This window comes from Thiovibrio sp. JS02 (genome assembly GCF_053485635.1).
In genome coordinates, this window is the sequence record NZ_CM130715.1 from 2,738,876 (window position 1) to 2,796,546 (window position 57,671).

At 57.4% G+C, this 57,671-nt stretch carries 50 protein-coding genes (2 of these 50 running past the window's edge); 19 read left to right on the top strand and 31 right to left on the bottom strand.

The features are described 5' to 3' along the window. Both ACUUL3_RS12570 and ACUUL3_RS12575 read right to left on the bottom strand, forming a co-directional pair. Positions 1-791, bottom strand: partial view of a response regulator gene (locus ACUUL3_RS12570; protein ID WP_448551870.1) — the start only. Its footprint begins 1,144 nt before the window's first position; the window shows 791 of its 1,935 coding nt (coding positions 1-791); its start codon is at positions 789-791; the stop codon falls past the left edge of the window. Between the two features lie 226 nt (positions 792-1,017). Then, complete coding sequence (locus tag ACUUL3_RS12575; protein ID WP_448551872.1) at positions 1,018-2,283, bottom strand: YeeE/YedE thiosulfate transporter family protein; 1,266 nt, start codon at positions 2,281-2,283, stop codon at positions 1,018-1,020. A gap of 587 nt (positions 2,284-2,870) precedes the next feature. Between ACUUL3_RS12575 and ACUUL3_RS12580 the strand changes: the two genes are divergently transcribed. From ACUUL3_RS12580 to ACUUL3_RS12600, 5 genes are all read left to right on the top strand, one after another. Next, entirely contained in the window at positions 2,871-3,131 is a 261-nt protein-coding gene (locus ACUUL3_RS12580; protein ID WP_448551874.1) for a sulfurtransferase TusA family protein, read from the top strand. A gap of 72 nt (positions 3,132-3,203) precedes the next feature. Beyond that, entirely contained in the window at positions 3,204-3,518 is a 315-nt protein-coding gene (locus tag ACUUL3_RS12585) for a peroxiredoxin (RefSeq protein ID WP_448551876.1), read from the top strand. 12 nt (positions 3,519-3,530) lie between these two features. After that, on the top strand, positions 3,531-3,845 hold the full coding sequence (locus ACUUL3_RS12590) for a hypothetical protein (protein ID WP_448551878.1): 315 nt from the start codon (positions 3,531-3,533) through the stop codon (positions 3,843-3,845). 36 nt (positions 3,846-3,881) lie between these two features. After that, a complete protein-coding gene (locus ACUUL3_RS12595; protein ID WP_448551880.1) occupies positions 3,882-4,055 on the top strand; it encodes a hypothetical protein in 174 nt (57 codons plus the stop codon). 270 nt (positions 4,056-4,325) lie between these two features. Continuing rightward, positions 4,326-4,973 (top strand): L,D-transpeptidase family protein, encoded by a 648-nt coding sequence (locus ACUUL3_RS12600; RefSeq protein ID WP_448551881.1) that lies wholly within the window; start codon positions 4,326-4,328, stop codon positions 4,971-4,973. Between the two features lie 135 nt (positions 4,974-5,108). Here ACUUL3_RS12600 and ACUUL3_RS12605 read toward each other — a convergent pair whose 3' ends face one another. Both ACUUL3_RS12605 and ACUUL3_RS12610 read right to left on the bottom strand, forming a co-directional pair. Beyond that, positions 5,109-6,185, bottom strand: a complete 1,077-nt coding sequence (locus ACUUL3_RS12605; RefSeq protein ID WP_448551883.1) for a L,D-transpeptidase — start codon at positions 6,183-6,185, stop codon at positions 5,109-5,111. 39 nt (positions 6,186-6,224) lie between these two features. Beyond that, complete coding sequence (locus tag ACUUL3_RS12610) at positions 6,225-6,557, bottom strand: hypothetical protein (RefSeq protein WP_448551885.1); 333 nt, start codon at positions 6,555-6,557, stop codon at positions 6,225-6,227. 311 nt (positions 6,558-6,868) lie between these two features. Between ACUUL3_RS12610 and ACUUL3_RS12615 the strand changes: the two genes are divergently transcribed. The 5 genes from ACUUL3_RS12615 to serS all read left to right on the top strand — a co-directional run bounded on the left by ACUUL3_RS12615 (position 6,869) and on the right by serS (position 11,081). Then, on the top strand, positions 6,869-7,210 hold the full coding sequence (locus ACUUL3_RS12615; RefSeq protein WP_448551887.1) for a histidine triad nucleotide-binding protein: 342 nt from the start codon (positions 6,869-6,871) through the stop codon (positions 7,208-7,210). Between the two features lie 60 nt (positions 7,211-7,270). Further along, positions 7,271-7,933 (top strand): molybdopterin-guanine dinucleotide biosynthesis protein B, encoded by a 663-nt coding sequence (gene mobB / locus ACUUL3_RS12620; RefSeq protein ID WP_448551889.1) that lies wholly within the window; start codon positions 7,271-7,273, stop codon positions 7,931-7,933. Beyond that, positions 7,926-8,525, top strand: coding sequence for a molybdenum cofactor guanylyltransferase (mobA, locus tag ACUUL3_RS12625; RefSeq protein WP_448551890.1), 600 nt, complete (start codon positions 7,926-7,928; stop codon positions 8,523-8,525). The genes mobB and mobA overlap by 8 nt, the downstream gene beginning before the upstream one ends. After that, positions 8,518-9,708, top strand: a complete 1,191-nt coding sequence (locus ACUUL3_RS12630; RefSeq protein WP_448551892.1) for a molybdopterin molybdotransferase MoeA — start codon at positions 8,518-8,520, stop codon at positions 9,706-9,708. Before mobA ends, ACUUL3_RS12630 begins: the two co-directional genes overlap by 8 nt. Before the next feature lie 107 nt (positions 9,709-9,815). Further along, complete coding sequence (gene serS / locus ACUUL3_RS12635; protein ID WP_448551894.1) at positions 9,816-11,081, top strand: serine--tRNA ligase; 1,266 nt, start codon at positions 9,816-9,818, stop codon at positions 11,079-11,081. 72 nt (positions 11,082-11,153) lie between these two features. Here serS and ACUUL3_RS12640 read toward each other — a convergent pair whose 3' ends face one another. Both ACUUL3_RS12640 and ACUUL3_RS12645 read right to left on the bottom strand, forming a co-directional pair. Continuing rightward, the gene (locus ACUUL3_RS12640; protein ID WP_448551895.1) at positions 11,154-12,569 is read right to left on the bottom strand and encodes a diguanylate cyclase; all 1,416 of its coding nucleotides are present in this window, start codon (positions 12,567-12,569) and stop codon (positions 11,154-11,156) included. A 99-nt stretch (positions 12,570-12,668) separates the two neighbouring features. Continuing rightward, positions 12,669-13,604, bottom strand: coding sequence for a D-alanine--D-alanine ligase family protein (locus ACUUL3_RS12645; protein ID WP_448551897.1), 936 nt, complete (start codon positions 13,602-13,604; stop codon positions 12,669-12,671). 169 nt (positions 13,605-13,773) lie between these two features. Here ACUUL3_RS12645 and ACUUL3_RS12650 point away from each other — a divergent pair, with 169 nt between their 5' ends. The 4 genes from ACUUL3_RS12650 to ACUUL3_RS12665 all read left to right on the top strand — a co-directional run bounded on the left by ACUUL3_RS12650 (position 13,774) and on the right by ACUUL3_RS12665 (position 17,370). Further along, positions 13,774-15,174 carry an FAD-binding oxidoreductase gene (locus ACUUL3_RS12650; RefSeq protein WP_448551899.1) on the top strand — a complete coding sequence of 467 codons (1,401 nt, stop codon included), beginning with the start codon at positions 13,774-13,776 and terminating at the stop codon, positions 15,172-15,174. A 127-nt stretch (positions 15,175-15,301) separates the two neighbouring features. After that, complete coding sequence (rpsU, locus tag ACUUL3_RS12655) at positions 15,302-15,493, top strand: 30S ribosomal protein S21 (protein WP_448556486.1); 192 nt, start codon at positions 15,302-15,304, stop codon at positions 15,491-15,493. Between the two features lie 17 nt (positions 15,494-15,510). Beyond that, positions 15,511-16,500 (top strand): site-specific tyrosine recombinase XerD, encoded by a 990-nt coding sequence (gene xerD / locus ACUUL3_RS12660; RefSeq protein ID WP_448551901.1) that lies wholly within the window; start codon positions 15,511-15,513, stop codon positions 16,498-16,500. A gap of 138 nt (positions 16,501-16,638) precedes the next feature. Further along, the gene (locus ACUUL3_RS12665; RefSeq protein ID WP_448551903.1) at positions 16,639-17,370 is read left to right on the top strand and encodes a hypothetical protein; all 732 of its coding nucleotides are present in this window, start codon (positions 16,639-16,641) and stop codon (positions 17,368-17,370) included. Positions 17,371-17,446: 76 nt separating this feature from the next. On the opposite strand, the gene ACUUL3_RS12670 is transcribed toward ACUUL3_RS12665, so the two are convergent. Both ACUUL3_RS12670 and ACUUL3_RS12675 read right to left on the bottom strand, forming a co-directional pair. Continuing rightward, positions 17,447-18,094 (bottom strand): RluA family pseudouridine synthase, encoded by a 648-nt coding sequence (locus ACUUL3_RS12670; protein ID WP_448551904.1) that lies wholly within the window; start codon positions 18,092-18,094, stop codon positions 17,447-17,449. Continuing rightward, the gene (locus tag ACUUL3_RS12675; RefSeq protein ID WP_448551906.1) at positions 18,088-18,909 is read right to left on the bottom strand and encodes a hypothetical protein; all 822 of its coding nucleotides are present in this window, start codon (positions 18,907-18,909) and stop codon (positions 18,088-18,090) included. The genes ACUUL3_RS12670 and ACUUL3_RS12675 overlap by 7 nt, the downstream gene beginning before the upstream one ends. A 215-nt stretch (positions 18,910-19,124) precedes the next feature. Between ACUUL3_RS12675 and ACUUL3_RS12680 the strand changes: the two genes are divergently transcribed. Together ACUUL3_RS12680 and ACUUL3_RS12685 are read left to right on the top strand one after the other, a co-directional pair. Further along, a complete protein-coding gene (locus ACUUL3_RS12680) occupies positions 19,125-21,776 on the top strand; it encodes a CBS domain-containing protein (protein WP_448551908.1) in 2,652 nt (883 codons plus the stop codon). Then, complete coding sequence (locus ACUUL3_RS12685; RefSeq protein WP_448551910.1) at positions 21,773-22,396, top strand: site-2 protease family protein; 624 nt, start codon at positions 21,773-21,775, stop codon at positions 22,394-22,396. The genes ACUUL3_RS12680 and ACUUL3_RS12685 overlap by 4 nt, the downstream gene beginning before the upstream one ends. Here the strand turns inward: ACUUL3_RS12685 and ACUUL3_RS12690 are convergent. Beyond that, positions 22,365-22,655, bottom strand: coding sequence for a hypothetical protein (locus tag ACUUL3_RS12690; protein ID WP_448551912.1), 291 nt, complete (start codon positions 22,653-22,655; stop codon positions 22,365-22,367). The genes ACUUL3_RS12685 and ACUUL3_RS12690 overlap by 32 nt on opposite strands. Positions 22,656-22,681: 26 nt before the next feature. Here ACUUL3_RS12690 and ACUUL3_RS12695 point away from each other — a divergent pair, with 26 nt between their 5' ends. The 3 genes from ACUUL3_RS12695 (at position 22,682) to ACUUL3_RS12705 (ending at position 24,544) form a co-directional block, all read left to right on the top strand. After that, the gene (locus ACUUL3_RS12695) at positions 22,682-23,089 is read left to right on the top strand and encodes a bacteriohemerythrin (protein ID WP_448551914.1); all 408 of its coding nucleotides are present in this window, start codon (positions 22,682-22,684) and stop codon (positions 23,087-23,089) included. A 207-nt stretch (positions 23,090-23,296) separates the two neighbouring features. Next, a complete protein-coding gene (locus tag ACUUL3_RS12700; RefSeq protein ID WP_448551916.1) occupies positions 23,297-24,058 on the top strand; it encodes a hypothetical protein in 762 nt (253 codons plus the stop codon). A 45-nt stretch (positions 24,059-24,103) separates the two neighbouring features. Next, positions 24,104-24,544, top strand: coding sequence for an RDD family protein (locus tag ACUUL3_RS12705; protein WP_448551918.1), 441 nt, complete (start codon positions 24,104-24,106; stop codon positions 24,542-24,544). 76 nt (positions 24,545-24,620) lie between these two features. Here the strand turns inward: ACUUL3_RS12705 and ACUUL3_RS12710 are convergent, their stop codons facing one another. From ACUUL3_RS12710 to ACUUL3_RS12815, 22 genes are all read right to left on the bottom strand, one after another. Further along, positions 24,621-25,379, bottom strand: coding sequence for a DNA-binding protein (locus ACUUL3_RS12710; RefSeq protein WP_448551920.1), 759 nt, complete (start codon positions 25,377-25,379; stop codon positions 24,621-24,623). A gap of 576 nt (positions 25,380-25,955) precedes the next feature. Continuing rightward, the gene (locus ACUUL3_RS12715; protein WP_448551922.1) at positions 25,956-27,290 is read right to left on the bottom strand and encodes a hemolysin family protein; all 1,335 of its coding nucleotides are present in this window, start codon (positions 27,288-27,290) and stop codon (positions 25,956-25,958) included. Positions 27,291-27,388: 98 nt separating this feature from the next. Beyond that, on the bottom strand, positions 27,389-28,366 hold the full coding sequence (locus tag ACUUL3_RS12720; protein ID WP_448556488.1) for a calcium/sodium antiporter: 978 nt from the start codon (positions 28,364-28,366) through the stop codon (positions 27,389-27,391). Between the two features lie 196 nt (positions 28,367-28,562). Next, the gene (locus tag ACUUL3_RS12725; protein ID WP_448551924.1) at positions 28,563-29,636 is read right to left on the bottom strand and encodes a virulence RhuM family protein; all 1,074 of its coding nucleotides are present in this window, start codon (positions 29,634-29,636) and stop codon (positions 28,563-28,565) included. A 95-nt stretch (positions 29,637-29,731) separates the two neighbouring features. Further along, positions 29,732-32,983 (bottom strand): type I restriction endonuclease subunit R, encoded by a 3,252-nt coding sequence (locus tag ACUUL3_RS12730; RefSeq protein WP_448551926.1) that lies wholly within the window; start codon positions 32,981-32,983, stop codon positions 29,732-29,734. Beyond that, on the bottom strand, positions 32,980-34,425 hold the full coding sequence (locus ACUUL3_RS12735) for an RNA-binding domain-containing protein (protein WP_448551928.1): 1,446 nt from the start codon (positions 34,423-34,425) through the stop codon (positions 32,980-32,982). Before ACUUL3_RS12735 ends, ACUUL3_RS12730 begins: the two co-directional genes overlap by 4 nt. After that, the gene (gene rhuM / locus ACUUL3_RS12740; protein WP_448551930.1) at positions 34,422-35,429 is read right to left on the bottom strand and encodes a RhuM family protein; all 1,008 of its coding nucleotides are present in this window, start codon (positions 35,427-35,429) and stop codon (positions 34,422-34,424) included. The genes ACUUL3_RS12735 and rhuM overlap by 4 nt, the downstream gene beginning before the upstream one ends. 109 nt (positions 35,430-35,538) lie before the next feature. Beyond that, positions 35,539-36,474, bottom strand: coding sequence for an AAA family ATPase (locus tag ACUUL3_RS12745; RefSeq protein WP_448551932.1), 936 nt, complete (start codon positions 36,472-36,474; stop codon positions 35,539-35,541). After that, positions 36,474-37,952, bottom strand: coding sequence for a GNAT family N-acetyltransferase (locus tag ACUUL3_RS12750; RefSeq protein WP_448551934.1), 1,479 nt, complete (start codon positions 37,950-37,952; stop codon positions 36,474-36,476). The genes ACUUL3_RS12745 and ACUUL3_RS12750 overlap by 1 nt, the downstream gene beginning before the upstream one ends. A 9-nt stretch (positions 37,953-37,961) precedes the next feature. Further along, complete coding sequence (locus ACUUL3_RS12755; RefSeq protein ID WP_448551936.1) at positions 37,962-39,167, bottom strand: restriction endonuclease subunit S; 1,206 nt, start codon at positions 39,165-39,167, stop codon at positions 37,962-37,964. After that, complete coding sequence (locus tag ACUUL3_RS12760) at positions 39,164-41,278, bottom strand: N-6 DNA methylase (RefSeq protein ID WP_448551938.1); 2,115 nt, start codon at positions 41,276-41,278, stop codon at positions 39,164-39,166. Before ACUUL3_RS12760 ends, ACUUL3_RS12755 begins: the two co-directional genes overlap by 4 nt. A 2-nt stretch (positions 41,279-41,280) precedes the next feature. Beyond that, the gene (locus ACUUL3_RS12765; protein WP_448551940.1) at positions 41,281-41,514 is read right to left on the bottom strand and encodes a helix-turn-helix domain-containing protein; all 234 of its coding nucleotides are present in this window, start codon (positions 41,512-41,514) and stop codon (positions 41,281-41,283) included. A 1,315-nt stretch (positions 41,515-42,829) separates the two neighbouring features. Further along, positions 42,830-43,063 (bottom strand): DUF2188 domain-containing protein, encoded by a 234-nt coding sequence (locus ACUUL3_RS12770; protein WP_011369119.1) that lies wholly within the window; start codon positions 43,061-43,063, stop codon positions 42,830-42,832. Positions 43,064-43,076: 13 nt separating this feature from the next. After that, a complete protein-coding gene (locus ACUUL3_RS12775; RefSeq protein ID WP_448551942.1) occupies positions 43,077-44,231 on the bottom strand; it encodes a pPIWI-associating nuclease domain-containing protein in 1,155 nt (384 codons plus the stop codon). A gap of 97 nt (positions 44,232-44,328) precedes the next feature. After that, the gene (locus tag ACUUL3_RS12780) at positions 44,329-46,020 is read right to left on the bottom strand and encodes an ATP-binding protein (RefSeq protein ID WP_448551944.1); all 1,692 of its coding nucleotides are present in this window, start codon (positions 46,018-46,020) and stop codon (positions 44,329-44,331) included. 2 nt (positions 46,021-46,022) lie between these two features. Further along, on the bottom strand, positions 46,023-47,180 hold the full coding sequence (locus ACUUL3_RS12785; RefSeq protein WP_448551946.1) for an SIR2 family protein: 1,158 nt from the start codon (positions 47,178-47,180) through the stop codon (positions 46,023-46,025). Beyond that, positions 47,177-48,352 carry a 5-methylcytosine-specific restriction endonuclease system specificity protein McrC gene (gene mcrC, locus ACUUL3_RS12790; RefSeq protein WP_448551948.1) on the bottom strand — a complete coding sequence of 392 codons (1,176 nt, stop codon included), beginning with the start codon at positions 48,350-48,352 and terminating at the stop codon, positions 47,177-47,179. The genes ACUUL3_RS12785 and mcrC overlap by 4 nt, the downstream gene beginning before the upstream one ends. 2 nt (positions 48,353-48,354) lie before the next feature. After that, complete coding sequence (locus ACUUL3_RS12795) at positions 48,355-50,562, bottom strand: McrB family protein (RefSeq protein WP_448551950.1); 2,208 nt, start codon at positions 50,560-50,562, stop codon at positions 48,355-48,357. Between the two features lie 5 nt (positions 50,563-50,567). Next, complete coding sequence (locus tag ACUUL3_RS12800) at positions 50,568-52,175, bottom strand: DEAD/DEAH box helicase (protein WP_448551952.1); 1,608 nt, start codon at positions 52,173-52,175, stop codon at positions 50,568-50,570. 4 nt (positions 52,176-52,179) lie between these two features. After that, positions 52,180-54,831 (bottom strand): hypothetical protein, encoded by a 2,652-nt coding sequence (locus ACUUL3_RS12805; protein WP_448551954.1) that lies wholly within the window; start codon positions 54,829-54,831, stop codon positions 52,180-52,182. Next, a complete protein-coding gene (locus ACUUL3_RS12810; protein WP_448551956.1) occupies positions 54,831-56,993 on the bottom strand; it encodes a DNA methyltransferase in 2,163 nt (720 codons plus the stop codon). Before ACUUL3_RS12810 ends, ACUUL3_RS12805 begins: the two co-directional genes overlap by 1 nt. Before the next feature lie 22 nt (positions 56,994-57,015). After that, positions 57,016-57,671, bottom strand: partial view of a type I restriction endonuclease subunit R gene (locus ACUUL3_RS12815; protein WP_448551958.1) — the end only. 2,299 nt of this gene lie beyond the right edge of the window; the window shows 656 of its 2,955 coding nt (coding positions 2,300-2,955); the start codon falls outside the window, past its right edge; the stop codon is at positions 57,016-57,018.

The window sequence follows — 57,671 nt, forward strand, 5'->3', positions numbered from 1 at the left end:
TTCACCCTGGCATTGGGGCTTTTACAGATCTCCTTGAGATTTTCGACGATCTGCAGAAAGTTGAGCTCCCGCGCCTCTATCTCCCCCCAGACCCGCCCCGCCTCCTCCCGGGAACTCGGACCGATGGCCATGCGCCCCCGCAGCACCCTGTTCCCGTTATCATCGAACATGGCGAGAAACGCCCGGTTGAAGCCCAGCCCCTCGCTGGCGGTGATGCCCACCAGAATCGCCCGCAGGATTTCATCAAGCTCGATGGTGCTCAGATACACCGTGTTCATCTTCATGGAGAGCTGATGGAGCAGCTGGATCCGGAAATGGGCCTCTTCCAGCTCTTCCTGATACTTCCGATTCTCGAAAATGAGGCGGCGCTTTTCCAGGGCCTTGCGCGCCACATGGAAGATCTCCTCAAGCTGCACCGGTTTGGATAAATAATCCACCGCGCCCTTTCGCATGCAGTCCAGAGCCACGTGCAGATCGGAAATTCCGGTCAGCATCACCACGGCCAGATCAGGATATTGGTCGACAATCTCCGGCAGCAGGGAAAGGCCGTCGGCATCGGGCAGGCCGATATCAAGCAGCACCAGGGCGACGCGCTGCTCCAGCAGCAGCTTGCGGAGATCGGTGGCGGTGGCGCACTCCATCACCGCCAAGCCGTGCTCCTCGAAATAAATACGAAGCGGTTCGCGAATCGCGGCATCATCATCAACAACGGCGATCACTTCTCCGTTCAGCAGAAGCTGGGAGAGGGAAAGCGAGATATGTTGATGCAGACCGACAACCGATTCGACCATGAAAAATACCCGCAAAAAGATAAACAGTGCTCCACAGGCCGGCTAGAAAAGGCGGCGCGAGCGGATGGACATACTTCAATGCTAGGCGGTCCGGCAAACCGCTGTCAAGGGAAATAACCGCAAACCGTTATCAGCCCTGGGAGAAAGGCAAAAAAAATCGCACTCCCCGGTTCCCCCGGGGAGTGCGATCCAGCACGCACAAAAATCCAACCAAAAACCGAACGGATCACATCTCGACAATGAGCTTGCCGGTGTCCTCGTTCCAGCTGACCACCAGATACCAGATGCACATGGCCAGGGCGATGAGCGCCAGGGTGCCGCCATAACCGAGGAAGGTATCGGGCATGTAGATCCACTGACCAAGAACGCCGCCGCCGTCAGCCGTGCCCTCATCCAGGCCCCACTTCGCGAAAAGCGGATTGCAGATGGCGTTGGTAATGCCGAAGAAGGGCACAACGATCCAGAGCTTCACCTGGCCCTCGCCCACACGCCAGAGGGTGCCGGAACCGCAGCCACCGGCCAGCATGGCGCCCAGGCCGAAGATGAACCCGCCCAGCACACCGCCGAGGCCAAAGGTGCCGCGCACGTAATGCACCGGCTCACGAAGGCCCGTGGCCTTGACCACGGCAATACCCACGGCAAGCAGCAGGATGCTCACCATCACGCCCTTGGCCATATCGTAGTTGCCGGTCATATGCGGCTCGCGGAAACCCTGCACCATGCACCAACGACCGCGCTGCATGGTGTAGCCAAGGCCGGCGGCAATCAGCAGCAGGCCGCTCAACCCGCCGGAGATGCCGAGATAGCCATCCTCGTCAAGATCCATGTAATCGGCGACATGGATAACCTGATCGCCATAGGCATAGGCGCCCCAAACCAGGCCGCCAATGCCGACAATGGCCAGAACTCGGCGCAGGGACACGGGGAATTCAATGGTCTTTGCGCCACCGGAACCCCAGGAGATATTTTCCATCTCCCAGTAGATGTACTTCAGGCCCAGCACAACACCGAGCACCAGGCCAAGCCACATGGCGAAACCATTGGCAGCCAGGTTGCCGAGGGCGTTATACATGCCGCCCACGTTGCAGCCGCCGGCCAGGGTTGACCCGACGCCCATGAGGATACCGGCCACCATGCCCTTGACCATCTCCAGAACCGGAGGAATCCGGATATCGAAGTTGTCGCCGAGGTTGGCGGAGACAAAAGCGCCGGCGACAAAACCGATGCCGATCACCGAGCCGGTATCAAGCAGGGCGCTCTTGGGCGCGGCCTTTTCCCACAGACCAATGGTGTCCCACAATCCGGCACCGTAGATCAACCACTCCCCCCAGTTGCGGATGGCGCCCACCGCCCCCCAGGGCCGTGCCCAGACCAGAATCATGACGCTCAAAAGAGCGACGATGATGCCGGCGGTTACGGTATCCCATTCTTCCTTACAGAGCTTTTTGTACAGGTCCTTCGCCTTGCTTCCCAAAACACTTTCTTCAGCCATGCAAGTCCTCCTCTCCCCAATTTTGTGAATAAATACGAATCACTAAACCCTTTATCCAAAAACCGGAAATCCTTTTTCTGATTCCCGGATCATAATTAAGCGTAAAGATATTCACCCTTTACTCGTGCCATCTGATTTTGTCAAGTTTGTTACCATTGTGGTACCTCCGGGGCGGAAACCGGAAACCAAAACCGCCGCAAGAGCGCGGCCATCGCCCAGCCCCGGCGAAGCCAAACCGCCGTCCCTTTCCCTGCCTGAAAATCAGCGCAGGGGCAAACACCGCCACCAGGTTTTCCGGTTCCGGCCCCGACATATTTTCGCGTGAAAAACAGGGTCTGAAATTCTCTAAAAAAGGCCATTTTCCGGCACTCCCCGGACATGAACCGCCATTCACAAATTCCCTTGACAGAACATGGGAATACTGGTAGAGACCCAATATTATTACCAGTCTGAACGTGTTTACCGGAAGAGCAATACGCTCCTCAGAAAATACTGAGCGGATTAAATTACAGCGCAGAGACAGGCTTTCTCGCGCTTGTTTTTTTAGCTTTAAAATTAACCCCTATAACCTTATTCAGGAGGAAGCCATGAGCGATGATGTTAAAACAGCCCCGGATGGCATTACGCCGACCCGTACCCTTGACGCAAAAGGCCTGAGCTGCCCGATGCCCCTGCTGCGGACCAAGAAAGAAATGGACAAGATTGGTTCCGGCGAGATCCTCGAGATCCTCGGCACCGACCCGGGTTCCCGTAACGACCTGCCCGGCTGGTGCTCACGTTCCGGCCATGACTACCTGGGCGAGAAGGAAGATTCCGGCTTCATCCGCTTCTATATCAAGAAAAAGTAATCTTTACCTTAAAGACGCTGCGCGGCGTGAATGATTCCGCCGCGCTCTTACTTTTTTATCAGGAGGCAAAACATGGCTAAAAGTTTAGGTATCTTTGTAACCTCTCCCCAGAACATGCGGCACGTGATGGGAATCACCAAGGCTGCCAAGGCCAAGGGCTCCAAGGTAAAGGTTTTCTTCACCTGGTACGGTGTTCACCTGACCAAGTGCAAGGAATTCAAGGACCTTTGCGATCTTGCCGACGACGTATCCATCTGCGTGGACAGCTACAAGAAGTGCGGCTATGATCCGGCCGACATCCCCCCCGGGCTGGATGCAAAAAGGATGGCGACCCAGGCCCAGCACGGCGCGATCGTTGAAGAATACGAATGCTACATGACTTTATAAAAGGAGAGGATCATGTCTAAAAAATGCGGATTCTTGCTGGTTAACAGCGATTACACCTTGGACGGCATCCGCTCCGCTCTTGGGCTGGCCGTCGAAAATATGTATGCATACGCCTATATCATGAATAATGAGTTCGAGGACCTGAGCGATTACCACAAAGAAAACATCGACTGGGTACGCGACATGGAAGGCGAGGTTTACAGCACCGTGGACGCAAATGTTGAAAAACACGGGATGACCAAGATCACCCTTGAGGAGATCGGCAAGCAACTGCGCGACCTCGACATCATTGTCCCCTACGGCATTATGCGCTCCGACAAGAGCTGATCAACTTATCGAGAATCAACAACAAGGAGTGTTCCGATGAAACTCTTGAATGTATATCGTTCCGAGCCCAATGACGACACCAAGAAGCTGGTGGAAATCGTATCCGAAGGCCGCGAGGTTGAATCCTTCAACCTGAATGTCGCCGCGCCGGATTACGACAAGCTGGTTGACATGGTATTTGCCGCGGACCAGACCATCTGCTGGTGGTAAGCCGCCCGCTTTTCATCTGAAAAGCACCCAAAGCCTCTGCCGACCGGCGGGGGCTTTTTTATTTGCCCCGGCCGGCCAGACCGCGCGGCGAATACGCTTCGCGACGCAGACAGGGTAAGCAACGGCGACATATTTTTTTTGTGCTTTTCCAAAGGATGTCTTATAGTACAAAACAGTGAGCGCCCCTGCACCCACCGGTCAAAATTGGGCGCCATGGGCGAGGCCGCTCCGTCTTAGTATCGCAGTATTGATGACAAGGATTGCGACTCTATGGATAAACCAAGCTGCAAGGCCATCCTCTCGGCGGGGGTACTCTTCCTCTTCGGCCTGTTTCATGGCGGCTGCGCCACGAAGCCCGCCAAGGTCACCACGATAGTCCTTCCGCCGCCGCCTCCCCCTGTTGCCCAGCCTCCGCAAGAAGAAGTACCGGAAAACACCCCGCTCGAAGCGCCCCTGAAGTCCCCCAAGATCGTCATCAAAAAAACCAAGAAAAAGCTCTATCTCTACTCAGAGGAGAGACTCCTGCGCGCCTACCCCATCAAACTCGGCTACAATCCCGTCGATGACAAGGTCCGCCAGGGGGACCGCTGTACGCCGGAAGGGGAATATTACATCTGCATCAAAAATCCCCAGAGCAAATACCATCTCTCTCTCGGACTCAGCTATCCGAACGTGGAAGATGCCAAACGCGGCCTGGAAAACAAACTTATCAGCCAGCGGGAGTTTGACGCCATTGCCCAGCGGATTTCCAAAAAATCCATACCCCCGTGGAATACCCCGCTCGGCGGGGAGATCTTTATCCACGGCGGCGGCGAAACATGGGACTGGACCTATGGATGCGTGGCCCTGCACAACAAGGATATAGAAGAACTGTACAAGGTGATCGGGGTGGGCACCGAAGTGATCATTCAGAAATGATGGCCTCGGATTAAGGCGAGACGAATCCGGCCATCATGGCTGCCGGCTGAAAAGAAAGCAAGGAGCCCAAAGCCGTCGCCCGGGCGGGAAGCTGGCCGACGGCATTTTTTTTTGAGGAAATCAGCCGCGCGCCTCTTACTCACCGCCAACGGCCACCGGATTTTCATGAACCCAGACCCAGGTTCCAGGATCGGCCCGGGTTGCCTCCTGCCAGTTGGTTTTGTTCTTCGGGCTGGTCCAGTCAAAAAGCCAGAGCGCATCCTTGGGCGAGACGTTCACGCAGCCATGGGAATTGGGCAGGCCGAAAAAGTCATGCCAGTACGAGGTATGTATCCCAAACGACTTAAAAAAATACATATGCCAGGGAACGTCTTCAACGTGGTAACGGTCTGAATCATCCTCGCCGCCGCTCATCTTGGCATTGCGCACCTTCATCCAGAGACGAAACAACCCCTTTTCCGTGGGAAACCGTTCATCCCCCGAAGAAATCAGGGTGGCGAAGACCATCCTGTCCCCCTCGTAGGCAGACAGGGTCTGCTCGGTCAGGTTCACCTCAATCCAGCGCTCCGTCTCCCTTACCCCCTCAGGCCGTTTGCTCAGGCTCACCATGCCGAGGCGACGGTACTGGACCCAGGCCCCGGTGCCGATCCGGCACCATTTGACGTGATCGACCTCTTTAACCTCATGAACGATCACCAGAGCCCGTCGCGGGACAACGGCCGGATCCTCTTCCTCGGCGGGCGGCAGCCCCGGCGCATTGGAAACCCGGGTATGGAAAATCATCCAGGCAAATTTTTTATCAAACCCCTCCGGCACCATCACCCCCTGGAAACCGGAGGGCTCCCCGATGGTGAGATTGTCGCCGCGAACGAACTCGCCCTCATTGATCTTATACCAATCCCGACCGTTGACCCTTACCGGCTGAGGATCGCTCAGGCTCACCCAGGTAAAGCCCTTGCGCGTCATCCGCACCGGCCCCTCCCCCTTGTCTTCGTCATGGGGATTGCGATAGACGGGAACTGGCTCGACCTTGACCTGGGCATAGGTCATGGACAAAACATCGCCCCTCATGCCCTGGGAAGGGCAAACGAATTGCTTGACCGTAAATTCCCCTTCAGCTCCGGCCGCAAGCTCGTCCTGACAGCCTCCACTCCCGGCCGCCTGCCCGGAAAGAAGAAAGATGAGCACCATGATGAAAAAAAGCCTTTGCACGCCAGATATCCTTATTTCCGCAGAGCGCGGCCAAGACCGCTATGCCTTGATCTGCTCTTCCGCAAGCATCCGGTCCAGATAATTCAGGAGAAATTGCCGTTGCGCGGGCGTGGCATAGCTGATACAGGAGCAGTGCAGATTGCTCTGGCTCCTGACCAGAAACTCGGCAATCAGCTTATTGCGTCCCAGCTCAATCCCGAAAAAAAACGGCCCGCACTCCTCATGCCCCTGCTGGGCCTCGGCGAGAAGATCCGCCGGAACCGCGAGCCAGAACATCCCTTCCATGAGCCCCGGCTTCAGGGTTCTTTTCAGATAGGACTCCAAATTGTCCTGTTCTTCCTTGTTCAACTCATCAACAACAAACTGACGCATGACAAACCTCGACTCGGCAATGGCAGCATTTGGTGAAATCGCGACCGGCCACGACCACAACGGTTATTGCCCTGTAACTCTTTGCTTTTCCGACCATATCCTGTCTGTTCCAAAGACGCTTACGGGACTGGCAGAGCTTCAGGAGCATTTGCTTGAAAAGAGGAATTATACACACTCAGGCCCCCGGGTGGCGAGCACTTTATCCTCATGATTTTGCGCGCCATTCGCTTTTCCCGTTTGACAGAAGCAGGCCCGGACAGTATCCTTCAGCGGTGATTTCCTTTGAGACCATACCGGACAAGGAGCAACGGATGAGCGGCGATTGCATTTTCTGCAAAATCATCAGGGGAGAAATCCCGGCAAAAAAACTTTATGAGGATGACGATCTTCTCGCCTTTTGGGACATCTCCCCGCAGGCCCCCAAGCACTTTCTGGTTATCCCCAAAAAGCATCTGAGCGGTCCGGAGGCGGTGGCCCCCCAGGATGAGGCACTGATCGGCAGGCTGCTGCGCAAAGGCGGCGAACTGGCCAAGGCCAACGGCGCCGCCCAGTACCGGCTGGTTCTCAACAACGGAGCAGAGGCCGGCCAGACCGTTTTCCACCTGCACATGCATGTCCTGGGCGGTCGCCCCATGGCCTGGCCACCCGGCTGAACAAAGGAAACCGCCAATTCACCAATCCATCAATTTTCATTCTTCATTGCGCAAAAGCCCATGCCCCCAGTCATTTCCCTCATAGGCAAACCCGATTCGGGCAAAACCACTCTGCTGGAAAAGCTCATCCCGGAACTGCGGCAACGCGGCCATCGCATCGGCACCATCAAGCACCATGTCCATGCCTTTGAGATGGACAAGCCGGGCAAGGACACCTGGCGACACAAGCAGGCCGGCGCAAACACGGTGGCCCTCTCCTCCCCCACCGGTCTCGGGATCATCCGCGATGTGCCCGGAGACCTGTCGGTGGAGGAGTTGATCGGCCGCTATTATCACGATGTGGATCTGGTGATCACCGAAGGCTATAAGCGCCTGGCGCTGCCAAAGATCGAGGTGTACCGGACAGCGCTCCACCCGGAACCACTGCCCCACCGGGACGAAACCTGGGTCGCCCTGGTGAGCGACGTCCCCCAGGAGGGGGCGTTGCCTTGCTTTGCCCTTGACGATATCGCCGGGCTTGCCGACTTTCTGGAAGAGCGCTTCATCAGGACGGCCCCAAGGCAACAGACCTCGCTCCTGGTCAACGGCCAACCCGTTTTTCTCAACCGCTTTGTCGAAAGTTTCCTGCGCAAGGCCGTCATCGGCATGACCCAATCCCTGAAAGGATGCGAAGAGCCTCAAGAAATCGTCATCACCATCCGCCAGGAACAAGGGGATGCTTAACGGGATTGCCGGCGTCATCCTGGCCGGCGGCAAGAGTTCCCGTTTCGGCAGCAACAAGGCTCTGGCGCAATACCGGGGAATGCCCATGGTCCAGCGCATTGCCGACAGCCTGGCCCCCCTCTTCCCCGAACATCTCCTGGTGACCAACACTCCGGAGCAGTATGCCTTTCTGGCCTGGCCCATGACCGGCGACCGCTTCCCGGATTGCGGTCCCCTGGCCGGCATCCATGCCGCCCTTTCCACGGTCAGCCAGCCGGCAATTTTTGTCTGCGGCTGCGACATGCCCCTGCTCGCCCCCAGGCTGGTCCGCTTCCTTTGCAGCCTGACCCCGGGCTGGGATGTGGTCCTGCCCCGCCTTGCCGATGGCCCGGAGCCCCTCTGCGCGGTCTACGGCAAAACCGCCCTGCCGGCCATTGCCGAAAATCTCGGCCAGGGCCGCCGCAAGATAGGCCTGCTCCTTGAGACGCTGCGGGTACGGGAGGTGCGGGAGGAAGAGATTCTGACGGTGGTGCCGGATCTCAGCACCTTTCACAACGTCAACCGCCAGCATGATCTTGCCGCCCTTGCCGAACAGAGAAGCAATCATGCCTGAGCCCTCCCTGAGCCAGGCACAGGCCCTGATTCTGCGGGCACTTTCGCCGCTGGCGGCGGAGGAGGCCTTGCTGCGGGAAGCAGTCGGTCGCATTGTCGCCCGGGCCGTTACGGCGCCCTCTGCCGTACCGGCCTTTGCCCGCTCCGCCATGGACGGCTACGTGGTGCGGAGCCGCGACCTCAACACGGACAGCAAGCCGATATCCCTCGATATCGTCGGCGAGATTGCCGCCGGCTCCACCAGCTTTCCGCGTCTTAGGCCAGGCTGCGCAATCCGGATCATGACCGGCGGCGCGGTGCCGCCCGGCGCCAATCAGGTGGTGCCATACGAGCTTTGCCGGCTTCACGGCGAACAGGTTCTCATCGACCGGGCCCCGAATCGCGGCGCCTTCCTCCGGCAAAAGGGCGCCGATCTTAGAAAAGGCCAGACCATCATCCGCCAGGGCCTTCCCGTTGCGCCCGAGCACCTGCCGCTACTGGCGGAAAGCGGAATCACCAGGCTGGCGGTGATCCGGCAGCCGACGATTGCCATCACCTGCACCGGCAGCGAACTGCTGCACCCGGGCAGCGCGCCGCGAACCGGGCAGATCGTCAGCGGCAACCGCTTTCTCCTGGACGGCCTTGTCCGGCAGAGCAAAGCCATCCCCCTGGATCTGGGGCTGGTGGCCGATGATCTTGCCGACATCGCCGGCAAACTCGAAGAGGCTCTGACCGGCCCAGCCGATATCATCCTCACCACCGGCGGCATGGGGCCCGGCAAATATGATCTCCTGCCCCGCGCCTTTGCCCGGCTCGGCATATCCCCCCTCTACCGCGAGCTGGCCGTCCGTCCGGGCCGCTCCACCATGTTCGGCACGGCCAGAGGCAAGGCGATCTTCGCCCTGCCCGGGCCGCCGCCCGCAGTGTTTCTCCTCTTCCACGAACTGGTGGCCCCCGCGATCCGCAAACTCCTCGGCGCCGCCCCCGCCATTTCCCGCTTGCGCAAAGGAATCCTGACGGAAACCATCCGTCTCAAAAAAAAGGGGCTTTTAAACCTCAAGGGCGCGGTCACCGGGAGCGACGGCCCCCGCCTCACCCTGCGCCCCAGCCGCAACCTGGAACCGGCCAACGCCATCATCCATATCCCGGCCCACCGCCGACAACTCGATGCGGGATCCACCGTTTTCTTCAGACCGCTTGCCTAGGAACATGGCGGCTTGCAACCGCCAGCCTCTTGATTTCTCCCGGGCAGCATGATACAAACCGCTAAAGAAATGTAAGGCCAACGCACCCATCGAAAAGAGGACCATCCATGCTTGAACTGCGCTTTATCCGGGAAAATCTCGCGCTGGTGAAAACCAAGCTCAAATTCCGCGGCATCACCGATGCCCGTCTTGACGAATTCGAAGCCATCGACCTTGCGCGCCGCACCATGCTCTCCGAGGTGGAATCCCTCCGCAACCGGAGAAAAACCCTTTCCCAGGAAATCGGCGCCCTGAAAAAAGAAGGAAAGGATGCGGAAGCGCGCATGGAAGAGGTGCGGCAGATGGGCGACCGCATCAAGGAGATCGAGACAGACCTTGTCTCCCGCGAAGAACGGCTCCAGGAAATCGTGATGACCATCCCCAACATCTGCGACGACTCGGTGCCGCAGGGCAAGGATGACAGCGACAACGTCGAAATCAAAAAGTGGGGAACGGTCCCGCAATTTTCCTTCCCGGCCAAGGCGCACCACGATCTGGGCGAGGCCGCGGGCTGCCTCGACTTCGAACGGGCCGCCAAGCTCGCCGGCGCCCGCTTCGCGGTGCTCAAGGGCTTTGCCTCGCGGCTGGAACGGGCGCTGATCAACTTCATGCTCGACCTGCACACCCAGAAACACGGCTACACCGAAATTCTGCCGCCGTTTCTGGTGAATTCGGCAACCATGACCGCCACCGGCCAGCTGCCGAAATTCGCCGAGGATCTCTTTGCCATCGCAAACTGGGATCTCTGGCTGATCCCCACCGCCGAGGTGCCGGTCACCAACCTGCACCGGAACGAAACCGTAAACGAAAGCGACCTGCCCATCAAGTATACGGCCTACACCCCTTGCTTCCGCTCGGAGGCGGGCTCCTACGGCAAGGACACCAGAGGGCTCATCCGCCAGCACCAGTTCGACAAGGTGGAGCTGGTGAAATTCACCACCCCGGAAACCTCGGCCGCCGAGCTGGAAAGCCTGCTTGCCGACGCCGAAGAGGTTCTCCAGCTTCTCAAGCTGCCCTACCGGGTGGTGCAACTCTGCAGCGGCGACCTTGGCTTTTCCGCCAACAAAACCTATGATATCGAGGTGTGGATGCCGGCCCAGAACAAATACCGGGAAATCTCGTCCTGCAGCAACTTCGGCGACTTCCAGGCCCGCCGCGGCGGCATCCGCTACCGCCCCAAGGGCCAGAAAAAAAGCGCCCTGGTCCATACCTTGAACGGCAGCGGTCTTGCCGTAGGACGCACCCTTGCCGCCATCTTTGAAAATTATCAGCAGGCAGACGGCAGCATCGCCGTCCCGGAGGCGCTGGCGCCGTATTTCGAGAAGAGATTTTAAGACAGTGCCGCCCGGGGAAGCGGGCGCCCGAAGAGCCCGGCGCCAAGCCCCTCGCCCGGAGTCCGTTGCGATTTACTCCAGCACACAGCGGTTTTTTCCGCCCTGTTTGGCCTGATACATGTTGTGATCCGCCCTTTCCAGCAGAGCTTCTTCGCTTTCCCCGGCCCGATATTGGGTCAAGCCGATGCTCACGGTTTTCCGCACCTTTTCCTCGGGCTTCGGAGAAAACACCTCGTCGGCAAAACGCGTTCTGATCCGCTCGGCCACCACGGCAGCGTTTTCGCCGCTGGTGTCCGGCAGGATGATGGTGAACTCCTCTCCGCCGTAGCGGCAAGGGACATCGTTGGTCCGCAACGAACCGGCAATCACCTTGCCCAGGCGGGCCAGCACCCGATCCCCGTCCGCATGGCCGTATGTATCGTTGTGGATCTTGAAGTTGTCGATATCCATGAGCAGAAGGGAAAGGGGATGGTGGTAGCGTTTGGCCCGAGCCACCTCAAGCCGGAGCTGCTTGTTGAAATAGCGCTTGTTGTAAAGGCGGGTCAGCTCATCGACGGTGCTGAGCTCCCGGTAGCGACGCTCGCTCTCCGCCAGGGCTCTTTCCGCCTTGACCCGTTCGGTGATATCGGTGATATGCTCGACAATGCCGATCAGATCGCCGGAAGGACCGACAAAGGGGGTGGAGATGATGTGGTAACAGGAAACCGAGCCGTCCTCGTTCTCCTTTTCGATTTCGCTCTCAATCCGCTTCTTGCCTTTCTTTATTTTCTGCAAAGGGCATTCGCTGGTATTGCAGAGACAGGAATGAAAAATCTCGTAACACTTGCGGCCTCGCGCCTCTTCCTTCGCCACCCCGGCCATCCTCAGGAAGGAGTCGTTGCAACGCAGGAGCTTGCAGTTCCTGTCGACAAGGAGAATGCCGCCGGCCACGGTCTTGAAGATCTGGTTGATTTCGATATAGGCCTGCTCCGCCTCCATGGCCAGCTGGTTTGCCCGGGCAAGCGCCTCTTCGAGCTGCAGGTTGTTCGCCTCCAGCTCCTCCTGAAACTTAGCCAGGGCCAGATCGTCCTCTTCCCGTTGCAACGAGTCGCGCACCTGCCGGCAGGCAACGGAAAGCCAGGTATCGAGAATGCTTTTCTCAACCGGCTTGACCATGAAATAATTGACCCCGGCATCAATTGCCGAGGCGATGTCTTCGGGCTGGTCCTTTCCGGAAATCATCAGGATGGTGAGATACTTGCCCCGCGCGCTGGCCCGCAATTTTCTGGAAAGCGCCAGACCGTCTTCCCCACCGGCCAGCATCCAGTCCATCAGGACAAGCTGGGGTTGTCCGGCCTCGAAGGCCTCCATGGCCTCGGCCACGGAACCGCAGGCCATGACCTTGTAGCCATGCCCCTCGACCAGCCGCTTCAGCAGGTCGCGCACCAGCGCTTCGTCTTCGACGATCAAGGCCGAAAAACCCGCTTTTTCAGGAGAACATTCCGTCAAGACAGCACCCCAAAAAAAATTAGCGGCAGAGCCACGCCTCGGCCGGATTCCCCGGCCGCCCAAACGAAGCGGAAACCCAGCGTTACGCAAAACACCCTGCTAATCCTTCTCCAGGGCAAGGGCAATCAGCCGGTCGAGCAGGGCGGGGAAATCCAGACCGTGCGCCTTGGCAGCCTGCGGCAGCAGGCTGGTCGGGGTCATGCCCGGGATGGTGTTGGTTTCAAGGACATAGATGCCATCCCCGGCGACAATCATGTCCGTCCGGCTGTAGCCCTTGAGCTGCAGTGCCCGGTGCGCGGTCAGGGCGATGCGCTGGGCCGCTGCTGTCACCTCGGCGGGCAGCTCGGCTGGACAAACCTCTTTCGAGGCACCCGGCTGATATTTGGCCTGGTAGTCGAAAAAGGCATAGCCCTCGCCGGGGATGATCTCGACAATGGGCAGGGCGGTCAGCTCTCTGTTGCCGATGACCCCGCCGGTGATCTCCCGGCCCCGCACATACTCTTCTACCATGACCTCACGGTCAAAAGTAAATGCTTTTTCAAGGCCGGTGGCAAGCTCCTTTTCGCTTCCGGCAACGCTCATCCCGAGGCTGGAACCCTGGCGGATGGGTTTCACCACCAGCGGCAGGGAAAGATCCGCCAGCAGGCGGGTGGGATTTTTCACATCGCCGGGCTGCGCCATCTCCCAGGCCGCCACCTTCAGGCCGGCATTGCGGTAAAGGATCTTGGCCAGGTTCTTGTCCATGGCGATGGCGCTGCCGAGAACCCCGGCCCCCTGATAGGGAATGCCGAGCAGGTCGAGAAACCCCTGCATGGTGCCGTCCTCGCCCATGGGTCCGTGCAGGAGAATAAAGGCCATGTCGATCCTGTCCGCATCGGCAACGATCTTCGCAAGATCCGTGGCGGGATCGTAGCGTTTCACTTCATACTTTTCCGGGGCAAGGGCCTTGGCCACCCCCACGGCGCCGGCCAGGGAAACCTCGCGTTCACCGGACTTTCCGCCGGCGATGAGCGCAATGCGCAGCTTCTTTTTCATAGCTTTTTTCCGATTATTTTCGTACTGAACGTAAGGAAGCATCCTGGAGTGGAGAGAAATCCTCCCCAGGCGGCAGAAAAACCTCCCTACTTATAATAGGTTCCCCGACGATTTTGTAGGGATTTTTACTGATTTCCCCAGAAACTCCCGACACGGAGCGAAAAGAGCAGTGAACGCGGCAACCTACCAGAAACTGCGGCAGATCGTCGGGATGGCCCATCTCACCACCGTGGCGGAGGAACTTGCCTGCTACGCCTACGACGGCAGCGGCCGGGAATTTCTCCCTGCCGCCGTGGCTTTTCCCGCCTCGGCGGCGGAGGTCAGCCGCATCATGGCTCTTGCCGCGGCAACCCCCTTTGCCGTTGTCCCGCGGGGCGCGGGCAGCGGCATGACCGGCGGCGCCCTGCCCGTGGCCGGCGGCCTGGTCCTGGCCATGAACCGCCTGAACCGGATCCTGGAAATCGACCAGGCAAACCAGATAGCCATCGTCGAACCAGGGGTCATCACCGGCGAATTCCGCTCGGAAGTGGCAAAACTGGGCCTTTACTACCCGCCGGACCCGGCCAGCCTGCACTTCTGCACCCTGGGCGGCAACGTCGCGGAGTGCGCCGGTGGCCCCAGCGCGGTCAAATACGGGGTTACCCGCGATTACGTCCTGGGCCTTGAAGCGGTGCTGCCGGACGGCAGGATCATCCACACCGGGGTAAAGACCGCCAAAGGCGTGGTGGGCTACGACCTGACCCGCCTGCTGGTCGGCTCCGAGGGCACCCTTGCCGTGATCACCAAGATCATCGTCAGGCTTCTGCCTGCGCCGGCCAAGCGCGCCACCTTCCTGGTGCTCTGCCGGGACATGGTGACGGCGACCCGCCTTGTCGCCGCGATCCTTGCCCGCCATACCCCCTGCACCCTGGAATACATGGACCAGACCGCCCTTGAAATCGTGGCCGGCAAGCTGCCCTTCCCCCTGCCGAGCCAAACGAAAGCGCTGCTCCTGCTTGAACTCGACGGCGACCCGGAAACCCTGCCCATAGCCGGCAGGCAGCTCACCGCCTTTCTTGAACACCAGGAGGGCATCATCGAAGTCCGTATGGCCGGGGGCAGCGAAGAGGCGGAACAACTCTGGGCGGCGCGCCGCGCCGTTTCACCTGCCGCGTTCAGCCTCAAGCCCCATAAAATCAGCGAAGACGTGGTGGTGCCCCGCACGCGGATCCCGGAACTGGTGACCTGCACCGAGCGACTTGCCAGGGAACATGACCTGATCATCTTCACCTTCGGCCATGCCGGCGACGGCAATATCCACGTCAACATCATGCTGGACAAAGACGACCCTGCCGAAGCGGCTGCCGCGGGAGAGGCCAAGAAGCGCCTCTTTGCCGAGGTGCTGCGCCTGGGCGGCACCCTCTCCGGCGAGCACGGGGTGGGGATCACCAAGGCTGATTTTCTGCCGCTCGAAATCGACCGGAACACCCTGCTCCTCATGCGGGAGATCAAAAAACTTTTCGACCCCGGAAACATCCTCAACCCGGGCAAGATCTTTCCCGCTGCTTCCGGGCCGGAAAAAAACATTTGACAAGCAAAGGCCCCATCGTCTATATAGACGGTTTACTGAAAATACCAATCGTTGCGCCATCTCACCTCTTTCCGGATCAGGCGCATGGTTAACTTGATATTGCAACCCGCATACTGGAGAAGTCATGATCGAAGTAGAAGTGAGAGGAGATATCGAACAGGCAATTCGGCTGCTCAAGAAAAAACTGCAGCTCGACGGCATGAAAAAAGAGCTCAAGCGTCGTGAGTACTACGAAAAGCCCAGCGCCAAACGCCGCCGCAAGCAGGCCGAGTCCAAACGCAAACTCCGCAAGCTCATGAGCCGCATGGAGCGGGACTAAGCCCCTTTTTTCCTCGCATGCCACACAGACGAGGGAAATCAGCCACCGACAACGCACGCTCCGCCAGGGATCAGCCATCCTCTCATTCGTCTGTTTCCGGCGGGGCGTTTTCGTTTTTTGATTCCGTTCTCGATCAGTTCCTCCACTATCTCACCGCGGAACGGCGGCTCGCCGCCAACACCATTGCCGCCTACCATGCGGACCTTGCCGCGTTTCTGAACTATCTGCGCGGCCGCCGGCTCGCCGATCCCGCCGAAATCACCACCAGGCATCTCCGCGACTACCTGGGCAAATGCCACGATCAGGGCATCTCCACTCGCAGCAATGCCCGCCGGGTCTCCTCTCTGCGCGCCTTCTGCAGGTTTCTTCTCGCCGAAAAAATCATCGCCGCGGACCCCGCCGCCTCCATCGACCTGCCCAAGCCCGGCCGGCCGCTGCCCAAGGTTCTCAGTGTTTCCGAGGTGGACCGCCTTCTCACCCCGCCCGCCGCGCACAAAGATCCCCTGGCTCTCCGGAACCAGGCCATGCTCCAGTTACTCTATGCGACAGGACTCAGGGTTTCCGAGCTGGTCAACCTGCCGGTGGCCGGGGTAAATATCCTGGGCGGCTATGTCCGCGTTTTCGGCAAGGGCGCAAAGGAACGGCTCGTCCCCTTTGGCGAGGCCGCGCGGGAATGGCTGAAGCTCTATACCAGGGAGGCGCGGCCCAGGATTCTCAAAAAGAAACAAAGCGATTTTCTCTTTGTCACCAGCCAGGGCACGGCCATGACCAGATTGCGTTTCTGGCAGATCATCCAACAAACGGCCCGTCAGACAGGGATCAGCAAAACCATCAGCCCCCATGTGCTCAGGCACTCCTTTGCCAGCCACCTGCTCGCCCACGGCGCCGACCTCCGTTCCGTGCAGATGATGCTCGGCCACGCCGACATCGCCACCACCCAGATCTACACCCACGTCGACACGGACCGCCTGAAGAGCGCCCACAAGAAGTTCCACCCGCGGGGATAGTCGTTTTTTCCCGTCGTTTTTTTCCGGACCTCTTGCCAACCATTTTTTTTTGCAGTACACCAGCTGGATGGACAGGATACTTTCAAAAATCCCGGCAGCAGGTCCTCCTCCTTTTGCCGCTTTGACCCAGGTGCCAGCATGAACCTTTTCGGCAGACTTCGGATCCCAGCCATCGTCACCCTTGCCGCGCTCCTCTCCTGGCCCCATTCCGGGCAGGCGGCAGACCTGATCCGCTCCTCCTGCAACGCCCTGGGGGAAAGCCTTCTCAACGCCCATTCGGTCTATCAGAACAACCACAGGGAAAGCCTCGCCTTTCTGCAGGAATACATCCAGCAGGGCAAGGAGGTTGTGCTGGCCAGACAGAAGCTGATCGACGCGCACCAGAACAATCTTGCCGCCATGCGCGCGCAGATGGAGGCCTTGAAAAAACTGACCGTGCAGGGAGGTTCCGAGCAGGAAGCCGTGGACCGCTACAACGGCATGGTCCAGGAGTTCAACCTGCTCAACGCGGAATTCGGCGAGGAGACCAGGCAATACGGCGCGTTGCTCGACGAGTACAACAGCCTGGTCGGCATGTACAACACCGTGGCGGGCAGCGACCCGGCAACGCAGGGCTGTGGCGATTATCTGCCCCGGCTGGCGGCAAGCCCTTTTGCCGCCAGCCATCCCCTTGACCGGGAAAGAGCCCTGCTTCTCTGCGCCGAAGAAAACCGGGCCATTGCCGAACTCAACCGCATCCGGGCCGCCATAGAGGCATCCTCCTGCGGCGAACTGATCAGCAGCCTCCCCGGCTTTCCCAGTCCCAGGCAAACCGAGCTGATCGCCCTGCCGGCGCCGTCCCCGCGGAAAACGGCCCCACCTCCCCCCTGACCTTTTCTAAAAAAAGTTCTCCCCTTCCCGGTGCCGCCGCGCTCGGCGGGTACGCCCTGAAAAAGACAGGACCCCGTCAGAAAGGGGGAGGGGAGGCAAAGCGCAGCGGCGCGTGATTTGTCGGATGCCGAAAGCCGAGGAAGCATGCGTGCAGAAGCATCCGCTCGCCATCGGTCCTGCTGCCGTACAGGCGATCCCCCACGATGGGGCAACCCAAGCCCAGGGGGTGCGCGCAATGGAGACGGAGCTGATGGGTGCGACCGGTCAGGGGCGTAAACTCGATGCGGGTGCGGCCACCTTCCTCCCCGAGCTTGCGCCAACGGCTTATTCCCATTTTGCCCCGCACCGGGTCGTGGACCTGACGGGGGCGATTCTCCGGATCGAGGCGGAAGGCCAGCTCGATGCTCCCTTCCGCCTCCGCCACGATGCCCTCCACCAGGGCCTGGTATTTCTTCTCGACCAGTCGCTCGGCAAACTGGCGGGAAAGCTCCCGGTGCGCCTCCGCGGTCAGGGCCAGGACCATGAGCCCGGAGGTGTCCATGTCGAGCCGGTGCACGGCCGGCTGGCCGGGGCAGTGGCGAAAGAGCGTCTTCACCCTCGCCTCGACGCAATCCTGCATTGCCGGGCCACGCCCCGGCACGGCCAGGAACCCGGCCCCCTTTTCCACCACCACCAGAGCCTCGTCCGCATGGAGGAGACTGAACGGGGCCGAAAAAGCTACCATGCCTTGCCCTCCCCAGCCAGGCCGCAGAGAAGAAAACCAAGGATGGGCGCGCACTTTTCCTTGCAGGCCGGATAGAACCGGCCGTGCTGCCTGGTGGCGGAACGGTTCTCTTTTCCCCAGAAGAATTCGGCGATCCCCAGGGGAGTCAGATTGTTTTTCGCCGCATGGTTCAACAATTTTGGTGCGCAGCAGTCGCCGGCGCCGGTGGGAATGCCGCCCGGACCAATGAATGCCTCGGCCAGGGAACGCACCTCGCCCGCGAAATTGTGCAACCGGTACAAGCCGTGGATCTCCCGCATCAGCCGTTGGGAAAGCTGCTTCCGTTCCCTGCGCAATTTGCCGGTGGCCGGAGAATCGGGCGCCCGCCGCGCTATTTCCGCGCCCATCTCCTTCAGCCGCCGTTCCACCTCGCAGGTCAGCGCCTTGAACTCCGCCACCGCAAAAAGCGGCGGCACAAAGCCTTCCACCTCCCACTCGCCGTTGTACTGGCAGGAAAAAGCGCGCAGCACCCGGAGCGTTCCGGCCAGATCACGGCAGACCATGACCCCGAACATCTGCCCGCGGGCCTCGCCAAAGAGATAATCGACCCCAAAGCGCGGGTCGGCCTCCGCGGCCGGGGCCAGAAAATCGATGCGTTTTTTTTCGGCCAGCGTCCGCATGAGGGAAAGCGCCTGTTCATAGGCAGGGCCGGCGGCATAGAAATGCTCCCTGCCACAGGCAGGGCAATAGCCGCTCCCGCCGAGGCCCCACGCGGAAGGCTGGCAGGATACCGCCTGCCAGCTGGTCTCCCCCCCTGTTTTCTTGCCCGTATGCATGCCGAGTTCCTTCCTCACGAGGTTTTCTCCACCCTCTCCGGCAGGAAAGGGGCGCCTTGCCGGCGGCCAACCGGACAGGACTAGGGAAACCTACCCTTATTTTGCGGAAAATTCCAGCCCGGAGCAGCGGGGCTGCCCTCACCTTTCATTGTCAGCCAGGGGACGATGGTCTATAATCTTTTTTATTACAAACCGTTATTTGTTGCCGGAGACCCATGGAAGTCATCACCTCCCACCTCAACGCCGACTTCGACAGCCTGGCCGCCATGGTCGCTGCCCAGAAGCTTTATCCCAAGGCGGCCCTGGTCTTTTCCGGCTCCCAGGAACGGAACCTGCGCGACTTTTTCGTCGAATCCGTGCAATATCTCTATAACTTCCAGCGGCTGAAAAACATCGACCTGGAAAAGATCACCCGCCTCATCGTGGTCGATACCCGCCAGGCCTCGCGGATCGGCCTCTTTGCCCAATGCCTGAACAACCCCGGCCTTGAGATCCATCTCTACGACCATCATCCCGACACCCCGGAGGATCTCAAGGGAACGCTGGAGGTTGTCAAACCCTTCGGCTCCACCACCACCATCTTCTGCCAGCTCCTGCGGGAAAAAGGGATTCCCGTCGGCAAGGATGAAGCCACCCTCATGGCCATGGCCATTTACGAAGACACCGGCTCTTTTGCCTTTGACACCACCACCCCGGAGGATCTGGAAGCCGCCGCCTGGCTTTTGAACCAGGGCGCCAACCTCAGCACCGTCTCCCAGTTCATCGCCCAGGAACTGAGCAGCCAGGAGGTGAACCTGCTGCATGAGCTGATCCGTTCGGCAACCACCTACAGCATGCGGGGCATCGACATCGTGGTGGCCAAGCTCGACCTGCCCCGGTATGTTGACGAACTGGCCCTGGTGGTCCGGCGTTTCATGGTGATGGAAAATCTCGACACCCTCTTCACCCTGGCCCGCATGGGAGAACGCACCTACCTCATCGCCCGGAGCAGGATTCCGGAGGTCAATGTCGGCACCATCGCGAGAGATTTCGGCGGCGGCGGCCATGCCTCGGCCGCCTCGGCCACGGTCAGGGAGATGACCCTGATCGAAGCGGAAGAAAGACTCATCCACCTTCTCCACAAGCATGTCCACCCGGAACGCATTGCCCGGGAGCTGATGTCCGCGCCGGTGATCGCCGGCACCCAGGCCATTACCATCAACGAAGCGGACGACCTGCTCAACCGGTACAACATCACGGTCCTGCCCATTCTCAACGAGAAAAGGGAAGCCGTCGGCCTCATTTCCCGTCTGGTGGCCGGTAAATCCATCCATCTGGGCCTGGGGGAATCGCCGGTGAGCGATTTCATGACCACCGATTTCGCCACCCTGCCGCCCACCGCCACCCTGGCCGACATCCAGGAACTGATCATCGAACACCGTCAGCGCTTCATCCCGGTGGTGGAGGAGGGAGCGGTGGTCGGCGTGATCACCCGCACCGACCTCCTCAATCTGTTGATCAACGACCCGACCCACATGCCGCGCCGCCTGCTGGACGATGCCGAGCAGCCCTCCACCGGGCGCCACCGCAACCTGGGCAGCCTGATGATCGAGGTTTTGCAGCGCGATCTCGTCCAGCTTTTGCAGAAAATCGGCGAAGTGGCAGAGCAGTCCGGTTGCCGCGCCTATGCGGTGGGCGGCTTTGTCCGCGACCTCATGCTGCATGTAAAAAACCTGGATCTCGACGTCGTCATCGAAGGCGACGGCATCGCCTATGCGAAACGGCTGGCCAAGGAACTGGGCGGCCAGGTGCGGACCCACGAAAAGTTCGGCACCGCCATGGTCAAGCTGGCCAACGGCCTTAAAATCGACATCGCCACCGCCCGCCTGGAGTACTACGAATATCCGGCCGCCATGCCGACGGTGGAACTTTCCTCCATCAAGCTCGATCTCTACCGCCGCGATTTCACCATCAACGCCATGGCCATCCACCTCAACCCCGACTCCTTCGGCACCCTGGTGGATTTTTTCAACTGCCAGAACGACCTCAAGGACCGGCAGATCCGCATCCTGCACAACCTGAGCTTTGTCGAGGACCCGACCCGGATCTTCCGGGCCATCCGCTTTGAACAGCGCATGGGCTTTAAAATCGGCAAGCACACGGAAAAACTGATCAAGAATGCGGTGCGGATGGACCTGTTCGACCGTTTCTTCGGCCACCGCTTCTTCAACGAACTAAAGATCATCCTTTCCGAGGAGAATCCCCTGCCGGCCCTGACGCGCATGGCGGAATTCGGCCTGTTCCGATTCATGCACGCCAACCTGAAACTCGATCCGCGCCTGCAGGGCATCCTGACGGAAACCGGCCGGGTGGTTTCCTGGTACAAGCTCCTTTACCTCGACGAACCCTTCCGGCAATGGCTCGTCTATATCCTGGCCCTGACCAGCGGCCTGCCGGGAAAAGAGGTGGCCGCCTTCTGCGAACGCTTTGAGGTCCCGGAGCGTTACAAACAGTTCCTCTGCAAGGAAAAGGCCGAGGTGAATCGCGTTGCCGCCGCCATGAAGCGCAACCTGCCGCAAAGCGTGAGCGGCAGCTACCATCTGCTCAACGCCCTTTCCGTGGAAGGGCTTCTCGCCCTCATGGGGCTGGTGAAAAAAAAGGCCTGCAAGAAGACCATCTCCCTTTATGTCACGGACTGGCGTCACCTGAAGCCGGAAACCGACGGCAATGACCTGAAAAAAATGGGGTATCGGCCCGGCCCTCTTTATGGTACCATCATGCGCCATCTGCTCGACTCCCGCCTGGACGGGCTGGTAAAGGGCAAGACCGAGGAAGCGGCCTTCATCGCCAAACACTACCCGCTCGAAGAGTACGCAAATCTGCCATGACCGTCCATAAGCTCGTTCAGGAGCTTGCCATCCTGACGCCGCCCTTCCTCCTCGCCCTCACGGTGCATGAGTTCGCCCACGGCCTGGCAGCCTACAGGCTCGGGGATCCGACCGCCCAGCGCCTGGGCCGGCTTACCCTCAATCCCCTCAGACATCTTGATCTCTGGGGGGTAATCGCCTTCATCATCATGAAGATCGGCTGGGCCAAGCCGGTGCCGGTGGATGCCCGTTATTTCAAAAATCCGCGCCGGGATCTGGTCTGGGTCTCCCTGGCCGGGGTTTCCGCCAATCTGCTTCTGGCCGTGGCCAGCGGGCTTCTTGTCCGCCTGCTCATCCCCCTGGCCAATTTCATCCCCATGGCGGTCTACTGGCCCCTTATCCAGATGATCGCCGCCAGCGTCTGGATCAACGTGATGCTCGCCGTTTTCAACCTCATCCCCATCCCGCCCCTGGACGGAAGCCGGGTGCTGCTGAATCTCTTGCCCCTCGACCTTGCCCGCGCCTATGCCAGGCTGGAGCCTTTCGGCTTTCTCATTCTGCTGGCGCTCTTCTATTCCGGCGTCATCTCCAGGATCATGCTGCCCCTCATCACCTTTGCCCAGGGCCTGATCCTCGGTTGAGGCTGCCCAAGCCATCATGCCCGCGCTCTTCCCCCTTTATCCCGGCCTCTTTATCCAGCGGGGCTCCATCGCCTCGGGGCGCAATACATTCTCCCCTTTTCTTTTCTCTCCTTTGCGCAACTTCCCACGATTCCGCGAAAACCATTTTTGCCAGCTCCCTTCCGGGCTGCGCTTTTTTTTGTTTTATCGCTTGCCGGCCATAAAAACTTCTTGAAATACAGGCCTCTTTTTGATAGCAATAATTATTAAAATCAATCATCAACCCCTCTTTGCTCAGGAGAACACATGGCCCTCATCACCTGGAAAAACGACTACAGCGTCAATGTCAAGGAAATCGACGAGCAGCACAAGCAGCTCATCAACATGATCAACGAACTCCATGACGCCATGCTGGCCAAAAAGGGAAAGGACGCCCTGATGTCGGTCCTGACCAAGCTGGCCAACTACTGCGTCTCCCATTTCGCCCTGGAGGAGAAACTGATGAGCAGCCATGGCTATCCGGAGTTTGCGGCCCACAAGGATGTCCACAACAAGATGACCGACAAGGTCAAATCCCTCATGGCGGACGTCCAGGCCGGCAAGACCACCATTTCCATCGAGGTGATGAACTTTCTAAAAAACTGGCTCGACAAGCATATCATGGGCACGGACAAAAAATACGGCCCCTTCCTGAACAGCAAGGGTGTGCTGTAGCGGCGCCTCTCAAAAAAGCCCTGCGCCCTGCCCGGTCAACAGCCGCCGGGCAGGGCTCTCCCCCCGCTCTCTCCATCTCCTCCCGCCATCCCCGCCCTGGTCGGCCGAAAAATGGCTGCGCCGCCGTGGCCTCTTCGCATTTCCATTTCCAGGCCGCCCCTGGCTGTGCTAGTGTTTTATACGATACTCTGCCGAAAAAGGGTGCCCATGAGTCCATACCGCCCAAACATCCAGGATGTCCTTGCCTATGAAATCAAGAAGGAGATGGCCGACCGCTATTTCGGTTTTCGCAAACTCATCGAAGAGGACAAGATCGAGTTCGGCGAAAGGGCGCGCCAGTATTCCTTCATCCTGGAAAAACGCATCAGCTTCGACCTGATCCGCATCTACATCCTGCTGGAGAGCGAAACCCTCATCCATGCGTTTCTGAGCCTGGCCGGACTGCCTGCCGATCTTTTCTATGACCCCTACCTCACGGAATCGGACACCATCCGCACCCGGGTCTTCGCGGGCATCCATCTCCATGGCCTCACCCATGCCAGCCGCTTCAAGAATCTGCTCTTCGATTGCTATGACCGCCTGGAGGTCCATGTCGCCCAGTACCGGGAAAAATTTGCGGAACTCAAGGATTACCGGGAGGAAATCAACGAGGAGATCGAGGTGTTCCAGCGCAGGAACGACCTGGGCTCCATCATGGGCTTCCTGAAAACCCTGGGCGACAAAACCAGGGCGGCCGGCATGGAAGGGGGCATGGAACCCGGCATGGCGGCGCAGCTGGAAGCAAAGATGCGCATTGAACCGCAATTGCCGGTGGAACACTTTCTGCCCATCATCCCCCCCCTGCCCTCCCTGGACAGCATCCGGGGCGAACTGAAAAAACTTATCCAAACGGCATACCAGCATCACGGGGAGACCCTGCTGGAACTCTTTGCCCAGGCCGCGGCACGGGAGTCCCGGGAAGAGCGCTGAAGGCCGGGACGCCGCAAGGGGAACACACTTCAGGAGGGAACAACCATGGGGAACTTACAGGATGCGGCGTACGCTGGTTTCTGGATTCGGGTCTGGGCGAGCGTCATCGATTCATTTCTGCTTCTTCTTATCACCATCCCCCTGCTGCTGGCAGTATACGGGCCTGCCTATTTCGAAAGCGAGGCCCTGCTCAAGGGACCAATGGATTTCCTGATCAACTATCTCCTCCCCGCCGTCGCCATCATCGCCTTCTGGCGCTACCGGGCCGCCACCCCCGGCAAGATGGCGGTATCAGCCAAAATCGTCGATGCCGACACCGGCGGCGCCCCTTCCGTGCGCCAGCTCGTTATCCGCTATTTCGCCTACCTCATCTCCACGCTTCCCCTGGGCCTCGGCCTGCTCTGGGTGGCCTTCGACCCGCGGAAGCAGAGCTGGCACGACAAGCTGGCCCATACCGTGGTGATCCGCAACAAGAAAACAGGCTGAAAAACAAAAAGGGGATTTGCCAAACGGCAATCCCCTTTTCTTGTCTCAAGAAGTCGAAGCGCGTCAGCGCATCCCGCTACTTGCCAGCGCTCACCTCAGCACCCTCGATAATGACGGCGTAGCGGTAGCCTGCCCCGAAGTCGCGGTCCAGGGAAAGATTCCCCTTGATGGTGACCACCGCGCCGACCTCAGGCACCGAATCGGTGGTGACCACCAGATCATTGCTCCTGGCGGCCGCACTGCCGGTGCCGTCTTGCAGATGCAGCCAGTTCTTGCCCATAATGCCGCGGCTGACCTTGACCACCTTGGCCTGGACCGCCACCGGCTTGTTCGCCAGGCTCTCTCTCTTTTCAAAAATCTCGCCGATGGTATAGGCGTCAGGCCCCTCGGCCCTGCTCACCTTGATCGCCGCGGCTGGGGCTGAGGCCCCGGCCGGCGGCGGCGCTGACGCCGAGGCGCCGCCGGCGGATGCAAGCCCGGAGGAAAAGACAATGCTCTCGAAGGACCTGTTCAGGGTGGTGCTGTTAAAATTGCTCATCGTCACGCCCGGCTGGCAGGCGATTTCACTGCCCACGGCAATCTCGGTCTGGGGCAGGGCCACCCAGGTCTTGACGCCGCCCTTGTCCAACAGGGCATAGGTATAGCCGCCGCTGTTCATGGTTTCGATCACCTTGCCGGTTATCCCCTGCATGGATGGTCCGCCCGCCATGCCGCCCATCCCCGCTCCCCCGCCGCCCTGCGGAAAGGCGCCGGCCTGGAAAGGATCCCACAGGAGCAGTGAGGTGACGAGCATAAGACCGGTACGGCAATACTGCATTCTCTTGCGTGCATTCATCGGGAGATACCTCTTCGGATGTTTTGATGGGATTGCCAGGCGGCCGGCGACAGAACCGATTCCGCGAGGAGAACGTTTTGAATGTACGATATTTTCAAAGACTTTGCTCACAATAACTCAATTCACGTGGCTGGTGCGGCGACCTGGAGGAAAACAGCCGGGTTTGCAACGAAACCGGATACCAGAAGTCACGTTCCGACCATCCCGTCCTTCACCATCCAGAATCACCCGTTCCGACATCGGGCATTTAGGTTGGGCCCACCACCAGCCGCAAGATCCTGAAACGGGCAGCGGACGAGGTCTGGCCGTGGCGGAAGGGTGCCTTTGTCACCTGGCGGACCGACGAGGAGATCCCGTGGGCTTCAACGACATTTATGCCGTACCCGTCTGGCGGTTTCTGCTGGAGATGCCACAAAGTTGATGCAGGAGCTGACGGGTTTGCAGTAAAACCGGATATCTGGCATCGAGCCGCAACAACTTCGAATCCGGTATTCGGACGCCGGTTCGGTTCCAAAACGGGAATCGAATTGATCCCGTGGTTAACGGGAAGCCCCAAAGGTGTCTCAGAACATGTTATCAGGATGTTTCCGAGGGGAGTTCCGGTTCCGCTTCCCCCTCGCTGCTGGGGTTGGGCAAACGACTGGCCATTACTTTATCGATTCGATTTCCGTCAAGGTCGACCACTTCCAAACGCCAACCCTGCCATTCGGTAACATCCCCGGTGCGCGGGACTTTACCGATCAGCCACATCATCATGCCACTGAGCGTATGGTAGCGCCCCTTCTCTTCCTCGGGAACCGCCTTCAGGTCAAGCCGATCTTTAAGTTCCGGGATCGGAATCAGTCCGTCCAGCAGCCAGGAACCGTCCTGCCGCTGCACGGCCCAGACATCTTCCGGATCGCGCGGCCTGAATTCCCCGGCCAGCGCCTCCAGCAGATCCTGCAGGGTGACCAGGCCGAGGATTTCACCATACTCGTCGACGACGAAGACCATCTGCACTCCGGACTCGCGGAACTGCTCCAGGAGTTTCATCCCGGTCAGCGATTCGGGCACGTAGACCGCAGGGAGCAGATATTCGCTGATCTTTTCGGGAGGCTCCCCCTTGAGCCGTTGCTTGAGCAGCCGTTTGGCCGAGATGATCCCCAGCACCTCATGCATGCCGCCCCGGCAGACCGGGAAGCGCGAGTGGTCCGAGGCAACGAGTCTCTCCAGGCTCTCCGCAAGCGGCTGTTCGACGTCAAGGCAGACAATCTCGCTGCGCGGCGTCATCAGCGAGGCGATCTGCCGATCATCGAGACGAAATACATTACGCACCATTTCATGTTCATGCTTTTCAATAACACCCGACTGGGAACCTTCCATCAGCATGGCATGGATGTCCTCTTCCGTGAGGTTGGCGCTGCTCAGCTCCTTTTTTCCCAGCAGCCGCAAAATGCCATCAGTCGAAATCGAGAGCAGATAAACGAACGGGCGGGACAGCTGCGCCAGCAACGCGACCGGCCCGGCCATCAGCCGCGCGATCCCTTCGGCATTGAACTGAGCAATCCGCTTGGGCACCAGTTCGCCAATCACAATGGAAAAATAGGTGATGCTCACCACCACAATGGCGGTTGCGCCGGCAGAGCTGCTTTTTTGGTCAACACCCAGCCCTTGAAGCAGCCCGGCAAGGGGGCCGGCAAGCGCCGCCTCGCCGACAATACCGTTGAGGATGCCGATGGCGGTGATCCCTATTTGCACCGTGGAAAGAAACTGGGTCGGTTCCTCGCCAAGACGCATGGCAATAGCGGCCGAGCGGTCACCGTCTTCAGCCAGCCGCTGCAAGCGGCTCTTACGAGCGGTGACCAAGGCTATCTCCGACATGGCAAAAACGCCGTTAAGCAAAATCAGTGCGATAAGTATGGCAATATCCAAGAAAATCTCCTTCAGTAAATACCAAGTGTCATGATGAAACTCACTGCAAGTTCGAACCGCTACGGTCATGCCATGATTTGCAAACCGTTGAAGTCACGCTATGCTGGACTGCCGAAAACCGTGCTGATCAGGTAGGCCGTATAACCCGCGTAACAGGCCAGCAGTACCGTGCCCTCCATGCGGTTGATACGCCCCGGCCCCCGGAACCCGTAACCGATGACAAACAGCGACAGGGTCAGCGCGGCCATCACCAGCATGTCGCGGCTGAAGACCTCCGGCCCCACCGCCAGCGGGTGAATCGTACCGGCGATCCCCACCACCGCCAGGGTGTTGAACAGGTTGGAGCCCAGGATATTACCGAGAGCGATATCGTGTTCGCCCTTCCTGGCTGCAATGATTGATGAGGCCAGTTCCGGCAGCGAGGTGCCGACCGCGACGATGGTCAGACCGATGATCAGATCGCTGACCCCGAACCCATGAGCGATCTCCACCGCGCCCCAGACCAGGATGCGGGAGCTGACAATCAAAAGCGCCAGCCCCACCACCAGCCAGAAGACCGCACGGCGGATGGGCATGGCGCGAACGTCCAGTTCCTGCTCCATCTCGCTTCCCAGCGCATCCTCTTTTTTCCGCAGTCCCTGCCAGATGGTCCAGGCCATCAGGCCGCCGAACACAGTCAGAAGCACGATGGCATCGAGACGGGTAATCTCGCCATCCCAGAGTTGCCAGGCCGCCAGCCCAGTGACCAAGGTCAGGATGGGCAGTTCCTTGCGCAGCACCTGCGAATGTACGGCGATGGGGCTGATCAGGGCCGTCACCCCCAGGATCAGGGCGATGTTGGTAATGTTGGAGCCGTAGGCGTTCCCCAGCGCGATGCCCGGGTTGCCCTGCGAAGCGGCCAGTGCCGACACCACCATTTCCGGTGCGGACGTACCGAACCCGACAATCACCATGCCGATCAAGAGCGGCGGCATGCCGAAATGACGGGCGGTGGAGGCCGATCCCTCCACAAAACGATCTGCGCTCCAAACGAGGAGCACCAAACCAAAAATTACAGCGATAAAGGCAAGGGTCATACAGTTCCTGTTCTCATATACGGGCCGGGCTATCCGGATTTGTCTAAATTTCATCCCAAGTGAGCCGTAAACCTACTTGGTCGGTTACTTGGTCGGTACTTGATCGGTGAGCCGGGGCATGTCGCAAGCCGTGTCGCGAGTTTGTCGCAAGTCCACCCCCCAAGTTACCCCTCAAGTCAGCCCCCAAGTGGCCGTTTTATTCTTCCTCCGGTTTTTCCTCTCCGGCGGATTCGATCTGCTTTACCATTCGGTCGAAATCGCTTTCAAATAACCGGTCCTGAACGATGCGGTATTTTTCGTATTCGCTTTCGGCATGGGTTTTGGCCAGCTCGGCAGATACCTTTCCCGCGTCCTGCAGAATCTCCCGGTCCCAGAGTTTCAGGAAGCCCGCTAACCGTTTTTCCCAGTCTTCCATGGTCATGGGGATTTTGCGCATGGCCTGAAGCTCGGCCATATCGAGGTAGGCGGAGACGATGCGCTGCATCTGGGCCAGTTCGAACTCGGACAGATAGTTCTTGGCGATGGCGACATCGTATCGATGGATTTTCCCATGGGGTGCGCCTTCCCAATGGGTCAGGCCCATGTTTTCCTTGCGGTGATCGGCGCGGTCTACAATCACCTCCGCCGCTGTCTGACCGTGGATGGCGTAGTGCATCTTATTCTGCACGGCGGCGAAAAACCGCTTGGTGGCCGTTGCGGTCGGGTCGTAATCGAGCGCGGTGGCGTAGATGTCGGTGATCTTCTGGTAGAACTTGCGCTCGGAAAGCCGGATCTCCCGGATTTTTTCCAGTTGGCGCTCAAAGAACTCATCGGTCAGGTTACCGCCGCGTTTGAGGCGTTCCACATCCATGGTCCAGCCCTGGATGGTGTAGTCCTTGACGATCTGGTTGGCCCATTTGCGGAACTGCACCGCCCGCTCGTTTTCGATCTTGAAACCGACGGCGATGATGGCCTGAAGGTTGTAGTGCTTGACCCGATAGTTCTTACCGTCGGCGGCAGTTGTTAAGTACTGCTTAATAACTGCCTTTTCTTCGAGCTCGTTGTCAGCAAAAATGCGCTTCAGGTGCTGGTTGATGGCGGGCACCGAGACGTAGTAGAGGGTCGCCATCATCTTCTGGGTCAGCCAGATATTTTCGTCCTCGTAGCGCATTTCCACGCTGGCTTCAGAACCGCCTCCAGCCGCTACAAAGGTCAAATATTCGGCGGCAGAAGAACGAACGAGGGAAATCTCCTTTTTTCCGCGACCCTTTGAGTTTTTGCCCTTGTTCATCCCTGGGTACCTCTTCTTTGCGCGCGAATCGCCTGAGTCACGCGGTTGGTGATGGTGAAGTTCGGGTTAAAGCTCATATCGTCCTTCGCTACTCTCTACGACGCCATGCTGGCGTAGTAGGGTGACGGCACCGTTGGGTACGCCCGGAACACATGCACGAAAACCGCCTCTGTTTTGTCCCGCACGTCCTCCTCTGAATAGGTTTCCGGCAACCCGGTTTGCTCGCTCCAGAGATAGTCCTGAATCGTCAGTCGGACCGCGTCCCGGGTGGATTCCTTGTCGCGCCAGTGATTGATTCGTAGTTTTTCCGCCTTGAGGGTTTCGAGCAGGTCAATGGCGACCGCCTTGATGCGCTTGATGTCACCGGACGTCAGGTCCGGCTTTCGCAGCAGGTCGAATACGGCGAGACTTTCCTCATCGAGCCCTTCGCGCACGGCGCGGCTCTCCTCATCGTCCATCTCATCCATGATCTGCAGAAGCGCTTCAAAGGTCTTCTCGATGGTCACCCGATCCTTCTCGCGGTTGTACTCGGCGACGATCTCCTCGTAATGCCTTTGGAAATCGGTCCGCAAGGGATTCTGCCGGAGCAGCCGCTGCAGGCGTTGTTCGATGGCGGTTTTCAGATTCTGCACGGTGGTGCGCTTGGCCGGGCTGCGTTCGAACTCCCGGCGCAACCGGTCGAAATCAATCTTGCTGATATCGTATGGTGGCGACTCTTCAGCAACAGCCGGTTGAGTTTGTGTTTCAATCGCCTCATCGACGACCTGATGCAGTTGACGGATGATGTCGGTGATATCCGCCTGTTCACGGTCCTGTTGCAGGCTTTTATAGACGATGTTGATCGCGTCGAAGTCGCCCCGGCAAGCATTGACGCCTTCGATGGTGATGCAGGCCTTGAACTTCGAGAACACCGCCCGGCACATCACTTCAAAGCGTTTGCGCGTCTCGTCGTTTTCGTTCGCCGCCTCCTTGGCGGCGAGAATCGCCGCATTTCGGGCAAAACCGGTCTGCCCGATAATTCCATCCAGAGACGCACTCCGCTCGGCGAGAAAGGACCGGACAAAGGCAATCGCCTCACAAAGATCGGCCAGCAGTTCCTCATCGGGCTTGGCCGGTTCGGTCTCGCCCCCATCGCCACCGCGACCGTCATCGCCGGTTCCGGCAAAGGTCGCCAGCGCCTTGCGCAGGTTTTTCAGGATGCCGCAGTAATCGACGATCATCCCGTTGTTCTTGCCCTCGTTGATCCGGTTCGCCCGGGCAATGGCCTGCATCAGCGTGTGTGCCTTGAGCGGCTTGTCCAGGTACAGGGTGGAGAGGCTGGGAACGTCAAAACCGGTCAGCCACATGGCACAGACGATGGCGACGCGAAACGGGTGCTCCTCGGCCTTGAACGCATCGTCCAGCGACAGCCGCTGCATGTTCTGGAACTGCGGCTGTTGACCCATCGCCTCGGGCAGGTCGATGCCTTCCTTGATCAGGCGACGGTGCGGGGTGATGTCCAGCTCCCATTTGCGGAACTTCTCGACCTCGCCCTGTTCCTCGCTGACCACCACCGCCATCTGCGTCTGGCGCATCCACTCGATCTGACGTCGCCGGTACTGTTCGTCCTGCTCATCGGTGGCCTGGGGCAACTGCGCTTCTAACTCGCCGATTCTCTCGTTCCAGTAGAACTCGACCAGCTTGTGCATGCGGACGCAGGTAATCTTATCAATACAGACCAGCATCGCCTTGCCGGTTTCCCAGCCCAAAGAGTAGTGCTGCACAAAATCGCGGGCCACCTGATCAAGGCGTTTCCCGGCCGTGATGATGTGATAATCGCGCTTGAGCTCCTGCTCCAGGCGCTGTTCCACATCGATATTGCCCGTCTCCAGCTCTTCCAGCTTTTCGGCGATCCGCTCGTTCAGATCGCCGACCGCCACGCCGAGCTTGTCGCCACGCGCGTCGTAATAGAGCGGCACCGTGGCCTTGTCCTCGACGGCCCGCTGGAAATCGTAGGTGGAGACGTAATCACCGAACACCCGCCGGGTGATCTCGTCGTCCTTAAAGAGCGGCGTGCCGGTAAAGCCGATATAGCTGGCGTTCGGCAGGGCATTGCGCATGTTGAGCGCCAGGGTGCCGTACTGGGTGCGGTGGGCCTCGTCGGTGATGACGATGAGGTCGTCGCGCCGGGAGTAGGCCTCACCTTCGACCACGGTCTGATTGAATTTCTGGATCAGCGAAAAGACATGCGACTTGTGCTGGGCCAGTAACTGGGCGAGATGCTCGCCGCTCGCTGCCCGGCACGGGTCGCGGTCGTTGTCCACCACGCCGCATCCGGCAAAGGTCTTGTATATCTGCGTGTCCAGGTCGTCGCGGTCGGTGAGGATCAGAAAGGTGAAGTTGCCGCCCAGCTTGCGATGCACCTTGCGGGTAAAGAGCACCATGGAATAGCTCTTGCCCGAACCCTGGGTATGCCAGAACACCCCCAGCTTGCCGCTCCTGAGCTTCCTGTCGCGGACCGCCGCGATGGCCCGGTTGACCCCCAGGAACTGGTGGTTGCGGGCCAGGATTTTTCGAGGGTTCCCGGCCGCGTCGTCGAAAACAATGAAGTTCTCCACCAGATCGAGGAAATTGGCTTTGGCGCACACACCTTTGAGCAGCGTCTCCATGGCCACGACGCCAGGCTGATTCTCGGCCAACCGTTTCCACTCGTGGAAATGTTCGAATCGGCTGGTGAGCGAGCCGAGCTTGGCATCCACTCCGTTGGCCAGCACCACCATGGCGTTGTGATGAAAGAGGTGCGGGACGGTGTCCTTGTAGTCCAGAAAGTTCTGCTCATAGGCGGCGCGAATATCCTTGCTGACGTTCTTCAGCTCCATGAACAGCAGCGGCAGGCCGTTGACGAAGCCAACGATGTCCGCCCGGCGGCGGTACAGATCGCCGCGCACCCACAGCTCCCGCACGCAGAGGAAATGATTGTTCTCGGGAACATCAAAGTCGAACACCCGCAACCGCTGGCGCACCCGTTCGCCCTTGGCATTGCGAAAGGTAACCTGCACCCCGTCCTTGATCAGCTCGTACTTCTCGCGGTTGGTGGCAGCCATGGTCTGTGAAGCGGAGACCGTGACGATCTGGCGGAGGGCGTCTTCATAGGCCGTGGCAGGCAACCCGGAATTCAGTTCCTCGATCTTGGCTCGCAGGGTGCGGGTCAACACCACCTCACGGTCCGATTCCCGGCCCAGCAGGCTATCCGGCCCGAAATCCTCGTTGTTGTAGGCGTACACCGACTGCCAGCCGAGCTCCTGCTCCAGGTATTCGGCGGTGGTCTGCTGGACGAGGGTGTCTTCGGTGTAGGGGGCGGGCGTCATTCCATTACCTCCCAGTGGCCTTCCTTCCTTCCTCCGACCCGTCGCAACAATCCATCCCTTTGCAGATTCTGAATGTTCCGCTGTACGGAGCGCTCGGTAATGCCGATCAATTGAGCCAGCTCGGGAATGGTGACAGAAGGCTTTTCCCGACAGGCTTCAAGGATCTTTCCCGACGCTTTCCCGACGCTTTCCCGACGCTTTCCCGACGCCGCATCGGTTTTGGGTGAACTTTTCGGTGCACCTTCAGATGCGATGTTCACCAATTCCAGCTCTTCCACCGGCTTGCGATGAACCGTAGCGGTGAACAGGCAGCCGTCGTGGTTATCAAAAAAGTCGATGGCCGCCCACTTTTCCAGCGCCCGCTTGATGCCCGAACCCAGGCCGTGGTAGGGCAGCAGCCCCTTGGCCACGTAGGAAACCAGGATCGGGTTGCGGATGTTGGAGTTTCCGGCCCGAATCTTCTCAACCGTCAGATTGTTGGGCAAATGGCCGGGGCTGATGATCTCGATACGGTTGTCAAAGATAAAAAGGCGGATCGGGGCGCTGACCAGATAATCACGGTGCACCAGGGCATTGACCAGAAGCTCCTCGAAAACCGCCTCGGGGATCTCCGGCAGGCCCGGCGCGTTCACCCCGCGCCCGGCTTGTATCTTTTGCAGGTTGCGCATGACAAAAGCCAGCGCCCCCTCGAAGAGCTTGGGCAGCGGCCCGGAAAAGTCCTCGGTATCAAGATAATCGGTGGCGTGAATCTTGTTGCCAGGGTAGCGGATCGCCTTGACCACGAACTGCGGCACGATCCACTCCGGCTGCTCGGCGAACAGCAGCACCCCGGCCAGATTCAGCCTGCCGTCGTCGGTGGCAAGGTTCATGTTCTGCAGCAGCCTGGTCAGCTCATCGGGGGAGTCGGGATATTCCTGTTTGTAGACATCCCGCAGAAAATCGCGAAAGCGCAGCTTGTCCAGCTTGTCGATCCCCGCCTTGGTGGGCAGTTCGTCGGCATGGAACTGGTTGGTGAACTGGAACAGGCGGCGCAGTTCCTCCTTGGAGTTCACCCGCCGCTTGTCGGCCCCGGCCTTGAGCCAGATCACCCCGTTCTTGTCGAAATAGGGCTTGTCGATCCCTTTGGGCACAGTCAGCACGATGACAATGCGGCCGTTTTCCAGGGCCACGTTCTCGGTCTGCACCGCCAGCGGGCTGCGCACCAGTTGGCTGGCGGCATTGCTGATGAGCTGATTGATGCGGGCCACTTCCTGCCCCGAAAGCCCCGGCATGGAGCCATCATCCGCCACGCCGATAAAGATGGCGCCGCCATTGGTGTTGGCGAAAGCCGCCATTTCCGATGCCAGGGAATCGGCATTCTTCACATCCGCCTTGAACTGGCGAGTGGAGTCTTCGCCGAGGGCGATTTGGGCAAGGAGGTCTTTTGCGCTCATGTCGCTCATGCGTTGCCTCCCTTTTTCCGAGGGGCCTTCAGCTTTTTGATGTCCTCTTCCAGCTCCTTGAGGCTCTCTTCATGCTGGATGCGCCGCTGCGATTCCCGGAACTTGTCATACTCCAGGGCGGCTTTTTCCTGGGCCATCTGGTGGCTGATTTTGCCCGCATGGGTGAGCAGCTCCCGGCCATTGAGCTGAATAATGGCATCCAGCCGCTGAATCCAGTCTGTCATGTGCATGGGAATTCTCTGCTGGGCCATGGTTTCAGCGAAGGCCAGGTATTGTTCCACCAGCAGCCCGAGCAGCTTCATTTCGTCCTCGGCAAGGTAGTTCTTGGCGATGCTCACGTCGCTTTTGCGCACCGCCACCTCACCTTTCTTGTCGAACGACTGCATCCCCATCAGGGGCAGCGCGGCGTCCGCCCGGCGATACACCAGTTCCGCCGCCGTTTGGCGGCTGATGGCCCAGAGGAGTTTGTTCTGGACCACCTTGAAAAATTCGATGGTCTTTTCGTCCCTGGGGTCGTAGTCGATGCTGGTGGTATAGATATCCTTGATTTTCTGATAAAAGAAGCGCTCAGAGATCCGAATTTCGCGGATGCGTTCCTGCAGCTCCGTAAAATAGGCCATCGAGTTGCCCGTTTTGAAGCGCTCGTCGTTCAGGGCAAAGCCCTTGACGATGTACTCCTTCAACCGCTGGGTGGCCCAGATGCGAAACTGAGTGCCCTGGTGGGACTTGACCCGGTAGCCAACGGAGATGATCACGTCCAGGTTGTAGTAATTAGGGGCTTTTTGCTGAAATTCGGAAATTCCGAATTTCTTCATCACATCCGCTTCAACCAGCTCGCCTTCGGCGAAAATGTTTTTGATATGCTCATTGATGGTTGACTTGGCTTTGCCGAACAGCCTGGCCATGTGGTCCTGGGTCAGCCATACCGTCTCATCCTCCAGCCGGACATCGATTTTGATTTTGCCGTCGGCGGCCTGGTAAATAAGAATTTCCGAATTATTCATGCCGCTGGATGTCCGGAAGTCCGATCTCGCCCAGGCCAATGTACTTGACCGGTGATCCCAGGTCATAATCGACCTTGGTAAAGACGGTTTCACTCATAACTACCTTCCCCTAATCTATAAGCTTACGACTCTTTCCTGTGTCATTACTAATGATTCGCAACGGCACTCCGATGCTCTTTGCTACATTACGAGCATGCGCCTCTTCTGCTTCTTGGAAGTTTGAAAGGAATGACTCTGTCCATAATCTTCCATCGCGGGCTTCCAAACGGGCCGCAATTTCATCCGGCTTCCCTTTGATAAGGATAAGTTGATTCGGCTTCATTGCCCTAAACACCTCAACGTCGATAGGCTTAATATCCCCTTGGCCATTAACTAACGTATAGTGGCCATCGAGTAACAAGCGTCCATTCTTTGACTTGGCTTTATCAAGTGCCGTCAGGAGCAATAACTGGTTCTCCTCAACATGATTAACACGCTTGTTGTGGTCAGTTTCCCCACCATACGCTGAAATGAGAGAACTAGCTGTCACGCATTCGTATCCCAACGCATCAAATGTATCGCTACAGATTGTGCTTTTACCGACGCCGTGAATACCTCCCACAAAAACCATATGGGAACCAACCGTCGCCGATTTTGAACGATTTTTCAAAATCAACCCAATATCGTCGTCATTAAGATACGAGAATGACTGTGGCGGGGTCTTGACACCTGCAAGCGATGACAAACCCATTGGAGAGACCAATTCATAAACACGCCCGAGAGAAAGTGCACATGCCTGGCGTTGTCCGGCGAAATATTTTCGATAAAAACTGCGCGATATCCCGGAACCAAAGCCCGTTACATTCCATACTTTTGTGGGTGATCCAACGATGCGCCCAACGACTTCCGCAACCGCGACGATCTTCATTATGGGAGCTGTGGAATACAACACCAAATAGGATACATCTTGCGACGGCATCACCTTCCGATATTCAAATATTTTTCTACCACCTAGGATGTTGGCGACATGCTTAGGATGGATAGAAATCAACGCCGCCTTGCTCATCAATTTATACTCCTGATAAAACACTTTTCATATTGATCATGCGTTATTTTTCGCATGCTTTGTATTGGGCCTTTAATACCAGCTCTTTCCAGCACAACATGACTGATGGGAGGAAATGTGCGTAATAACCGAAAAAGGATGATCAGCGTTTCCCGCTGAAGCTGAACATCGATCTCTTTCCTCGAATAGACTGTGCGTTTGGAAACCAATGGGAGCACTTTGCCGACATCTCGCCCACGGTATGTTTGCTCAACTACACCCACACACTCGACACTCCTTCGGTCATGGGTCCTATAAAAAAGGAGTAGACTCCCCGGCCTGACGCCCCTGGTATTTGCATGACTCAGGTATGCTTTTTTGATTGTATTTGCCTGGGGGCCATACATCCTTGGATCATTAGCGAAAAGGCCTCTAGCATTATCACTGATGTCGGCAAAGAGATCGTTGTGATACCGAGGCTTTATCGGGACAATGTACTTTTCAACTCCATGCCCATCGATATAATGCGGGTAGTATTCAACGGCATAATCCAGGGGGCTGACTTCTGCTTCCGGTTTTTTCGGCGGATGCATCTTCTTGAGGTAAACATCATCCCGTCCCTTATATTTCCCAGCGAATTGAAAACCAAAATCTTCGCACAATGAAACCAGCATCGCTTGTTCCTTGCCGAATGTATGCAGGTAAACGTAAGGGATGTCTTGTTCCACGGCATACTTAAAGGCGGTGAATAGAAGCCTTTCGCCCAGCTTCCTCCCTCTGACTGTCTGGCCTATTTTGAATGTACACAGCTTTAGCGCATCACCGTCCAAAGGTGAACCGGTGTCAACGACACAAGGGGTATTCTCCTTTTTATAGATGCAAATGGCCTTAACGGTATCGTCCTCACTGATACACCAAGCCTTCCGTTGAACCTTTGCCGACCGCAGATACCAATCGTTAAATCCCTCGTAACCTTCTCTCAAGGAATCGAAAAAAGCCTGATGCACGCTAAATTCATGGAGGTATCTTTCCTGAATCCCGAATGGCGGTGGAGCTTCATTCTCGACCTGGGATTCCAAGAAAGCGAGGAACTGTTCGAGATAGTGAACCTGCTCCTGGACTTGAGCCTGCCGCGCCTTCCGATGGATTCCCTTGTCGTTTGTAACCAGAAAGTGCGCTGCACCTCGACAGAGCGCATGGAGCAACAGATTGTCTATCCGGTCATTATCACTCTCTTGCTTCCAGCCGTATTCCTGTAACTCGCCGTCAGAGAGCTGGGGCGGGGCGGGAATGGTTTGATATTGCTTTAGTCTGGAGAGGACTATTTCCCTTCTGCCATCATCCCTGTCCCGGTTGATGTCCTCCCGTTGGGCCGGATGGATGTACAAGGCGTGACCATTGGCATCCGCGAGTCGACACATTTGAGCCAGTGAAGGATCAAGCAGCCGGGCTGTATCCTCCAAAGGAATTAATATGTTTGTGTCGATAAGGATATTCATCGCTTGGCACTAAACTGCCACCTCCCCGTTTATCAGTTTTGGCAGCAGGAGGTCGCGGGCTTTCGCCAGTGCATTTATCTCTTTTTCAAGGACTTGAATCATTCTAAAAGCTGGCTCTATCCTTTCATGGAAGAATTTAAGCACGCTCTGAGCGGGCAAAAGAATCTCCGCCCTTTCGAAGTCGTCCGGTCTTACCGCTGGGTAACTTGCACCCGTTGTGTGATTTACCAAATGGCCTACGAATTCGTCTGTGGTTACAAACAAATAAAGATAAGAAAAAGGAATAATCATAGGTGACAGAATCGTGAAGCCGGTTGAAAACACATCATTTTCATCTGGCTCAAGGACGAGAGCATATGCTCGTAAATTTGGGCGGACATTCGACCAAATAATGTCCCCATCGGCACCTTTGCGACGTGCCCGGCCCGGAGCCTCTGAAGATAGCATTTTGTTCTTCGAAAGTATTCTCCCCTGCTTCACCGATGAGATGTCTATGTAATTGACCTCATTGGGTAGATTGTTTGCCCTGTAGCTTTCGGCGTTTGTATCTGCAACATCCCCCAACTTTTTCTTCTCCCACCCCTCCGGCACGCCGTCGATGATTTGGGAGTGTTCGTGGCCGGGGAAGCGGAGGTGGACGAACCATTCCTTGTAGAGCAGCCGCGCCGCCTGCTCCAGCAACTGAATCCGCCGCCGGTTGTTCTCGATCAGGTCGTCGTAGGTGGAGAGGATGAAGGCGATGCGTTCTTGCTGTGCTAATGGAGGATAGGGAATCTCGACTGCTTCAATTTGAGAGCCACTCATGTTTGGCTGAGCGGCACCGCCACCCAAGCCATAGAAAATCGTGCGGTAGCGTTCAGTGCTGATAGCGGACCAAAAAAAATCAGGGTTTATCGAGATAGGGCACAACTTCGCAACTCGCTGATTTAAGAGCAGAGCTTGATCTTCAGCACAGCGTATCCTTCCAACTTTACCGGCCGTAGCTCCTGTCATGGCGATAAGGATGTCACCGTTTCGCAGGAAGTATTTCTTGTGCCTGTTTTCAATCAGATCTTCAGGCAGGCATTGAGCGGACTCAATATCCACGGAACGGTTCTCCGTGATGTTTCCAATTTTGATCACGGGGGTGCCAACGTCACCCAAATCTTTGCTCTTGAAAGCGAAGCCGGGCACAACTTCACAAACATCGCCGATTGTTTTCCTCGGCCAGCTCATACCCCGAGCTCCTCGAAATTCTTCTTGATCGTCGCGGCCAGTTGCACCGCCTCGGCGTTCAGATCCTCCAGCTCCACATGGATGTCGCGCAGGGCCTCCTCGAAATCAAAATCCTCATCCTCTTCTTCCGGCGCGACGCCGACATAACGGCCGGGGGTGAGGCTCCAGTCGTTGGCCTCGATCTCGGCCCGGTCCACCAGCTTGACCAGCCCTTCCACATCACAGAGTTCGGCTTCGGGGAAGCGTTCGGTGAGCCAGTGGGCCTGTTTCCAGAAGTAGCGCACCTGCTTGAGCTGTTCCACGGCCAGGGCGCGTACTTCATCGGCGGCCTTGCGGGCGCGGGTGATGTCACGAGCGGCCCAGGCGTCGCTGTCGCGGGCATCGCATTCGTTTTCGCAGGTTTCGATCAGGCGGCAGGCGAGCTTGTAAAGCAGGTCGGTCTGCTTGACCAGATCACGGCTGGTCTCGGCCAGGGTGGCGAGGCGGTCCACAGCTTTCTTCAATTCGCCGTTGGACGTCTTCTGTGTTCCCCAGGCCGCCTGCTGTTTGCTGACGGTCTTCTGGAAGGCTTCCACATCCGCCTTGAACAGCGGGATGGCGTCATCCAGTTCCTTGAGCGGTTCGGCGTGGGGCGCGTCCTTGGCCAGGGTCTTGAGGAAGGGTTCGATACTGCTGCGCAGGGTGGCCAGCGCACCGATGAAATCGGGCAGCGGCTCGACCGTTTTGCCCTCGTCATCTTCCATCGTGAAGCAGGCCGCGCCTTCGGCCAGCATCCGCTGGCAGTAGCCCGCCACGAGGTCGAGATAGCGCCCGGTCTCGCCCCGGTAGAGCCAGACGATGGCCAGCAGGTTCTGCTCCTGCTCGGGGGAAAAGTCGAAAATCTTGCGCGTCACCTTGCGGTAGACGTTACGGGCGTCGATCATCAGCACCTTGTCGCGGTGTGCTTCCGGCTTGGCGCGGTTGAGGAACCAGAGCTCGCAGGGGACGGTGCGGGTGTAGAAGAAGTTGGAGCGGATGGCGACCATGACATCCACGTCGCCGGTCTCCACCAGCTTCTGGCGCACCTTGGCTTCATCCCGCCCGGCGCTGGAGGCCTGGGAGGACATGACGAACCCAGCCCGGCCCTGTTCATTGAGGTAGCTGTAAAAATAGCTGATCCAGACGTAGTTGCCGTTGCTGACCTTGCCCTTCTTGTTGACGCCGGGCAGGCCAAAGGGGAGGCGCGGGTCGTTCTTGACCTTGTCGGCATCGATCTCGTCCACGTTGAAGGGGGGATTGGCCATGACGAAATCGGACTTGCGCAGCAGCTCGTGTGGGTCTTCGTAGTAGGTAATCGATTTCTGGATGTCTCCTTCGAGGCCGTGCACCGCCAGGTTCATCTTGGCCAGGCGGATGGTGGTGGCGTTCTTTTCCAAGCCATAGAAGGTGAGCTTTTCGGTGGGGTTTTCGTGCCGCCGCTCGACCACTCTGGCGCTCTGCACGAACATGCCGCCCGAGCCGCAGGCCGGGTCGAGCACTGTGCCGCCCGCGGGTTCGATGACGTTGGCAATCAGCGAGACCAGCGAAACCGGGGTGAAGAACTCGCCGCCGTCGTGGGCCTTCTGGTCGGCGAACTGGGTCAGGAAATATTCGTAGATGCGGCCGAAGACATCGCCGGAGACCCGCTTGAGCTCCTCGGGGTTGAGGGTGCGCAGCAGCTGGCCTAGCACCGCGTTGTCAAGTTCCTGATATTCGCTCTTGGGCAGCACGCCGCGCAGGTTCTCGTAGTCGGCCTCGATGGACTCCATGGCGTCGATGATCGCCTTGGCGCGGTCGGCGCTGTCGGGCAGGGCCACCAGGGTGTCGAACTGGGCCTTGGGCTGCAGAAAGATGGCGCTCTTCTGCGAGAAATCCTCCTTGGTCAGCGGCCGGGTCTTGCCGCCCCGTGTCGGCAGGCCCGCCTCGATGGCATCCTTGACGCCGAGAAAACGGCTGTAGGCATGGCGCAGGAAGACCAGGCCCATGACCGGCAGGAAGTATTCATTGCTGGCGTAGTTGGAATTAGCCCGCAGGGTGTCGGCCGCGCTCCAGAGCCGCTTTTCAATGGCTTCGATATGTTCAAGCTGGGCCATGCTTAGGCGTCCTTCCCAAAATATGTTTTATGCAGGGCCTTGCCCTTGTCCCCCAGGCTGCGCAGCAGGCTCTCGATCTTCTCCAGCGCCAGCGGCGACGGCTTGGCGCGGTCGTTCTCCCAGCGGTTGATCGTGGGGAAGGTCACCCCGAGCTTGGCGGCGAACTTTTCCTGAGTCAGACCGGTAAGTTCCCGAAGCTCACGGACCAGCCTAGCCATGCTGTGTTGCTCGTCCAATGGATTTCTCCTTGCTGAATCTTCTGATGTACTGGCGCACCATTCATAACGCCCGATTTATCACTTGATATATCATCCAATGGGCCGCAAATGTCAAGCGCGACCTTGAAATCCTTGCGGAAATCCCCCTGCGATACGGCAATTTGAAATTCCCGCCGACACATCTGGCGACCACCCGGTAAGTAAGCCCCATGGATATCAGTGAGCACAAAAAAAATCACCCGACGCCCGACACTTTGATTCACACCATCCCTGGTGCTCACCCTTCGGGCGTCCTGACGGACGTCCAAATCCGCTGTCCTGCGGATTTGTCTCCGTCTCTCCGGTAAGTAAGGGCATAAACCACAACGAGGAGCGCCCGACCATGGACATCAACGATCTGTTTGACGGAACCCCGCTCCGCTACCGCTTCGGGGACAAGTCATGAAGAGTATCAATCAGTTTGCCGAAGGCCGCTCCCGCACGTCCTGTACCCAAAGGGCATAAATACTTCGCGGCATTCGAACGTCCCTGTTCATCAGATCGCCGAGCAGCGGTTGCAGGAAAAAATGCAGGACACCGGACGAGGTCCTGAGAATGGGGGTAAGACCCGGAGGCCATGGATGGCCGGAGGGGGCAGCCGCAAGGCTGGTCCGTCAGGACGCGTAGCCGGGATGGCGCAGCGCAATGCGGAGAATTTTACGCTTCGCCATCCCTGGCTTCGCGGCCTTGCGGCCCGCACTGCGTGCGTTCAGTCGGCGCATCCTGCGCCTTGGTGTGCAGGCGAAAGAGACAAATTTGCCAGGATGGCGAAAATTTGGACAGCAGAAGGCTGGTCGCAAAGCGACAGGCCGCAGGGACGCGGCCTGCAACCGGGGTATGACAGGTTTCCCGAAAAGGGAGTGATCGGGGCGGTAGCGCCGACACGCGCCGCTCCTGCGCGTCCTGCGCCCGCGGCATACCGTACATCCTGTACGCAAAAACGGCGTAAGTCGCTGACAATACGCAGAAAAACAAAACCCGCCCAATAACCGGACGCGGTTAGTGGACGGGTCTGTCTTTTCTAAATGGTGGAGGGAACGCCGACCTACCGCAAAGCAGTCTCAAAGCCCGCACTCCTTATAACTCCTTGATAATAAACGCCGAAAACATCTCCCACAACCACTTCCCGACAACCCGACCAGAGAAACGATTTTCTCCCCTGATTTCCCGGCACCGGACGAGGGTGACGGGTTTGCAGTAAAACCGGATACCTGGCGTCGAGCCGCAACAAATTCGAATCCGGTTTTCGGACGCCGGTTCGGTTCCCAAAACGGGAATCGAATTGGCCAGAGCATCAGCCCTTCGGCGGATACGGATCGTTCCCGTGGCTGTCCTTGTTCTGGATCTTCCCATCCTTGCCGTGGATGTAGAACTCGGTGCCTTGGTTCTGGCTGATCTTGCGTCCGGCATCAACGGCATCCTGCTTCTTGTCGAAGTGACCGCTGCTACGGGTCGCGCCGTCTTTCTTGACGTCCCAGCCGCCGTCGGCGTTGGGTACAACATGATGTGATCCTGGTTTCTTTGGCATGGTCGTCTCCTGTTTACTTGTGAAAATTTCCCGATGAGATTTGCAGTATGTACATCAGCCACGAATCGGTTCTGAGGAGAATGGCCCTGAGCTGCTCATCGGTCAGCGCAGTCTCCAACTCGTGAACCCGATTGAACAGATCGATCATCTTCACCAGTGCCCGGGTATCGTGCACCAGGAAGTCGGTCAGCGGATCGTTGTTCAGCTCCCGGCAGACATAAAGTACCCTGGCTCGACGTGTAGGCTTGCCGTCATGTATCAGATCCTTTTGGTTGGACACACCCGGAATCCATGTGGCGACAAGATCATCGGGTGCCAAACGCCTGAGTAGATGGTTCCACAGCTCCCTAAGCGAGCTCAGAATGTGCCTTGCCCGGTCGGCATTGTTCCCATGCAGGGCATCTCGAGCGCCGATGTACGGCCGAGCGAGCCCGGGATCGACCTGCTGCAGGAGAGCGATGCAGCCAGAAGTTTCCAGCTCCGCTTCCGCGACAAGCTGAATTTCCGTTTCGGCCTCGTCCTCATCCCGTTCATCCCAGGGGCGAAGGGTCTCGATCGCGAAGCTGGTGGTGTAGATCTCACGAGTGGCCCCCGGCAAAACGAAGGCAGGCAGCCGCGTAATGTCCGAGATCTCCCGTATAGACTCTGCCAAACCTCCATACGATGCTGCCACATGGGCTATTGAGCTCTCCAGCCCCGCGATGACCGGCATCTCGATCTGGAAACGCCCCCTTATCGCCTCGAAATCGATGCCCCCCATGAGCCGTTCCGTGGCGGCAAGTCGCAGGGAGGTATCACACAGGGCCAGCTTAGCGGATGCCTGAAGCTGGGAAATGTGCGAAAAATCGTGCTGGATGGGCTTGATCGTATCAAGCCACGACTGATGTGCAGCCGAAAGGCTCTCGGCAATACGGCTTGTCGCGGTGGCCTGCTTTATCAAATCCTGCCAGTGTTGATTGGCACTTACGATCTCCTGTATTCGGGCCATTGCTCCAGACATTTCTAAGGCACGACTTATCTCCAAATGCTGACGGCGGATCGGTTCCAGCGTGCGCTCCATCTGCTCGATCACGCTCAGATAGGACGGCTTGGCCAGCTTGTTGATGGCCTCCATGTCGTGATGGAGTTTGGCGAGAGCAGATTTGGCGGACTTCAGATCGTCGGACATAATATTCATACTTTGCTGTTCGTCCCGGGGTTGGAGACGAGCACTGTTTTTTTAGAGTTTGAGCTGACTGGGCCAGTCTCAAAAGCCTCTCTTGAAATCATCGGCGCTGATATCTCCAACGGTTAACCACCTCTTGGATCTGTCCGTCTGGAGTCGCATCATTTTGCCAACCCTTGTCGAAATCGATGTCATTTGATTTCGGTAGCTGCTCAGGCTTCAAATCCCGGATAAGAATACGCGAAGGCAGCATTGCAGCCTGCCCAACAAAAATCGCTTCCTGCCTCCGCAGGCCAGATAGCATCTTAGTTAGACCGGACATCGAATCTGGCAGTATGGATCGAACGTGCTCTCTGTCGGCGTCATTCGTGATTCTCAGGACAATCCAGCTATTACACTGTGAAAGAACTGTTGCCTCCACTTCGCTCGGGCGCTGAGATACCAATAAAAGCCCCACGCCATATTTTCGCCCTTCCTTGGCGATGCGCCTGATTGCCTCTTGAGCGGCCTCATATTGCGCTTCACCCCGATTCGGAACGTAGCGATGAGCTTCCTCACAAACCAATAGGACCGGGTCAGATTCGCGCTCTGGCTGGGTCTGCCATATCTTCAGATTGAATAGGGTTCTTGCAATAACCGCACTTGATACACCGGCGACTTCGTTGGGAACTCCTGACAGATCGACAATGCGTGGCTGAGGTCCGTCCCCAGTGAGTTGTTTGATGACTTCAGGGAATGGGTCGTTAGCGCCATCATTCCATTCTTCCATCATGAATCGGAGTCGGGCATCGGTCATCAAAACTTCGAGCTTTTGAAGAATCGAGTTATGAGAGTCCTGCTTGCTGGCCTGTGGAGGCTTGTCTGCGTCTATTTTTGCCTTGAGTGTCGACAGTTTGTATGGAACCGGCGAATCAACAGTAATGCTATTGGCATCGAGACCAAGCTGTTGTGCTCCCTCCTCACGGGCAGCCATGAGGGCGCTCTTGACGATATTGGCCTGTGATGTCGCGACAAATTCAGTCTTTCCAATCAACAGGGCAACTGTTTCCTGGAAATTCAACAGCCAGTATGGAAGGGTCAACGTTCCATCATCAGAGGAAAGTTTTGTGTGATCCGCAAAAGCAGTCCCGTATTCACCATGAGGATCGAGAATAATTATTCTGGGCTTCCATTTCTCGTATGAGTTTTTGTCACCTCTCTCAAGGATGCTGTGGATGATGGCGGCAACCGTTCCCGATTTGCCCGCGCCTGTGGAGCCGAGAACGGCTGTGTGCTTGCCGAGTAGTTCGTTCAAATCTGCAAGGCATGGGGTCCCGCCGGAGCCGACATGCTGCCCAAGCTGTACAACGGCACCTTTTGCTTTGCCGTAAATAAACCGCAATTCAGCTTTCGGGGTCAGATAAACAGTTTGCTGCGGAAGTGGATAAGTTGAAACCCCTCGCTCAAAGCGGAGTTCCCATTCACCGGATGCCCCATGAACCCATTCGCCTTCGCCGAACAGGTCAGCTTCGACAATTCTTTCATCAGAGGATGACGCTGGTACCAATCCCCGCTCTGCCTGGAATTCGGACTTCATCCTAAGTCTGCCAACCAACGCGTAGACGAGTCGGCGTCCGAAGTGAATTCTGATGATGGAACCAAATTGACCTATGGGATAGGTTTCTCCTGCATACACCCGCGAAAGTTCAGAAAGGGTTGGATTAAGCTCGGCTACAAGGCGAGAGCCATCAACCTCGATTATCTGACCTATTGCCAGGTTTTCAATTGGCTCATTGGGATTACGAGTCGACATGCTCATCTTTCACCTCCAAGCAGGCGGGTCAGATTTTCAAACTTCCACCAAGGTAAGTCGGCGTCGGATGGCGTCTTATTGCTGCCATGAAAGAAACCGCGATTTGCGAAAATGAGTATCTGCTCCGTGATTACGGGATCATCATGCCATTTCTTTAGTTGGCCTTGTGGCTCATTATCAGAGGTAAACACAACGACCGTAAGTCGACCTTCAGATTCGCGCAGCGCCCTGTCAATCTCGAGATTGATGTGAGAATCTCCAAAGCGATACCCGCACGTAATGAGAATTTTCTGTGACCCAGGAACAGCCCTTAATGCTCTTCTCCCATGTTCCGCCAACTGAGCGTAAGGATCTCTTTGCGTCTCGCGGTATTTAGTTGACGCAGGCCAAATGAGAATTCTTTTGTCACCCTCTGATTGCACATTGACATTACCGGCAACACGGCGAGGAAGCGGGTCGCCATCAAACTCGCACCAGTTTATGGAGCCGTGCAACTTGAAAATCCTTGACGAAAGGCCATCACGCTCAAAAACCGAAGGGTTCCACCATCCGGTGACTCCTCCATCCAGACCATCTGAGAAAGAGATTCTCTCAAGCGCGAGTGCATCTTCAAGAAGCGTGTCGTAGTTAAGGCAGAGATAATCCACGCAACCTAGGCCGTCTGTTTTGCCCGGTCGAATTGGGCGGTGAACCGCTTTTACGAACTCCCGGTGAACCGCCACATCAATTTTCTTGTCGCCGCACTCGATAATGTCAGAAATAGTGCGCTTGATCTTTTCTGCAGATTCTCTCAGTTGCTGTCCGGAATACTGCTTTTCTTTTATAAAAACTTGGTTATCGGTCGCGCCTCGCTCAGCCCTTCTTTCAGCGATAGCCAGCAAGTCAATGATTTCACTCAGGTAGTCCTCAATGTTGGGACCACTCGCGCCAGTAAAACTGTCCTGAATTCCCTTGAGAATATCTGTGGTGTCAGCATCGAGCACGCCACTATCCAGTACCTTAGAAGTAAGCTCCTCCATTAATGGGAGGCCAGCGCATTTGCTACAGCCAGCACCAATGAGAAACACTCTGCCATGCTGGGCCATAAGCGCGTCCAGGGCCTCCAGAGCGTCACTAAATGGAGCAGCCCATATTGTCTCAAGGTTGTCAGGTGCGCTCATGGGGAGTCCTCCCTATTTTCAATTTCATGTTGGTCTTCCGTTGAATAGCTTCCCGGAGATAATTCCAGAACCTGCAAAAGCTGCGCTCGGATTTCTTTTGCCGTCGCTCCCATATCAACGGTGGCAAATCGAATCTCATGGTTCTGGATCACGACGGCCTCGTTAACCATATCGCCCACCGATGGGTGAAGGAGCAGCCCCGAGGCGTTTTCAGCGAGGAGATCACCTTTACCTTCCTGGGACCTCAAGTAGGCGTAAATCTGATAGACGTATCCGCTGCGCAGTGATTCTTCCCGATACCAGCCACGTGTCACCACTGAGTTGAACTTCGTATCAATGACGATACGGCGTTCCGCGACCGGGTGGTCGAGGATGATATCGGTTCGCATCGAGGGGAGAATCTTATCTATGCCCAGACTCTTACTTTCAATCTGCCAGCCAATTGTTTTGCCTGCATCGACGCGCCATCCTTTTTGGGAAAGCACGACATCATAGAAGCCAGCGATCCCTTTCTCGTAAAGCTTCCGAATCCAGGTAATTTCTCTATCCGGTAACGACAATTGTTTTGAGCCTGCGGCCTCTGTAGGTAGGGCAAGATTGAAGGCCAGATGGGCCGCAGCAACCATCGGTTGATCATCTGCATCGTGCCTCCCGAAGCGGTCGATGGAGACCTCGCCACGATTCGGACGCTCCCCGATTACGCCCATGCGCCTCAAGCTTGCTGCCAAAGACCGACATCGGTGTGCCAGCCCCCCACGGAGAACGATTTTGGATATTTCCTCCAGGGCCGTCCGTACATAGCGGTTTCGGGCTGTATCGATGGTCAATTCATGGAATCGACAGGCAACCTTTCCACGATCCAGTAATCGATGCCTCTCTGTTTTCAGTAGGTCGATGCGCCCGCGCACGCGGCCAAGAACAGCCTCACGCGATTGGTAGCCATAACTCAAGTTGCGCTGAATACGACGCTCGACGCGACGGCAAAGCATCTCTGCGACCAGGTCTGGTATGTCATCAGGGTTATCCTCTACGGCGACCTTCGCCTTTTCGAGATCCCTGAACAAATCCGATGCGTACAGCATGAGCAGCCAAAGGTTGCGCACCGGGATGCGGCCTATTCGGCCAATCCCTTCATGGGCGTCTGATATCAAGTTGGCCGCAGCAGGTGTCACGATCAGAATCCTTCCAGCAAGCGTTCTCTCGCCTTCTGGGATTTCTCGAGCGCATCGAACCAATATTCATCGAGCAACGGACCGATCTCGGTATCAACCACCTGACGGAACCATTCCCGGGCATCACTGATGGGAATACCAAACGGCGGTGTGACATAGCTGTGCCCCACTCGAAACTGAGGCCCGAGACCGGTGTCGGCTGAAATCTCGCTGTTCAGGGCAATGAGACGCTTCTCGATTTCGACAAGGATTTCTGAATCAATACCGCACTGGGATTGAACCCAATCGTGCCAGGGCTTGCCGAGCGTGGGCTCCAAATCGATGAAGGCAAAACGGCGACGCAACGCCAGATCGACCAGAGCGAGGGAGCGGTCGGCAATATTCATCGTACCGATGACATAGAGATTGTCCGGGATGAATACACGCTCGCCATCTGACCGTTTATAGGAAAGCTCCAGGGCCTCATTCGGCGTTCTCTTGTCGACCTCGAGGAGCGTCAGCATCTCGCCGAAAATCTGTGCGGGATTCCCGCGATTGATCTCTTCAATGACTACGACATGTCTTGACGTTGGATCTTTCGCGGCGGCCTTCATCATCTCCACAAAAGGCCCATCCACCAGCGTGAGCTTTCCGTCTCCCACTGGCCGCCATCCACGAATGAAATCCTCGTAGGAAAGGTTCGGATGAAACTGCACCGCTCGGACTTTGCTGTCGTCGCGTTGCCCCATCAAAGCGAAAGCCAATCGCTTGGCCAGCCAGGTCTTTCCCGTGCCCGGCGGCCCCTGGAGGATCAGGTTTTTCTTGGTCCGAAGGCGCTCGAGAATCTTTTCGAGTTTTTCCCGGGCGATAAAACATCCATCCGTCAGAATGTCATCGACGGAGTACGGTTCGATGGGTGCAGCCGTGATCTCTGCCTCGGGTGTGGCATCCGCTTCGTCATCCTGCGCATCAGGGTCTGTGGCATTTGGGTGGGCAGATGTCCCACTATCTTTGAAAAGCCAGGCGGCAAGTGACAACTCCGGAAATGAGTGGACGGGATAAGCATCCTCCTGGAAACGAGCCTCAAGGGTGTCCAGCACCGCCAGATAATCCGTGGCGTTGCAGCGGCCCTTGGGGCCGTTCATGCCAATCTGAATGTTGAGCTTCTTGCTGATGTAACGCTGGGACTGACCATCAAGGGTCGGAAAATTCCAGGGACGAATCCAGTACAACCCCATGGTAAGGTTCCACCCCACACCATAGCGCTGCGTCGCGTTGTCATAAGCTGAGACAAATGCCGACCGCGCCTCCGCATCATCCGATTCCGCGAAGGCAATTGCCTGAGCAAAGGCTTCCCAGAGGGTGTCGATGTCATCTGGTTGGCGTTTGTTATCGAACCCGAAAAACCATGACTTCTGATTATTGAGAATCGGAATCCCTTCAAAGGAGTCCGGAACAGGCTCAGACACTCCAAGCAGACTGGCAAGCTCGCTCGCAATAGCTTTGCGATTTGCATCGGTGATCCCCCGGTTGAATATGCCCATAGCCGTAAAGGGGCAGATGTCCTTCAGGGGGCCAGAGGAACCATCCGCGAATTGATCCTGCAGGTTGGAGAGGCCATCCACCTTCGAGGCAATAACGTGAATTCCCGCAATTAGCTCATCCCGCCTATTCTGAAAGGTAAGGAGCTTGTCTGCTACCGCTTCGTAAAAGCGGGTCCAGTTGAAACGGCGCTTGTCGACAGCACTATCACCGAAGCGTTCACGCCAGTAAGGGGCATTGCGGAACCGGTTGATGTCTTGTGCCTTTTCCTCGAAGGTGAATCCGATCAACGCATCTGTGGTCCAGTCGCCAGGCAAGACCCGCCAGACCGTGCTTCGATTGGTATAGAAGTACCACTCACGCGGAGGATCGAAAGGTTTCCAGTCAACCTTCAAGGTGCGGCCGTCGCCGAGGTTCTCTTTTACCGTGCCAATGGCTTTGATCGCCATGACGGAAGCGGTTTGGCCCCGGTTATCAAAGGGTAGATCGTGCTTCCGCGTATAGGACGACTTGATCGCAATGCGATCCCCAACCTGGATGGACTTTACTGCGTCCAGATATTTGTCCTGATACCCATTTTCCCAAATGCCTTCCTGCAGAAAGCGGGGGGTCTGATCATCGGTTCCGCCGTATGTGGCTCCGACAAACCAACAGGCTCGGGCTCCGGCTCCTTCAGGTTTAGAATTCATAATATCTATTCTCCTCCATTCTCATATCGCCCCCTCAATTTGCATCTCATGGTCGACAGAGCACCGCGTTCAAAGAACGGCAAGTCGATGGTGTCGCATACCGAACTGCAATATTGCTCGGCAAAGAGCTGCAGGTGAGCGGCGTCACGAGCCACGTCCGGATCGGATGGCAGATACTGGAGAAGCGCGTCGCTGATAAGCATCACAAACTTGCTTCTCGCCCGGGTCAGCGTCACATTGAATCGTCGTGGGCTTAGGATGAACGCATCTTCAGACGCAACAAAATCCCGGTCGGCCACCACATAACTGGAAAGGATCAGGTCGCGCTCCTGACCCTGGAACCGGTCTACGGTGTCCACAAATGGAGGCGGGTCCATCGTCATACCGGCTGCGTCCACGAGCAGATTTCTGATGGATGCCATCTGGGCTCGGTGGGGAGTCACAATGCCGATTTTCTGCGTCCAAAACTCCTGGGCGCTTACTCCGGACTGTTGGGCGTCGACCAGCTTCTTGTACAAAAGGGTCAAAGCGGAAACGATCTGCGCCTCAAAAGGGTTCGATAACGTATAGGTGTTGGCGGAATAGCTGATCACCACCACAGGGCAAGCCGGGTCAAGAATGCGGAGAAACTCGTCGGACCATGGCAACTGCTCAGGCCAGTCGGCGGGTCTTCCATCAATATTGATGGCGAGATCCAGCTTTCTCTCGGGGAAGAACGCTTCGTATTCGTTCTTATAAAAACGCTTACAGGGCCATGCGGAAATTTCCACGTTGGTCCGGTAGTTGTGTTTAAGCTGCACCGGGGTGATGCCGTGGGTCTCCTTCATGTAAGAGAAAATGCAGTCAAACAGCCCTTGAACGCTATCCTTCATCTGGAAGCCGTAGATCGGCCCAAGCTGCCGGTCGTCACCTGCAAGGACAACATGCCCATCAGACTTCAAAAGCAGAAAGTAGGCCGCAGCCGCAGCAACCTGAACCTGTGATGCCTCGTCGATCACCAGAAGATCAAACCATTCGGCTGTCGGCTCGCTATCCTGGTGGTCTTTCTCGGCAAGTCGTCCAAGTTGTTGCCAGGTGCCCCCCACGATGATGATCCCGGGATCGTCGCCTTTCAGGGCATTCACAAAACCCTGAGCCCTTGCAGAGGTCCTCGGCATATCTTCGATCTGATCACTCAAGGGGGGTGCGGAGGAGTCGCTCCTCACCCTTGTGACACGAACCGGACAAGCTAACGCTCCGACCGAGGCCGTCCGTCTGTTGATCAGTTCCAGGACTTCGTTGAGGACGTTATCGATAGCGTTGTAGTTGCTGGACCCGATACCGACACGCAGCGGAGTTCCCGCCTCGGCGTAATGTTCAATCCACCCAAGAATAGTCCCGGCCAAGACCGTGGTCTTTCCTGTACCCGGCGGCCCCCAAAGCAAAGAAATCCTGTTTCCGAATGCATCGTGAAAAAGGGATTCCTGCTTTTCGTTAAAGGCATCCTTCAGATATGGTGTTACCTTCGCGTACAACTGGTTGGTGTCGGCGAATGCTTTTCCTGCTGCCAGCGAGCCGGGGGTATACATCAGGCTATGGGCTGGTTCGGTCATTTTTGTCGGTCTCTTAGCCATTGCCTTACCTCCGCTTCCTGGCACGTTTGATCGGTGCTGCCTTGCCGCCGACAGACCTCAATGCTTTTTCTATCCTGTCGCTCGAAAAATCCCGGTACATCGGATCGAGGACAAGCGGTGAGTCGAGCGCCACGAGTCCTTGGGCGACCGCAAACTGAAAGAGCCCCTGGTGACCCGGTTTAAGAACCACATAGGGATTGTCCTGCATGGCCTCTAACCGAATGACCTCTACCTGAAGCAATGCCCCTGTCGACTTGTTCGTCATCCACCGCTCGGTCAGGCCGTGTTCGCCCAGCAGTTCTTCTGCATCCTGGAAGCCCAATCCAAGTCGCCGACGCCACGGTTCGTCGAGATCCACGTATTCATTCTCGTTGGATAGGGCGACGGTAAATTCGCCTTCCTTGATTCGGGAATCCCTGCTGGTCGGAGAAAAATCGAAAACATAGAGCGTTTCGTGTTGGTACTGTGGATTCGCGAACTTGATCTCATCGATGATCGGATCAGCCTCTGCTTGAGGCTTCAAGGTCAACCCGCGTATCGAGAAAAACCTCGCCTCCCGTTCATCGACAGGCAGTGAGCGAGTGTTCCGGTTCTCCATTTCCTGGCACGCGACATTGAGCTTCTCAAAAGCGATCAGGCTTCTTGCCGCCTCCGGAACGCTTGCTTGGGAGGATCGTGCGGCAGAGAAACCGCTCTTTTTCAGTACCAACCGGTCTTTGTAGTTTTCACGCAGTCGCCGGACGATGTGCTGCAAAGCTTGCAGGTGAACCTTCGTGGCCCGCTTAATGCCATCGTAGAGTTCGTCCCGGGTGTAGCGCCTCCACTTTGACGGGTCAGTAGGATGAAGTTTATTGAAATGGCGAACGAAAATTTTGTCCTGCCACAGCTCATAGGCACGTTCGAAGGGGATCTGATCGCTCATTGGGGTAGCGAACCCAAAAGGCAGATCGAATTTATACGGGGTGCCATCCTCTCGAACATTTGGGAAGAAACTGTTCGCTGCATCAAACAGGGAGTAATCGTGGGCAACCGGCAGTCCAACCAGCATTCGAAGAACTTCCTTGACGATGGTCCCTGGCTGAGACTTGAAAGCATCCGGATCGGGCAACAGACTGTCCGGCGGGAAGAATCGGGTAAGTACCTCGATCAGTTCGATCACGTCAGGGTTCTGCATATGACGCTCGAACATGCGCTTGAGCTGACGCACCTCCAGCATGTCCCAAAAGAAGATGTGGGAAGAGAGACGGTCACGAGCGGGTAGACCGGTGTTGACAGTCGACACCTCCTCTAACCACTCAGAGACCACGGTCGCAAATTCCTTTAGCCTCTCGCGTTCCGTTTCCGGGTTCATCGCATCGACACGGTCGACGATGAAAATCTTTTCGTCCGTCACCGGAGGATCGCCGGGTTTGCGGCCGTGCGGGAAATAGAGCCGCGCCGCGCCCAAGGCAAACGAGATACCAGAGCCCGGGTCGAAATGAATCGTGATAAAGATGCTTTGGTCAGTCCAGGCAGGGATCATCGCGCTGCGCCGCCCATCGACCGGTAAGGGTGCCCCCTCGGTTAGGGAACGGGCACGAGTGGCCAACGCTGGCCCATCCGCCCGCAACTGGTGGCTGGAGTCGATAACGGATTGCCAGCGATCATCGGCGGTAGTCACGGCTTCGGTCAGCTCCGCTGTAGAGCTAATGCCATTTGAACGGAGCAATTCCGCCTGTCCCTGATTGAGCCAGGCCAGCCGGGAAAGATGATCGCATTCGGATGCCTTGTCTCGGCAGTAGCGAACGTAGTCGCAAAGCTGGCACTTGGGACCGACGTGCCAACTGGCATCCTCCATATCGGTCTGTAGAACCCGGAGAAGGCGATCCTCGAAAAACTGCTTTACGTGGACTTCATAGACTTCATACGGAACCCGAATCAGCGTTTCGCTGAGGGCCTCGGAAACGGGATCTGCGGCTCCCTTGGCCTGATTAAGCTGGACCAGGTTCCTGAACGCATTGATGTCGTGGCTTCCTGGCCAGATGGTGCCTTCCGCCGAAACGGCATATCTTCCGCCAAGTCCCTCTTGCTGGATTGCTGTGGCCAATGCCAAAGCGTAGTAGGTCACCTCTGTGAAGTGCCGGAGGGATGGCTCCGCAGCCATTTTCACATCAATGATATGGATTTCGTATTCAGGCACAGTCCCATTGCCGATCAGCGGCGCACCAGTACCACCTGGACGTATCCAAAGGATGTCCGGGCGCACTCGTACCTGGTCGAGACCGAAATCGTCGTATGCCTTTTGAAGGCCGGGAGTAATGTTTGTGGGAACCGTAAACTCCGCCTCGATAATTGCCTGCGGTGGTTCTTGTTGCCGGAGGATGTCAAAAAGGTTCTGGATCTTCTTGAAGGGCTTCCGTCCCAGAAGATCATCAACCTTGTCCTCGAGAAGGAACACAACTTTCCCATCATCTGAGGTGTCGATCAGATCCTGGTATTTGTCGGCTTCCCAACGCCGCCCGGCCGCTTTGATAAGTTCAATACCAGGGCGTTTGTAGGTTTCGGCCGAGACCCCAAGTGAGTCCCTTTCAGCATCACTGGCCAGACGAAACCGGAGAAACCGGTCACAATCGAATTTGAATGTTAGGGCAAGCGTTCCTTTATCGAGTTTCGCCATCACAACTCTCCCGGGGTTGGTATGTTCTTCAATGCATCCGACATCGGTCGTGTGCTGGTATCCGCCTCGCCTAAGAAACCTCTACTGACGACCAACGCCCGAGCCAAATTAGTGAAATCAGGAATTTTGAAGCCGATCCGTTTATGAGCGGACAAGGCCTCAAAGTGAGATTCCGCCTCCAAGACAGCGTCTTTGAAGGCGGTTTCGCTGATGACCGGAACGCCCCTCTTGATGACGCCTTTCTTCTTGCGGCAGACCAGCACCGCGTCCCACTTGATGGTGCCATCGTAAGTGTGAAGGCCTCCTTGGCCTTCGCCACGCATGGGCAGAACCTTGGTTACCGAGAGTCCCGAATGAAGCAGAGCCGTGCCGAGAGCATCCCATGCCGATGCAAGTTTATGGTGGTAGGTGAACACGCAGATCCCGTTCGGCTTGAGCACTCGGTTGCATTCCATGAAAATCTGCTGAAGCCGTTCCTGGTATCCCTTGATGGCTTCATCGGACCGTCGCGTGATGGCCAGGTTCTGCAGTATCGGAGCCGAAGTGACGTTGTCGTCATACGGGGGCGGTGCGATTCCCAAAGCCTGATGCCAGGCCAAGTAGAAGTCCGAGAGTTCCGAGTAGCTCAGATTGTCGAAATACGGCGGATCGGTCAGCACGAGATCCACTGAGCCGTCCGGTAGTAAATGGAGTTCCTCGGAAGACTGCGTTTCAATCGCCGCCGTGGCGCTGCCGCTCAATACATCATCGACAGAGCCAAGGCAGGCTTGTTCGCGCTCGAAATCATCTTCATAAGCGACTCTGGTACCTTCCGGATGCAGCTCCTGGGGCGCTTTGGCAAAGGCAATCGCCTTCGATATTTTCCGGACCGTGTTGATGAACGTCCCCCGTCCGACGCCATCCTGCCAAGGGTTCAGTTCGACCGGACGAGTGATGTGCCGGTATGAGTGGATGGAGAACATTGGGCTCGTTCGGCGATAGCCAAACGCATAGGCCGTGTACATGCAGTTCGTTGTGAGATGTTCACTGAAGGCCAGCTCAAGGCAGCGCCGCGCCTCATCGCTTTCCACTCGGCCGATGGCCGAACCGAGAAGGTGCAGGTGGAGCTTCTGCCGGTCATTGAAAAAGTCTGAGTAATGCCGAATCCCGTGGATCAGAGGTCGTCCATCCGAACGCCCCTCGCGGGGAATGCTTCTCGTCGGCACAAGCAAGCCATTACCGATCATCCGCAGCTTTCGGGTGGCTCGGTCGTACAACGCCTGGTCCGCCTCTTCGACGCGCTTGAAATGCCGTGTGCAGTTCTTGCCGGTTCCGACTAGATACTCCTGGGCAAAGAGCCTCCAAGTGGGGCGTTCGGCACCGTCAAGGTCATCCGCTGCGATCTTCTGTGTGTTCTTGCAGGTCGGGCAGGTCATGATCCCGTTGCCGTGCGTGCCCGCGCTGATAGTCGTTCGCTTGCCGCAAGAGCAGTGCAGCACCTTGCGTTCAATCGGCAATTCGTGGACCGCATGACAGTCCTTGCAGAATACCCACTGCAGGCCCTTCTCTTTGGAGTAGGCCAGTTGAAAATGGGGATGGAGCTCTACATCGCTCTGGCAATTCGAGCACTGCTTCACCTGGACCCAGAAATGATGAAGAACATCCCGTTCGACGCCATCCACCATGGTCCGATGCAACGGCGTAATGAGTTGGGCGACCTCATTGCAAATCTGCTCGATTTCCGGGTAGTGATCCTCCATCCGGGAGGCGGCCAACTCAAATCGGGTAATAAAGGTCGCGACCGGGTCGATATCAAAACCAATCACCCGGGCGTTGCAGCGCATGGACTCCACCAGACTTGTCCCGCCGCCGATGAACGGATCGAGAACGACAGCGCCATGCACGGAGGTCTTGCCGAGATAGGTATCCCAAAAGGTGTCGGCCTTGTCAGGGGGAAGGGTCAGCGCGGTGAGGATCGAACGGAACTGAGAGCCCACCCGGCGTGCAAACCAGCGGTGGACCCGATACAAAGGATTCGAGCTCTGGCCTTCACGCAGGGCAAGCTCGGCGATTTGGGCAATGGGAATGTCGCCCGCCTCCAGCAGGGTACGGGCAGGCCAACCGCCAAAGGTGTCGCCTCTGCGGTTTTCAATGATCTGCTTTGCCTGACCTGTTTTAGCCATAGATCCCCATTACCATCCCTTCTCAGTAGTACTGCCGGATATATCCGAACGCCTTGTCGAACAGATCCTGGTCCTTGACCTGATACTTCACGTAAATCACTTTGCGCAGGGCCTTCTGGACCTCGCGTTCTCCGGCCTTGGTATTTTGCCAGCCGGGGAACCGGACCAGGCGCACGATTTCGTCGATGTCGGTCACGATCCGCTCGACCACCATCGGTGTCTTGCCGTTCTTCACCTCGGCGAACAGTTCGGTCAGGGCCGCTTTGGCCTTGGCCTGTTCATCGACCGGGTCCACCTGCTTCTCGGCCTGGACGACCTCCTTGGCCAGGGTCAGCAGCTCCTTGAGGAAGTCGAGGCTGTGGAGCAGGCCCTGTTCGTGCCGCTCCTTGAGCTTTTCGAGGCGTTCGCCCAAGGCGACGAACTTCGGATTGTCCTTGTGCTTGCGCAGGCGGGCGATGAGCTTGATCTCGATTTCCTTGGATTTCTTGTCCGGGTCCTTGGCATCGAGCAACCCTTCGAGGACCTCGGCGTCCATCACCAGGGTGTCCAGATCGTCGCGCACCGTCTCCAGATGCACGTTCTCATGGACCAGTTCGATGGTCTTAGCCCCCAGGGCGTGCCAAAGTAGCTTGCCGTTGCCGCTCGGCGGCTTCACCGACTCATAGACCTGGGTCAGCC

What these genes read in the sequence shown, in the direction of transcription:
- ACUUL3_RS12575 (WP_448551872.1), bottom strand. Translation starts at nt 2,283, where the DNA reads ATGGCTGAAGAAAGTGTTTTGGGAAGCAAGGCGAAGGACCTGTACAAA.
- ACUUL3_RS12580 (WP_448551874.1), top strand. Translation starts at nt 2,871, where the DNA reads ATGAGCGATGATGTTAAAACAGCCCCGGATGGCATTACGCCGACCCGT.
- ACUUL3_RS12585 (WP_448551876.1), top strand. Translation starts at nt 3,204, where the DNA reads ATGGCTAAAAGTTTAGGTATCTTTGTAACCTCTCCCCAGAACATGCGG.
- ACUUL3_RS12590 (WP_448551878.1), top strand. Translation starts at nt 3,531, where the DNA reads ATGTCTAAAAAATGCGGATTCTTGCTGGTTAACAGCGATTACACCTTG.
- ACUUL3_RS12595 (WP_448551880.1), top strand. Translation starts at nt 3,882, where the DNA reads ATGAAACTCTTGAATGTATATCGTTCCGAGCCCAATGACGACACCAAG.
- ACUUL3_RS12600 (WP_448551881.1), top strand. Translation starts at nt 4,326, where the DNA reads ATGGATAAACCAAGCTGCAAGGCCATCCTCTCGGCGGGGGTACTCTTC.
- ACUUL3_RS12610 (WP_448551885.1), bottom strand. Translation starts at nt 6,557, where the DNA reads ATGCGTCAGTTTGTTGTTGATGAGTTGAACAAGGAAGAACAGGACAAT.
- ACUUL3_RS12615 (WP_448551887.1), top strand. Translation starts at nt 6,869, where the DNA reads ATGAGCGGCGATTGCATTTTCTGCAAAATCATCAGGGGAGAAATCCCG.
- mobB (WP_448551889.1), top strand. Translation starts at nt 7,271, where the DNA reads ATGCCCCCAGTCATTTCCCTCATAGGCAAACCCGATTCGGGCAAAACC.
- mobA (WP_448551890.1), top strand. Translation starts at nt 7,926, where the DNA reads ATGCTTAACGGGATTGCCGGCGTCATCCTGGCCGGCGGCAAGAGTTCC.
- ACUUL3_RS12630 (WP_448551892.1), top strand. Translation starts at nt 8,518, where the DNA reads ATGCCTGAGCCCTCCCTGAGCCAGGCACAGGCCCTGATTCTGCGGGCA.
- serS (WP_448551894.1), top strand. Translation starts at nt 9,816, where the DNA reads ATGCTTGAACTGCGCTTTATCCGGGAAAATCTCGCGCTGGTGAAAACC.
- ACUUL3_RS12645 (WP_448551897.1), bottom strand. Translation starts at nt 13,604, where the DNA reads ATGAAAAAGAAGCTGCGCATTGCGCTCATCGCCGGCGGAAAGTCCGGT.
- xerD (WP_448551901.1), top strand. Translation starts at nt 15,511, where the DNA reads ATGCCACACAGACGAGGGAAATCAGCCACCGACAACGCACGCTCCGCC.
- ACUUL3_RS12665 (WP_448551903.1), top strand. Translation starts at nt 16,639, where the DNA reads ATGAACCTTTTCGGCAGACTTCGGATCCCAGCCATCGTCACCCTTGCC.
- ACUUL3_RS12670 (WP_448551904.1), bottom strand. Translation starts at nt 18,094, where the DNA reads ATGGTAGCTTTTTCGGCCCCGTTCAGTCTCCTCCATGCGGACGAGGCT.
- ACUUL3_RS12675 (WP_448551906.1), bottom strand. Translation starts at nt 18,909, where the DNA reads ATGCATACGGGCAAGAAAACAGGGGGGGAGACCAGCTGGCAGGCGGTA.
- ACUUL3_RS12680 (WP_448551908.1), top strand. Translation starts at nt 19,125, where the DNA reads ATGGAAGTCATCACCTCCCACCTCAACGCCGACTTCGACAGCCTGGCC.
- ACUUL3_RS12685 (WP_448551910.1), top strand. Translation starts at nt 21,773, where the DNA reads ATGACCGTCCATAAGCTCGTTCAGGAGCTTGCCATCCTGACGCCGCCC.
- ACUUL3_RS12690 (WP_448551912.1), bottom strand. Translation starts at nt 22,655, where the DNA reads ATGATTGATTTTAATAATTATTGCTATCAAAAAGAGGCCTGTATTTCA.
- ACUUL3_RS12695 (WP_448551914.1), top strand. Translation starts at nt 22,682, where the DNA reads ATGGCCCTCATCACCTGGAAAAACGACTACAGCGTCAATGTCAAGGAA.
- ACUUL3_RS12700 (WP_448551916.1), top strand. Translation starts at nt 23,297, where the DNA reads ATGAGTCCATACCGCCCAAACATCCAGGATGTCCTTGCCTATGAAATC.
- ACUUL3_RS12705 (WP_448551918.1), top strand. Translation starts at nt 24,104, where the DNA reads ATGGGGAACTTACAGGATGCGGCGTACGCTGGTTTCTGGATTCGGGTC.
- ACUUL3_RS12710 (WP_448551920.1), bottom strand. Translation starts at nt 25,379, where the DNA reads ATGAATGCACGCAAGAGAATGCAGTATTGCCGTACCGGTCTTATGCTC.
- ACUUL3_RS12720 (WP_448556488.1), bottom strand. Translation starts at nt 28,366, where the DNA reads ATGACCCTTGCCTTTATCGCTGTAATTTTTGGTTTGGTGCTCCTCGTT.
- ACUUL3_RS12725 (WP_448551924.1), bottom strand. Translation starts at nt 29,636, where the DNA reads ATGAACAAGGGCAAAAACTCAAAGGGTCGCGGAAAAAAGGAGATTTCC.
- ACUUL3_RS12730 (WP_448551926.1), bottom strand. Translation starts at nt 32,983, where the DNA reads ATGACGCCCGCCCCCTACACCGAAGACACCCTCGTCCAGCAGACCACC.
- ACUUL3_RS12735 (WP_448551928.1), bottom strand. Translation starts at nt 34,425, where the DNA reads ATGAGCGACATGAGCGCAAAAGACCTCCTTGCCCAAATCGCCCTCGGC.
- rhuM (WP_448551930.1), bottom strand. Translation starts at nt 35,429, where the DNA reads ATGAATAATTCGGAAATTCTTATTTACCAGGCCGCCGACGGCAAAATC.
- ACUUL3_RS12745 (WP_448551932.1), bottom strand. Translation starts at nt 36,474, where the DNA reads ATGAGCAAGGCGGCGTTGATTTCTATCCATCCTAAGCATGTCGCCAAC.
- ACUUL3_RS12750 (WP_448551934.1), bottom strand. Translation starts at nt 37,952, where the DNA reads ATGAATATCCTTATCGACACAAACATATTAATTCCTTTGGAGGATACA.
- ACUUL3_RS12755 (WP_448551936.1), bottom strand. Translation starts at nt 39,167, where the DNA reads ATGAGCTGGCCGAGGAAAACAATCGGCGATGTTTGTGAAGTTGTGCCC.
- ACUUL3_RS12760 (WP_448551938.1), bottom strand. Translation starts at nt 41,278, where the DNA reads ATGGCCCAGCTTGAACATATCGAAGCCATTGAAAAGCGGCTCTGGAGC.
- ACUUL3_RS12770 (WP_011369119.1), bottom strand. Translation starts at nt 43,063, where the DNA reads ATGCCAAAGAAACCAGGATCACATCATGTTGTACCCAACGCCGACGGC.
- ACUUL3_RS12775 (WP_448551942.1), bottom strand. Translation starts at nt 44,231, where the DNA reads ATGTCCGACGATCTGAAGTCCGCCAAATCTGCTCTCGCCAAACTCCAT.
- ACUUL3_RS12780 (WP_448551944.1), bottom strand. Translation starts at nt 46,020, where the DNA reads ATGTCGACTCGTAATCCCAATGAGCCAATTGAAAACCTGGCAATAGGT.
- ACUUL3_RS12785 (WP_448551946.1), bottom strand. Translation starts at nt 47,180, where the DNA reads ATGAGCGCACCTGACAACCTTGAGACAATATGGGCTGCTCCATTTAGT.
- ACUUL3_RS12795 (WP_448551950.1), bottom strand. Translation starts at nt 50,562, where the DNA reads ATGAATTCTAAACCTGAAGGAGCCGGAGCCCGAGCCTGTTGGTTTGTC.
- ACUUL3_RS12800 (WP_448551952.1), bottom strand. Translation starts at nt 52,175, where the DNA reads ATGGCTAAGAGACCGACAAAAATGACCGAACCAGCCCATAGCCTGATG.
- ACUUL3_RS12805 (WP_448551954.1), bottom strand. Translation starts at nt 54,831, where the DNA reads ATGGCGAAACTCGATAAAGGAACGCTTGCCCTAACATTCAAATTCGAT.
- ACUUL3_RS12810 (WP_448551956.1), bottom strand. Translation starts at nt 56,993, where the DNA reads ATGGCTAAAACAGGTCAGGCAAAGCAGATCATTGAAAACCGCAGAGGC.